Origin of the sequence: Bradyrhizobium roseum (assembly GCF_030413175.1) — a bacterium.
Taxonomy (GTDB): Bacteria; Pseudomonadota; Alphaproteobacteria; order Rhizobiales; family Xanthobacteraceae; genus Bradyrhizobium; species Bradyrhizobium roseum.
Map to the genome: position 1 here is coordinate 6,514,274 of NZ_CP129212.1, position 57,671 is coordinate 6,571,944.

Sequence of the window (57,671 nt, forward strand, 5' to 3'; positions counted from 1 at the left end):
CGGGCGGCGTGTTGGGCGCGGATGCGGTCGCGAAGGCGCCGCCGGACGGGTATACGGTCGGGCTTGGCGGCATTGCCAGCAATGTGCTGGCGATCGGGAGCTACGCCAAGCTCCCCTACGACCCGGTGCGCGATTTCACGTTCATCTCCGGCATGTGGCAGCTGCCGAATATCCTGGTCGCCAAGAAGGAGCTGTTCTCCTCGGACCTGAAGGAGCTGCTCGCCGCATTCAAGAAGGAGCCGCGCAAATATACCTATGCGTCGGCGGGCTTTGGCACCACATTGCATCTCTCGGGCGAGATGATGAACAGCATGGCGGGCGTGGACGTCCTCCATATTCCCTACAGGGGAGCCGGCCCGGCGCTGACCGACCTGCTCGGCGGCCGCGTCGACATGCTGTTCGACAATTTACCCGGCTCGCTGCCTAGCGTACGATCCGGCCTGATCAAGCCGGTCGCCGTCACCTCCGCGACGCGCATCCCCGAGCTTCCCGACGTGCCTGCGATGGCCGAGTTGCTGCCCGGATATGCCATGACCTCATGGACGGCCATGATCGGGCCGGCCAACATGCCGGCCGATCTGGTGTCGCAGATCAACGCGCTCACCGCGAAGGCGCTCGCCGATCCCCAGGTGAAGGCGCGGTACGGCGACCTCGGCGCATCGACCTGGCCGACATCGCCGTCCGAAATCGCGACCTTCCGGGACAGCGAGCAGGCGCGGCTGCTGCCGGTCATGAAGGCGGCGGGGATCAAGCCGGAGTGACAGGGACCGGGCATCCGACGAGCTTAACGCGCAATTAACCGAGACTTTCCAACGGACGATCGGGCCATTCGCGCGGCCTTTACCGTGACGGCAACTCATTCGGAAGTTTAACGCCCATTTATCTCACAAAAGGTCACCTCAGCGGACGCCGCAGCCATCAGCCGCCCGCGAGGTGAAGCATATGACACCGGAGACCACCCTACCCGTGGCGACCACGCCCCCCGGCCCGCCCGATCGCCCCATCCGCGTCCTCTTGCTGGCGACGGTTCTGGTCGCGGCGGCCCTGGTCGCCATGAGCTTTCTGATTGCCAACAATCTGCGCGAAAGCGCGCTTAGCGACGCGGAGCGTGATCTCTCGCGTCACAGCCTGACGCTGGCCGGACAGGCCGAACGTTCGTTTCAATCCATCGATCTGATCCTGTCCAACATCAACGACCATCTGGAATCGCGCGGTGTTTTCGACAGCGCCAGTTACAGCGTCGTGATGAGCGGCGAAGATACGCACCAGTTCCTCAAGGGAAAACTTGCGGGTCTCCCGCAACTGGAAGCGATCACAATGATCAATTCCGACGGAAAGCTGATCAATTTTTCCCGCTACTGGCCGATACCGGCGGTAAACGTTTCCGATCGCGATTATTTCAAGGCGCTCAAGAGCGACGGTTCGCGTAAGACGTTCATCAGCCAACCGGTCCAGAACCGCGGGACCGGAACCTGGAACATCTACATCGCGCGTCGCGTCAACGGCGGTTCCGGCGAATTCGCCGGCCTGATCCTGGCGGCAATGTCGCTCGAATATTTCGAGGATTTCTACAAGTCGATCTCGCTAGGCGAGGGCAGCGCCGAAGCGCTGCTTCGCGACGACGGCACCCTGCTCGCGCGCTACCCCAAAACCGCGGAAATCGGCAAGCTGGTCGCCGGCGCCGACACCCTCGCCCTGCTCAGATCCGGCGGCACCGTCCGCGGGATGTCACCCGTCGATCACGTGATGCGGATCAAGGCCGTCCGCAAGCTCGCGGGTGTTCCGCTCTCGATCATGACGACTCAAACCGAGGACAGCGTGCTGCAAGGCTGGCGGGACACCGTCAAGCTGCTGCTCGGCTTCACCGCGGCGATGATCCTGGCGCTGACGCTGGCGGCCTTCGTCATTGTTCGCAAATGGCGGGAACAGGAGGTGCTGCGGCGCCTGCAATCGGAAAAGGCCGAGGCGGAGCGCGCCAAGGCGCTCGCAGAGACCGAGTTGCTGCGTCAGCAGGAGCGCACCGCGGAGGCGGCCAACCGCGCCAAATCGAATTTCCTGGCGGTGATGAGCCACGAAATACGCACGCCGATGAACGCAGTTCTAGGCCTCACCAGCACCCTGCTGGAAACGAATCTCAGCCGCGACCAACGCGAATCGGTGCATGCCATTCACGTCGCCGGCGACAGCCTGCTGGAAATATTGAACGATATTCTGGACTTCTCCAAACTCGAAGTCGGCAACCTGACGCTCGAATCCGCCCCCTTCTCGCCCGCCGGGGTGCTGGAAAGCACGCTGAGCGTGGTCGGAGCAAGTGCAGCCGCCAAAGGACTCGAATTGCGGGTCGAACTCGATCCGAACCTGCCAACCGGCCTGCTCGGCGACGGCGGCAGGATACGGCAGGTTCTGCTGAACCTCGCCTCCAACGCGATCAAATTCACCGAGGCCGGAGAAATCAGGATCACGGTGGAGCGTCTTGAGGTCGAACAGGACTCCGCAAGGCTCCGCTGGTCGGTGACGGATTCAGGAATCGGCATTCCCGCCGACCGCCTGGGCGCGCTGTTCAACGACTTCGTCCAGGTGGACAGTTCGGTGAGCCGGCGGTACGGCGGATCCGGTCTCGGGCTTGCGATATGCCGACGCCTCGTCCGCCAGATGGGTGGAGATATCCACGTCGAGTCGAAGGTCGGCTATGGGTCGCGCTTCTTCTTCGAACTTTCCCTGCCCAAGGCAGAGCTGCCATCCGTCACAAAACGCGAGGACGATCCCTCGATCCTGCTGTTGAAAAAGCGGATCGAGCGGGCGGGAGTTCCGTTGCGGATTCTCATCGTTGACGACAACCAGACGAACCGGCTGGTTGCAGCCAAAATGCTCGGCGAATTCGATATCGACATCAAACTGGCCTGCGATGGACTCGAGGCGGTTGCGGCGGTCTTCGAAAGCGATTTCGATCTCGTTTTCATGGATATGCAAATGCCCGAAATGGATGGATTGACGGCGACCCGGAAAATCCGGGCAGCAGGCGGGAAATACGAGCAGGTTCCGATCGTCGCCTTTACCGCCAATGCGTTCGCCGATGATCGCGAGGCCTGCAAGGCCGCCGGGATGAACGACTTCCTCGCCAAGCCGGTCCGGAAGAAATTCCTGGTTCAGGCGGTGCTGCGCGGGCTTTCGGAGCGGGACCTGGAAGCCGGCAAAGGCAGCGTGACCGGGCAGGACAATGAACATGCGCCGCGTCGCGGTGCGGCCGAAGCACTGTTTGACCGCAGCGCGTTCGACGCTCTGGTCGCCGAGATCAGCCTTGAAACGGCAATTCATACCTTCAGTGTCTTTGTCGAGGATACCCGCAAGCGGCTCGATGCGTTCAGCGCCATGAACATTGCGGATGATCGAAGCAGGATTCGCCTTCAGGCCCACGCGTTGAAGTCGACCGCCGGGACATTCGGCTTCCGGCGGCTTTCGGCGCTCGCGGGCCGGCTGGAAAGCGATTCGGCAGAGATCGCCGAGGCCGATTTTCACGCGCTCGTACCTGAAATGGGCGAAGCCTTTGCATCGGGAATGGTGCAGTTTGCCAGCGCCCGCAAGGCGGCATGACAGGCTTTCGGAAGGCCTTTATGCACAGCGCCGGACGTCGTCCGGCGCTGAACCGTATCGTCCGACATTGCCTTCAGAGGCATCAGCGGTGGAGCTGATTCACACACGCGCTGAAAAGAAAAGCCGCCCGAGGCGGCTTCTCCCATCTCGAACCGGGTAACGCAGATCAAGCTGCGGCGACCGCCCGCCTGCCCTTGCGACGATAGGCCATCAAGCTCACGCCGGCGAAACCCAGGATCATCATTGCCCAGGTTGACGCCTCGGGAACGGCGGCAACCGCCGAAATGGTCAAGACATCGTTCTGTCCAAGGAACGGGTTTCTCAGGTTGAAGCTGCCCAATGTGAAAACCGGATCGGCCGGATTTCCTGTAAACAGGTCCGGACCATTGCTGGTCAATTGAACGAAGCCGAGCGTTGTCCCCCCGATGTTGAAATCGGCGATCAGATTGGTGCCGAACGAAATCGACGCCACACCCGCAACCCCGCCAAAAATGCCGGAGACGTTGTCAAAGCCAACCTGATTGCCGAACAAGCTGCTTGAACTGAAGAAGTTCGGCATCGTCTCGGTATCGATCTGAAAGCTTGCCTGGTGGGACCCCGTCAGCTCGAAGTTCAACAAACTCGCGCTGGCTGGCGACGTGGCCAAGACGGCGAGCAGCGCGGCCACGGCCGCGCCGGTGTTCCTTCTCATTTTGATAATTCCTTCCTTTCTGTGACGGTCCCACGTCGATCACAGCACGGGAAGAAGCAGCTCGCACTACGAAACTTGCGGATTGAAAAATATAGCCTGGAAGGTGAAACGCATCTCGGGTTTTCCCGTACCCCGTCGAACGTCATCGCCGAAACCGAAACCACGATGACGTCTGTGATGTCTACAAACAGGTCGCGCGTTCGGCGGCGAGGTAGCCGAACAGCAGGCCGATGCCGAACAACAGCACGAGACCGGCGGCGCCGAACTCGATGCCGCGCATGATCAGCGTGCCGCCGCCGTCCCGACCGCGGCTGAACCGTGCGGCCAGGCCCTTGGCCGATACGGCGACCACGGCGATGGTCGCGACCATGATCGCGGTGCCGAGCCCCATCACAAAAGTCGCGGCGATGCCGGCCCAGAACAGGCCCTGCGCCAGCGAAAACACCAGCACCAGGATCGCACCCGAGCAGGGCCGCATGCCGACGGCGAAGATCGTGCCCAGCCCTCGCCGCCAGCCGCCGGGACCGGCGAGTTGGTCCGGCGTCGGCCCATGCGAGTGGCCGCAATGCTCGTCATGGACGTGATGATCGTCGTGATGGCCATCATGATCAGGGTGGCCGTGATCGTGGCCATGATCATGATCGTGGTGATGATGTGCCGCCGCCGGCGCCGGCTTCGCCTGCAGCGCGCGGATGAAACCGCCGCCCTTGGTCCAGACCAGGCGGGCGCCGACAGCCGCGATCAGGCCGTAGCTTGCGATCTCGATCGCCTTTTCCGCCGAACACATCGTCTTCGCCGTGGAAGACAGCAGCCAGGCGAACACCGCGACGATTGCGACCGCCACGACCGCCTGCAGCAGCGCCGATACGAACGACAGCACGATGCCGCGTCGCGCGGTCTCTTCGTTGGCGACGAGATAGGACGAGATCACTGCCTTGCCATGGCCGGGCCCGGCGGCGTGAAAGACGCCGTAAGCAAAGGAAATTCCGAGCAGCGACCAGACCGCGCTGCCGTCCGACTTCGCTGCGCGGATCGTCGAAGACATCTCACGATAGAATTCGGATTGCTTGGCGAGGATCCACCCGATGATGCCGCCGGCAGGTGGCTCGGCTGGCGGACGCGGGCCGCCGAATGGATTCTGCGCCAGCACGGCATGCAACGCGGCGTCAAAGACAATGATGGCCGCGAACGCCGCAGCCGCTACCGCCACGCCTCGCGCCAGACCCACAGGCAGCTTCACGGGCAATCGACCATGATCTTGTTGGCGAACATCGCGCCGTAGTTGGAATTGTCGCCGTTCATGAAATTGTTCTCGTTGAGGCGCTGGGCAGTAGCGGTGCCGTCATTCGGCCGCTGGAACTGCATCTTGCAGGTGGCCGGCGCGCCGTTGAGCTTGATCGGGTCCTTGTCGTCGAACTTGAAGTCGATGAAATAGGAGGGATCGAAGACTTCGAGCGCGGTCTGCTGCGCCTTGAACGGCGTCTTGAGCGGCAGCATGAAATGCAGCGTCAGCTCGCTGTCCTTGTATTCGAGGAAGTAATCGACCGGCTCGACGAACTTCTGCTTCTTGCCGTCGGCCCTGGCGAAGGTAAAGAAGTTGAACTCCTTCAGCGACTCGACATTGGTCTGCGCCAGCGGCGCCAGCTCTTCGCGGGTGTAGATCCCCTTGGTCTTGCTCGCCAGCCCCTGCAACGCGTAGGTCGTGAACATCTCGTCAAAGGTCCAGGCGTGGCGGACGCCCGTGATCGTGCCGTCGGGGGCGTAGACCACCTCGCTCTTGGCGGTGATCCAGACGTGCGGATGCGCTTCGGCCGGCGAGGCGCCGAGCGACCACGCGAGGATGAAGGCAAATAAGCCAGACACCACACGCAAGACGTCGTCCCTGCGAACGCAGGCACCCATAACCCCGGTCGCTCGTTGAGGGGGAAGGCGTCTGGCAATGTGGCAGAAAGCTGCGGCACGGCGTATGGGTCCCCGCGTTCGCGGGGACGACGAGTAATGAGTGTCTCGGCTGGTCACGCCGCCTCCGGAGTTTCGAGCAGGCCGCGCCGGCGCAACAGCGCGTCGGCTTCCGGCTCACGGCCGCGGAAGGCGACGTAGGCGTCCTCCGGGTCGCGGGAACCGCCAGACGAGTAGATGTCGTCATGCAGGCGTTTGGCGGTGGCGGTGTCGAAGATGTCGCCGGCTTCCTCGAAGGCGCCAAAGGCGTCAGCGTCCATCACCTCCGACCACATGTAGCTGTAATAGCCGGACGCATAGTGATCGCCGGAGAAGATGTGGCCGAACTGCGTCGGCCGGTGCCGCAGCGCGATTTCGGCGGGCATACCGATCTTCTCCAGTTCGGCCTTCTCGAATGCGCCGACGTCGCGGCTGGCTTCGGCCGGCTGGGTGTGGAATTCGAGGTCGATGAGCGCCGAAGACACGAACTCCACCGTAGCAAAGCCCTGATTGAACTTTCGCGCGGCGAGGAAACGCTGCAGCAGGTCGTCCGGCAGCGCCTCGCCGGTCTGGTAGTGCTTGGCGAACTGCCGCAGCACCTGCGGCTGCTCCTGCCAGTGCTCGTAGAGCTGCGACGGCAGTTCGACGAAATCGGTGAACACGGAGGTTCCCGACAGCGAGGGATAGGTCACGTTGGACAGCATGCCGTGCAGGCCGTGGCCAAACTCGTGGAATAGCGTCCGCGCGTCGTCTGGCGACAGCAGCGACGGCTGGCCATCGGCGCCCTTGGCGAAGTTGCAGACGTTGATGATCAAGGGCGCGACCTCACCGTCGAGCTTCTGCTGGTCGCGCAGCGAGGTCATCCAGGCGCCGGAGCGTTTTGAGGACCTGGCAAAGTAATCGCCGTAGAACAGCGCCTTGTGCTTGCCCTCGGCACCCCTGACTTCCCAGACCCGGACATCCGGGTGCCAGACCGGCACATCCTTGCGCTCCGAGAAGGTGATCCCGAACAGACGGGTGGCGCAGTCGAAGGCGGCCTCGATCATGTGGTCGAGCACCAGATAGGGTTTTATGGCGGCATCGTCGAAATCGGCGCGGCGCTGGCGGAGGATCTCGGCGTAATAGCGCCAGTCCCACGGGGCGAGGGTGAAATTGCCGCCCTCCTCCGCGATCAGCGCCTGCAGGGCATCGCGGTCGGCGAGCGCTCGCGCCCGGGCCGGCTTCCAGACCCGCTCCAGCAGGCTGCGCACGGCTTCCGGCGTCTTGGCCATGGAATCCTCCAGCCGGTAGGCGGCGTAGGTTGGATAGCCCATGATCTTCGCGGCTTCCTCCCGCAGGGCAAGAATCTCCACGATGGTGGCGTTGTTGTCGTTGGCGTTGCCATTGTCGCCGCGCGCGGTGAAGGCCTTGAAAACCTTCTCGCGCAAGTCGCGGCGGGAAGAGCTTTTCAGGAACGGCTCCACGGAGGAACGCGACAGCGTCACGATCGCCTTTCCGGCCATGCCGCGCTCTTCTGCCGCAGCCTTGGCTGCGGCGACGAACGCCTCGGGAAGGCCGGCGCGGTCGTCCTCGCCGAGCTCCAGGAACCAGTCCTGCTCGTCGCCGAGCAGATGGTGGCTGAAAGAGGTCCCGAGCTGGGCCAGCCGCTCGTTGATCTCGGCCCGGCGCTTCTTGGCGCCCTCGTCGAGGCCGGCGCCGGCGCGGTGGAAGTTGGTGTAGGTGCGCTCCAGGAGCCGCATCTGTTCCGTGCTCAGGCCGAGCTTGGCGCGCTTTTCGTGCAGCATCGCGATGCGGCCGAACAGCACCGCGTTCATCATGATCGGGTTCCAGTGCCGCGCCATCCGCACCGAGACCTCCTTGTCGATCTCGAGGATGGCCGGATTGGAGTGCGCCGAGACCAAGTCGTAGAACACGGCCGCGACCTTGGACAGCAGCTTGCCGGAGCGCTCCAGCGCCGTGATGGTGTTGGCGAAGTCCGGCAGGGTCGGATCATGGGTGATCGCCTGGATCTCGGCGGCATGGTCGGCAAAGGCCTGCTCGAAAGCCGGCAAAAAATGCTCCGGCTCGATCTCGGCGAACGGTGGCGTCTCGAACGGCGCCTGCCACGGCTGGAGCAGCGGATTTGTTCCGGCTTGCGGGGCGGCTGCCGCTTGCTGGGTTTCTGACATCACACTTCCCGTCTTTTCCTTGAAATATGCGGCAATCTATATCACGCCATACGGCATTTTTGGGCCTTTTGCGCTTGATAGATGGGGCCTTTTCGGAGAGATTGCGCCCCCTGAAAGGGATCTTTTTCCATGAGCTCACAGCCCGCAACCACCTCCCGCGCCATCGCTTGGCCGAGCGTCATCACCGTGATCTCGGCGGCGATCCTGATCGGCGCCGAAGTGTTCGGTGCGGCATTCGCCGGCGGCTGGGCGCTCGCGATCCTGTTCGGCCTCGACGACACCGCTGCGCACATCCTGCAGGCGGTGCTGTTTGCGATCGGCGTCGTGATCATGGCGGCATTCATCCGCGCCGCTCAACGCATCGAGCCGTTCTTCAAACGCGGCTGACGCGCGTTGGAAGAAAGCGCTGTGGCACAGGCCCAAAAGCGCTCACGGCACCTTTCAGAAATCTTAACACCCGTTCATGTTTGTCGCGATCTACGCGCTGCCAGCGCGTTCGTAAGCACGCGTTAGGGAAATTTGTCCCCAGCCTAAAAAAAATGTTGCGAAGCGAAATCAAAAGTCTTATTTCGAGCTTGCCCAATTTCGCACGTGCCTGTGGTCGTGTGTCAGTCGGTAGGTATCCGGACAAGAGGCCGGACAGCCGCCAAGGGATGAAGAACCGAGGGTCGCTCACGTTCGAGTGGCCAGCATCTCTCTCAAGAGATGCCGTTGAAGGTCTCTCCATCCTTTGCAACCGTGACTGGCAGCCGGAGGCGAACCGGCGCACCCCGCTCTCAACGGGGGACGCGACTTAAAGCAACGACGGATCGGGCTTTTTTGGTCTCTACCGGCATTCCACCGCCGGCGCGGGCTACTGAAAAGGCTTGTCCTTCATTGCCAGGTGTGCGGGCGGGAAATTCCCAACCAATCCACGGCAGCACAATTCGGTCTGAGTCCAAGGCCTTGTCGCGTCTCCATCGTGCGGCAGCGCCGGCAAACTCATGTCCGAGATCACATTTGAACGGGTCCTTGTCGCAAAGGCCGTTTGGAGGGTGCTATGACCGAACGTATTCAGGAATTTCTGCGCAACCGCCGCAGCGAGGGCCAGGACACCGAGCCGTGCCTCGTCGTCGACCTCGAAGTCGTGCGCGACAACTACGCGACCTTTGCGAAGGCGTTGCCGGACAGCCGCGTGTTCTACGCGGTGAAGGCAAACCCGGCGCCGGAAGTGCTGTCGCTGCTCGCCTCCATGGGCTCCTGCTTTGACACTGCAACCGTCGCCGAGATCGAAATGGCGCTGGCTGCCGGTGCGACGCCGGACCGCATCTCGTATGGCAATACGATCAAGAAGGAGCGCGACATCGCGCGCGCCTTCGCGCTCGGCATTCGCCTGTTCGCGGTCGACTGCTCAGCAGAGGTCGAGAAGATCGCCCGTGCCGCCCCCGGCGCAAAGGTGTTCTGCCGCATTCTCTACGACTGCGCAGGCGCCGAGTGGCCGCTGTCGCGCAAGTTCGGCTGCGATCCGGAGATGGCGGTCGAGGTGCTCGACCTCGCCAAGCGTCTGGGCCTGGAGCCGTGCGGCATTTCGTTCCACGTCGGCTCGCAGCAGCGCAAGGTGAAGGCGTGGGACCGCGCGCTGGCGATGGCCTCGACGGTGTTCCGCGACTGCGCGGAGCGCGGGATCAGCCTGTCCATGGTCAACATGGGCGGCGGCTTCCCGACCCGCTACCTCAAGGACGTTCCTCCGGTCGTGCAGTACGGCCGGTCGATCTTCCGTGCGCTGCGCAAGCACTTCGGCAACCAGATCCCGGAAACCATCATCGAGCCGGGCCGCGGCATGGTCGGAAATGCCGGCATCATCGAGACCGAAGTCGTCCTGATCTCCAGGAAGAGCGACGAGGACGAGGTGCGCTGGGTGTATCTCGACATCGGCAAGTTCGGCGGTCTCGCCGAGACGATGGACGAGTCGATCCGTTACGCCATCCGCACCCCGCATGACGGTGCGGAGATGACGCCGTGCGTGCTTGCAGGACCGACCTGCGACAGCGCCGACGTGCTGTACGAGAAGCTGCCGTATCCGCTTCCGGTAACGCTCGAGATCGGCGACAAGCTGCTGATCGAAGGCACCGGGGCCTATACGTCGACCTACTCGTCGGTGGCGTTCAACGGCATCCCGCCGCTGCGGACCTACCACATCTGAACAGCCTCGCTTGAGGCTTGAACAACGGGAGCCGGTGCGCCGGCTCCCTCCCCTGCACATGCCAATTCAATGACAACGCTTGGCGCGGCTTGATGGCCGTTGCGAGCGGGGACTGACGTGCCATGACTGCTTTGCGGAACACCACTGCTGCCCTCATCTCCGATGCCGCGCCGTTCGCGATCCGTGCGGAACGAGCCTCGGACGTCGCTGCGCGCGAGGCGCTGCTGGATGCCTGCTTTGGCGACAACCGCCATATGCGCACCTGCCAGCGCCTGCGCGAAGGACGCGCGCCCGCCGAAGGCCTTGCCTTGTCGGCCGTGCGCCAGGGCCGCGTGATCGGATCCGTGCGGTTGTGGCACGTCAGCGCCGGGGGCCAGCCAGCGCTCATGCTCGGCCCTCTGGCGGTGGAGGCCTCCTGTCGCCAGCTCGGCGTCGGGGCCGCGCTGATGGAGCAGGCGATCGCGGCGGCGAAAGCGCGCGGCCATCGCGCGGTCATCCTGCTGGGCGACGCGCCCTATTACGCCCGCTTCGGCTTCTCGACCGCCAAGACTGGCGAACTGGTACTGCCGGGCGCGTTCGAACGCGACCGGCTGCTCGGCCTCGAACTTGGCGAAGGCGGACTCGATGGCGCCTGGGGCATGATCGCCGCGACCGGTGCGCCGCTCAAATCGAAGGCTTCGCGGGCTCGCAAGGCGCTGCTCGTGCCGCATGCGGCTTAGGGCATCATGGCGGGAAGCCGGCCCGGACCAGGCGGAGGTTCGAACCGGCGCCTCCGCCGCATCGTCATGGCGGTCCTGATCGTGATCTCCGTGTTGATCGCGAGGGACTTTCTGGCGCGCCGCTGGGGCGGCTCTGCGCCGGCTGCCTCCGATGTGACCACGCCACTCCGATAGCGCCGCGAGGGGTTGCACAGGCCGGCGAAAAGCCCTTAAACCGCGCCAAACTGTGCCCCGAACTTTTCCCGAGATCACTCCAGGATCGAGGTCAGCCATGCCACGTCGCCTGATTTCCACCGGCTCACCGTTCGAGAAGACCGCCGGCTACAGCCGCGCCGTCATCGACGGCGATTTCGCCTTCGTCGCCGGCACCACCGGCTACGATTACACCACCATGGTCATTCCGGCCGATGTCACAAGCCAGGCACGCAACTGCTTTAGGAACATCGAGGCCGCCCTCAAGGAGGGTGGCTTCGCGATGGCCGATATCGTCCGCGCGACCTACTACATCACCGACCTCGCGGATGCGGACGCGTTCTTCGCGGTCTGCGGCGAGGTGTTCGGCGAAATTCGCCCGGCCACAACGCTCCTTGTCGTCGCGGGCCTCTACAAGCCTGAGATGAAGATCGAGATTGAAGTGACCGCCAAGCGCCGCACCGCCTGATCCCCGTTACTGACAGACACGATTTGGAGACCCGCTCATGAGCCCCGCCTCGCAGATCTACGCGAAAATTTCCGGCCCCATCGTGATGGTCGGCTTCGGCTCCATCGGCAAAGGCACGCTGCCGCTGATCGAGCGGCATCTCGACTACGACAAGTCGCGCGTCACCGTGATCGATCCGAAGGACGAGGGCCGCAAGGCGCATTGCGAGAAGCACAATGTACGCTTCATCCAGAAGGGCGTGACCAAAGACAATTATCGCGAGTTGCTGACCCCGCTGCTCACCGAAGGCGGCGGCCAGGGCTTTTGCGTCAATCTCTCGGTCGATACCGGCTCTACCGACATCATGGAGCTCTGCAACGAGCTTGGCGCGCTTTATATCGACACCGTCAACGAGCCCTGGCTCGGCTTCTATTTCGATGCTTCGAAGGGCCCGGAAGCGCGCTCCAACTACGCGCTTCGCGAAGCGACGCTGGCCGCCAAGAAGGCGCGTCCCGCCGGTTCGACGACGGCCGTCTCCTGCTGTGGCGCCAATCCCGGCATGGTCTCGTTTTTCGTCAAACAGGCGCTGCTCAATGTTGCCGCCGATCTGAAGCTCAATGCCCCCAAGCCGAAGACCAAGGCCGAATGGGCGGACCTGATGCGGCAGGCTGGCATCAAAGGCATCCACATCGCCGAACGCGACACCCAGCGCTCCAAATCGCCGAAAGAGCCTGATGTCTTCGTCAATACCTGGTCGGTGGAAGGTTTCCTGTCGGAAGGCGTGCAGCCGTCCGAACTCGGCTGGGGCACCCATGAAAAATGGATGCCCGAGAATGCGCGGACCCACCAAGCCGGCTGCGGCGCCGCCATCTATCTGATGCAGCCCGGCGCCAACACGCGCGTGCGCACCTGGTGCCCGACCCGCGGCGCGCAGTATGGCTTCCTCGTCACCCACAACGAGTCGATCTCGATCGCCGATTATTTCACGGTGCGCGACGCCTCGGGCACGGCGGTCTACCGGCCGACCTGCCACTACGCCTATCATCCGGCCGACGATGCCGTGCTGTCGCTGCATGAAATGTTCGGCCGCGCCGCCAAGATGCAGGAAAAGCACCACATCCTCGATGAGAACGAAATCGTCGACGGCATCGACGAACTCGGCGTGCTGCTGTTCGGCCACGACAACAATGCCTACTGGTTCGGCTCGCAGCTCTCCATCGAAGAGACCCGCCGGCTTGCGCCCTATCAGAACGCCACCGGCCTGCAGGTGACTTCAGCGGTGCTTGGCGGCATGGTGTGGGCGCTGGAAAACCCGAACGAAGGCATCGTCGAAGCCGACGAGATGGATTTCGATCGCCTGCTGGAAATCCAGATGCCATATCTCGGCCCGGTGAAAGGCTATTACACCGACTGGACGCCGCTGACGGATCGTCCGGGCCTGTTCCCAGAGGACATCGACACGTCGGATCCCTGGCAGTTCAGGAACGTGCTGGTGCGATAAACGCACTCGCCGCCCGTTGCCGTGCGAACGATGCGCCGCCCATTACCGGCGGCGCGAATGCCCATGGTCTGGGTTGTTCCGCTGCAGTGCACAGGATGCCCCGTCAAACCCCGACGTAGAACTACGCATGGGAACTTGGTGTCGTGTAACGCTCGATTAATCCAATCACGCCACGCTGAGGGGTAGTTTTGCGATGGCACAGGGCCGTCGCCGAAACCCTGAAGCGAGGGCTCCCGGTTGGAGCGACCAACATGCGAGTCATTCTTGCCATCGTCCTGTCGGCCGCAGCCTTGGCTGCCTGCACGCCCGAGAGCAACAACGACGTCACGGGCTCGATCGACACTTGCGCCCGCAAGCTCTACAGCGAGTACAATCCCAAGAACAAAAAACAGTGCGTCGCGGTGTGCATCGCCTGCGAGCGCGGCGTGACCACGACCTGCTCGACCGCCTGTACGCTGCGGGGGGCGCAGTAAGGGCGGGCACGTGGCCGTGCGTCACGTCTTCAGATAATCGAACGCCACCGTCCCCAGCCCCAACGTCAGATCCGCCTTGCAATGCAGCGCGGAGACCACCTCGCGCACCGGCAGCCGCGCCACGTCCGCGAGCGCGTGCGGAAACAGGCCGAGCGCGGCGGGGCCGGTCCAGGCTTCCTTCAGCGTGATGTCTTCCAGATAATAGCGCACCAGTTCGCAGATCCGCGGGCTGCCATCGACATGCGGGATGATCTTGAGCATGAAGTTCGGCGCCTGCATCGACTTCAGCACCGCATCATGATCGACGGCGCGGTGCTTGTAGCCCATGGTGGCGGAGGCGCACAGCACCGAGCCGTAATGTAGCGTGCCCACCAACACGTCACTCTCCACGGCGATCTTGGGCGACGCCAGTTTCTTCGGAAAGCCCCAGAGCTCGCGGCCGCCGGCGATCGGGCCCTCGTCGTCCAGATACATCGAATGAACGTAGACACCCTCCTCGCCCTTGAATCGAACCGGGATCACCTGGCCGGTTTCGGTGTAATCGCCGAAGCCGGTCGAGTCGGGCATGCGGATGAATTCGTATTTGACGATCGGCTCGGCGACTTCCAACGGCTCCGGCACCACAGCGGCGAGCGCCTCGGGATCGGTGCGATAGGTGATGATGAAATATTCGCGGTTGAAGAAGCGATAGGGCCCGGGCGGAAACGACGGGTTGGTCAGCGGCATCGAATAGGCGGTTCGCCTGACGTCGTCGATCTTCATCGGTTGCCCCCTCTGCCTTGATACGATGAGGAAATATGGCGCAGCCGACGACGACAGGCGAGACTGTAAAATCGGCAGTACGGCCAAAACGCCGTCACGATGCCGTCATGCCGCTTAGGCGACGCCGCCGAGATAGAGCCGCTTGACGATATCGTTGGCCTTCAACTCGTCGACCGACTGCGCCGCCACCGCGATCTCGCCGTGCACGATGATGTAGCCGCGGTCGGCGATCCGGATCGCCTGGTTGAAGTTCTGCTCGGCCATCAGCACCGTCAATCCTACGCGCGCCTTGAGTTCGCCGATCTTGGTAATCGTCTGCGACACCAACAGCGGCGACAGCCCGACCGACGGTTCGTCGATCAACAGCAGCCGCGGCGAGGACATCAGCGCGCGGGCAATCGCCAGCATCTGCTGCTGTCCGCCGGACATGGTGCCGGCAAGCTGACTGCGGCGCTCTTTCAGCACCGGGAACGTCTCGAACACCAGCGCGAGATTTTGCTGGATGGCGCCACGGGCCACTTTCCGGAAAGCGCCGAGCATCAGGTTTTCCGTCACCGTCAGCTTGGGAAACAGCCGCCTTCCCTCCGGCACCAGCGCGACGCCGAGGTCGACGATCGCCTCGGGCGAGAGTTTTGCAAGATCGTGCACCGCGCCGTCGATCGAAAGCGCAAGCCGGCCGCGATCCGGGCGGACCAGGCCCATGATGCACTTCATCAGCGTGCTCTTGCCGTTGCCGTTGGTGCCGAGCAAGGCCACGGTCTCACCGGCCTCGACATTCAGCGTCACGCCGCGCAGCGCCTTGACCGCGCCGTAACCGGCATCGAGACCCTCGATGGCGAGGCTAAGTGCCAAGATAGGCCTCCTGCACCCGCTTGTTGGCCATCACCTCATCGGGCGCGCCGATCGCGATGATCCTGCCGGCGTCGAGGCACATCACCCGTTCGGAAAAACGCATCACCGCCTGCATGATGTGCTCGATCATGATGATGGTGATGTCCTCCTCGCCGAGGCTGATCAGGAGATCGAGCACTTCGTCGACCTCGGAATGGGAAAGGCCCGCCATGGCCTCGTCCGAAATCAGAAGTTTCGGCCGCATCGCCATCGCGCGCGCCAGCTCCATCTTGCGCAACTCCACCTGGCTTAGCGTGTCGCTTGGGGCATAGGCCTTTGCGGCGAGCCCCATCCGCGTCAGGATGGACATTGCGACGTCTTCTTCCGGGAGAGATGAATCGACATTGGCAAAGTCGAGCCCGACCATCAGGTTTTCCAGCACCGTCATGCTCTTGAACGGCCGTGGGATCTGGAAAGACCGGGCGATGCCACGACGCGCGCGCAAGTGCGGCGGCAATTGGGTGATGTCCTCGCCGCAAAATACCACGCTGCCCGTCTGCGGACGCAACGCGCCGGAAATGCAGTTGATCAGCGTGGTCTTGCCGGATCCATTCGGTCCAATAAGGCCGAAGCGCTCGCCCTTCCTGATGTCGACGCTGATATTGTCGAGCGCGGTGAAGCCGCCGAATGTTTTGGTCAAGGTTTCGACCTGCAGCAGGGGCGCGTCCGTCACTGTCATGGCTTGCCTCCCGCGCGCAGGCGGTAGCGCGGCCGCAATAGCCCGATGATGCCCTTGGGCGCGCCGACCACGAACAGCACCAGCATGATGCCGAGCACCAGCACGTTGACCTCAGACGAGATGGTCACGGCGAGAAGCTGCTGCGTCGAGCCGAGCAGGATGGCACCGAGTACCGGGCCGATCCAGTGCGCGGTGCCACCGATCAGCGCCATCGCCAGCGCCGACACCGAATAGTTCAGATTGAACGCCGAGGAAGGATCGGCGTATTGCAGGTACATGGCGGCGGGCGCACCGGCCGCCGAAATCAGCGCGCCCGATATCATGCAGGCGACCAGCTTCAGCTTCAGCGTCGGCACCCCCGTGCATTCGGCAGCGAGTTCGTCGTCGCGCAGCGCCTGCAGGCCGCGCCCGATCCGGGAGTTCTGGATGTAGCGCGAGATCACAACGGCAATGACCGCGAGCACGGCCTGCACGAAGAACAGCATCTTCACGTAACTGTCGAACGGCGCCATCACCGGCGGCCGCTGGAGCTGGATGCCTGCCGCACCGCCGACGAATCGCCAGTTCATCACGCAGGTCTCGATGATGATGGCGAGCGCGATGGTCGCGATCGAAAAGAAGATGCCGCGCATCCGCAACGTCAACAGGCCGACCGCGAAGCCGAGCAGCATGCCGATGAGGCCGGCGACCGCGATCTGCACCACCAGCGGCGCGCCCGTCGCCTTGAACAGCGAGACCGCCGTATAAACGCCGACGCCGAAAAACGCGTTGGTGCCGAAATTGACGTAGCCGGCATAGCCACCGAGGATGCTCCAGGCGACCGCGAGCGCGATGAATTGCAGGATGACGTAGCCCGCAAAGAACGGATATTCGTTGCGGACGATCTGGGTCATCGCCAGCACGGCGACGAGAAAGACGGCCACGCCGGCCCAGAATGCGATGCTGTGGCTGCGCTTGTTCATCGGCCGAGCAGACCTTGCGGCCGGACGGCGAGGACGCCGAGCAGCATCGCGAACGAGATCGCCGGCGCCCAGGAGGCGCCGAACATCGTCAGCACGATCGATTCGGCAACACCGAGGATGATGGCCGCGATCAGCGTGCCGCTGATGCTGCCGAGCCCGGCCATGACGACGACGCAGAAGGTGCGCCCGATATAGGCGCGGTCGAGTGTCGGCTCCACCGGCGCGACGATGATCAGGAGCGCGCCGGCGATTCCGAGCACGGCGGTGGCGATCCCGAAGGCGAACTGCTTGATGCGGACCGGGTTGGCGCCCATCAGCCGCAGCGCCTCTTCGTCCTGCGCCACCGCGCGGATCGCGCGGCCCATGAAGGTTTTCGACAGATACACCGCGAGCAGCACCGTCAGCCCCAGCGCCACCGCGAACGCCACCAGCTGCCGGATCGGGATCCGGAACTCGCCGAACCGCCAGGATTTGCCGATATAGGTCGCGGTCACCGAGCGCTGGTCGACGCCGAACTGCATGATGATCAGCACTTCGATGATGAAGGCGATGCCGAAGAAGAACGCGATGCCGCGCACCCCGGCGTCGCTGCCGCGCCGCTCGAAGGTCTCGTAATAGACGCGGTAGGCGAGGAGGCCGAACAGGAAAAACAGCGGGGTGATGATCAGGCCCGCCAGCAGCGGATCGATGTCGTAGCTTTCGTTGAGCTGGTACACGCCATAGGACGCGAGCACCAGGAAGGCCGGATGCGCGACGTGGGGGACGTCGAGCAGCCCGAACGAAACGGACAGCCCGACGCTGACGGCCGCATAGAAGCAGCCGAGCAGCACCCCAAGCACCACTGCGCCAAGCAGCAGGTCCATCGAAAACACGTCAGGTCCCCCCTCGGCGACGCGCAGAAACAGCCACGAAGCCTACTTCCGGGCTGCCTCGAAGGGACTGATGAGCGTGCCGGTCTTCAATTTGTCGGGGTACAGGATCACCTGTTTGCCCGGCTTCCGAAATTGTTCGACATCCTTGTCGACCACACCCCGGAACTGCGCCTGCACCGTTGCGCTTTCTTTCCACTCGCCGTCTGCCGCGAACACGATCGGGCCGACGATGGTCTTGTGCTCGTTCTCCCGCAAATACTTTGCGAGGCCCTTCTGGTCGAGCGACTTGGTCGCGTTGACCGCCGCCTCGATCATCTGCCCGGTGGCGTAACCGTATGGCGCCAGATAATAGCCGAGCGGGTCGACCTTCGCTTCGACGGCGCGCTTGGTGTAGACCTCGAAAAACTCCTTGGTGCCGGCGTGATACATGCTCTGTTCCGGCAGCCAGGTGTTGTAGTTGACGACGCCGTTGAGCAGCGAACCGAGATTCGACATCACGGCCGCGAACTGCAGGCCGACCATGCCGCCGCCAAAGACCTTGACGTCGTCGCCGATGCCGATCTCGTTCACGGCACGCAAGATGCCGGCCGAATCCGGCGGATAGGACGCGACGTAGACGATATCGGGCTTGGTCGCCTTGAGCGCGCGAATGATGGACGCAAACTCGACCGTGTTCGGCGGATAGGACTGATCGAACACGACGGGGAGGTTGCGCTTCTTGGCGACATCGCGGGCCGTCAGCGCCAGGTTCTGGGCGAACTCCTGGTCGGCCGCGAGCAGCGCCATGTTCTTGCCGCCGGCCTTCTGCGCCAGGTCGATGAACGACGAGGCCCAACTGTCCGCCGGCCCCCACGGCGCGTTATTGAACCACATGTCGTGGCCGACCTTGCTGTTCACCTGGAACGAGAAATTGCCCATCAACAGCAAGCCGCGCTGCTTGACGAACGGCATGATCGGCGCGGTCGGCACCGTCGCATAGGGCGCGAACAGCAGATCGACCTTGTCGACATCGACCAGCTTGGAGTAGATCGCCGGCGTCTCCGAGGCGCTCGACTTGTCGTCGTAGACGATCAGCTCGACCTTGCGGCCGAGCAGGCCGCCCTTGGCATTGATATCGTCGCGCCAGATTTCGATCCCGAGCAGCGAAGCCTTGCCGCCGCCGGCAAGCCCGCCGGTCTGCGGCATCGACATGCCGATCTTGATCGGCGGTTGTTGTGCGAGCGCGCCTGTAGCCCGCCCTGCGACCGCCGCGGCCATCGCGCCGCCGAGAAATGTCCTGCGTTTCATTACTTCCCCCTTATTCGTTTTGTTTTCTGTGTGATTTTGGTTTCGCCGGATCTTCGTCCGGTCGATGATCGGATGCGCCTATGCCGGGATTATCCGGCGCCTGCCGGCGCGGTTTCGTTTCTGGCCGATTGTTTCATGATCGCAGACGGATCGGCGCCGACGCGCCCGCTGGTCTTGTCGGCCTCGCTCTCGCGCGACAGCCGCATGTCGAAGCGGATGCTCGGCATGCCCTTGATCGGGCAGTCCGGATCGTTGGCCTTGACCTCGACGGCGAGATCGCCCGACGAGCCGAACACCACATCGTCGGCGAGATGAGGATCGTCGCGCAGATAGAGCGCGGTGACCAGTTCGCGATAGCCGGACGCACCGACCAGGAAATGAATATGCGCCGGCCGCATGCCATGCCGCGCCTGCGCCTTCACCATGGCGCCGACCGGCCCGTCCATGGGAATCGAATAGCCGAGCGGTTTGACTGTGCGCAGTACATAGAGGCCATCGGCATCGGTTGCGAACACGCCGCGATAATCGACTGATGTCGCGCTGGTCTGGATGTCGTACAGGCCGTCGGCGCCGGTCTGCCAGATCGAGACGGTGGCGCCCGCGACCGGCTTGCCGGCGACCTCGGTGACGCGGCCGTAAAGCACGCATTCGCTGTCCGGCTTGGAATTCTTGGCGATCGAGCTGCCGGCGGCGAGCGTCGGTGTCGCCTCGCGGTAGAACGGACCGAGCAGGCTGGTGTGGGTGGCGTCTTCCAGGGCGGTGGCGTCGTGCAGGCCATTGACCAGTGCCGAGAGGCCGAGCGTGTCGGACAACAGGATGAATTCCTGCCGTTCCGGCGAGCACATCTTGCCGGCGGCGGTCATGAATTCGATGCCTTTGATCCATTCCGCGGGCGTCAGATTGACCTCGCGGGCGAAGGCGTGGAGATGCTTGACCGCCGACGCCATGATCGCCTTCAGGCGTGGGTCCGGCGTCGTCGCCATCTGGTCGAGCACGGCGTCCGTGATCGTTTCAGGCGTCAGCTCACGCATGCATCACTCCCCGAGCTGCCGGCTGTTTTTCGAGCTGCCGGCCGTTATTACGGCAAGCCTATCCGCTTGTTGGGGAGCAGCACAAGGCGTTCGAGGGAGGCGCCGACGCCGCCTCATACAAATTGATGGTTGCAGATTCGCGCTTCGGATCGACGTAGAGGCACCGGTCACCGATTTTGCGCGTGCACAATCGACGGCGCAGAGCGATCATTTCTCGCGGATCGGCGGCGCGATCTTCTCCGCGGGCGCCGGCGGCAGCGCAGGCTGGGCACCTGCCTTCTGCGCGTCCTCGTCGGGACGGGCCGGTTGCGGCGGAATGTCCGAGGGCCTTTGACCGGTCGTAGCCGGTTCGGACGGCGCAGACGGCTTTGTTTCTGCGCCGGGCGTCGACTGCGTCGGCTGCGTTGCCTGCGCGATCTGCAAGGGTCCGCTGGTGCTCAGCACGGTCAGTGCCAGTGCCGAAATGCCCAACCCTGCCGCAATCAGCATGGATGCCAGCAGCATTTCCCGTCGGTATTCGCGTTGGCGGCTTTCGGCAGACATCTCGGTCAACCCCACAAGATTGTTCGCGGGGTCAACGGCCGGCAAGGCGCAAGGTTCCGCGGCGGCTCAAGCCCGCCCGAACCGCCTAGAATTCGAGCATCCCTGCGTCGCCATCCTCGGTGCCGAAGGCCAGCAGCGTGCCCTTGGCGTTCCAGGCCAGCGCCGAAACCGGTTCGCCGCCATTGCGGCGCACCAGGATTTCCGCGCCGTCCTCGAGCCGGACGATCAGGATGGTGCCATCGCTGTAGCCCGCGGCCATGATGTCCTGCTTTGGATGACAGGCCACCGCGGAGACGCGCGCCTGCAGTGGCGCCAGCATCGCCGGCTCCTTGCCCATCGGACCGTCCTTGCTGGTGAACGGCCAGATGATCACGGTATCGGCGCCCGAGGTGGCGAGCCCCTTTCCGCCGACGCTCCACGACATCGAACGGACGCGGCCGGGATAGCCGCTCATCCGCATGTGCCTGTTGTCGGCCAGCCGCCAGCCGTGCAACGCCGGCTCATGCATGCCGGTGACCAGGAATTTGTTGTCGGGACTAAAGGTGACGGCGAGGTGGGAGCCGGCCCATTCGAGATATTCCGGCTTGGCCGCCATGTTGGGAAACCACAGCGTCACGCCATTGTAGTGGGCGACCGCCACACGCAGTCCTTTCGGTGCGAAGGCGAGGCCGCCGACGGTCGAGGGCGCATCAAAACTCTTCTCGTCGCCCTTGCCGCTGCGGACGAACGCCGTCTTGCCGGCCGACCACGCCACCGCGCCGTCGGGATGCAGCGCGACATTATCGATCCAGCGCCGCTTGGCGTCGGTCGCGAGCACCGTAACCTCGCCCTTCGCGTCGAGCGCAACGACCTTGCCATCGTCACCGCCGGTGACGATTCGCTTGCCGTCGCATGCTGCGCAGAGCACGGCACCGCCATGGATGGCGACGGTCGAGATTTCACCGGCCTCGTTGACCATCGCCGCGGTTTCCTCGGCGCCGATAAACACCGCCGTGTCACCGAGGAAATGAACCGAGGTGACCGGCATGCCGACGGGGAGCTTTCTCACCTGGTCGGTGAGGGAAGCGATGGAGGGCATTTCGCCCGGATCGAATTCTTTCATCACGTGGTAATACAGCTCTCAAAACCGTCGCGGATCATCTGTTCCGGCAATTCGCGGCCAATGAAGACGACCCGGCTTTCGCGCGCCTCGCCGTCCCTCCATTTCCGCTGGTGATCGCCCTCCAGCATCATGTGTACGCCCTGGAACACGTAGCGGTCGTCGTCATCGGTGAAGGCGAGGATGCCCTTCGACCGCAAAATCTTCTGGCCCTCGGTGGCGACGAGGTTTTGCAGCCACGGCATGAATCTGGTTGGATCGAGCGGCTTGTCCGACCGCAGCGACAGCGATTGCATGTCCTCATCGTGGTAGTGCTTCAGCCCGCCATGGCTGTGGCCGTGATCGTGGTCATGGCCGTGGTGGTGATCGTGATCATGGTGATGATCGTGCCCGTCGCCGGCGTCGAGGAATTCCGGCTCGATCTCCAGGATGCGATCCAGATCAAACGCGCCACGCTCCAGCACATCCGCCAGCGCCACCTTGCAGCGCTCGGTACGGTGCAGTTTTGCGTAGGGGTTGATTCCGCGGATGCGCGCCTCGACTTCGGCCAGTTCGGCCTTGGAGACGAGGTCGGTCTTGTTCAGGACGATGACGTCGGCAAACGCGATCTGGTTCTTGGCTTCAGGGGCATCCTTGAGACGGTCGCTCAGCCATTTGGCGTCAGCCACGGTGACGACGGCGTCGAGGCGGGCGTTCTTCTGCACGTCCTCATCGACGAAGAAGGTCTGAGCCACCGGCGCAGGATCGGCCAATCCCGTGGTCTCGACGATGATGGCGTCGAATTTGCCCTTGCGCTTCATCAGCCCGTCCAGGATGCGCACGAGGTCGCCGCGCACAGTGCAGCACACGCAGCCATTGTTCATTTCGAACACTTCTTCGTCGGCGCCGATGATCAGATCGTTATCGATGCCGATCTCGCCGAATTCGTTGACGATGACGGCGTATTTCTTGCCGTGGTTTTCCGACAGGATGCGGTTGAGCAGCGTGGTCTTGCCGGCGCCGAGATAACCCGTCAGCACGGTCACTGGAATTTTTGGGGACGAAGGTTCAGACATAACAGCTCCGGGCGGAATTAATGGTCACGCCGGCAGACAGGGAGGGCCCCTGCCCTATGGGCTCAGCGCGCTGGTCAGCGCCTTTATATTGTGCCTGACCATTGCAATGTAAGTGGGAGAATCGCCCTTTTCGCCGGTCAGGCTGTCGGAATAGAGCGTTCCGCCGACCCGGACGCCGGTCTCGGCCGAGATCCGGCCCATCAGGCGGGGGTCGCTGATATTTTCGAGGAAGACCGCCGGTATCTTGGCCGCCCTGATCTGGGTGATGATCCTTGCAACATCGCGGGCGCTGGCTTCGGATTCGGTCGAGACCCCGACTGGGGCAATGAACTGGACGCCGTAGGCGGCGGCAAAATAGCCGAAGGCATTGTGCGTGGAAATCACCTTGCGGCGGCTTTCGGGGATTTTTGCGATCCCATCGCGCACCTCGCGCTCCAGCGCGTCGAGACCGGCCAGATAGGCGGCAGCACGCGACTTGAAGCCTTCCGCTTCCGCAGGTGCTGCGGCTGCCAGCGCATCGCGGATATTGGTGACGTAGATCTTCGCGTTCGCGATCGATTGCCAGGCGTGCGGATCGGCCTCCGAGCCGAGCTTGAGCGGCGCGATGCCCGTCGTCGCAGTCACGACCGAAGCCTTGGCACCGGCGGATTTCACCAGCCGCGGCAGCCAGCCCTCAAAGCCAAGGCCGTTGACAAAGACGAGCTTCGCATCTGCTACTTTTTTTGCGTCCGAAGGTGTCGGCGCATAGACATGGGCATCGCTGTCGGGGCCGACCAGCACGGTGACATTGACGCGATCGCCTCCGACGTTGCGCACAAAATCGCCGAGGATCGAGAAACTCGCGACGACGTTGAGGCGCTCCTGCGCCTGCGCCGGAGCCACGGCCGCAAACAAGGCGAAAGCGATGAGACATATCCGGATCATGACTAGGCCTCGAGATGGCGGCCGGGAAACATTTGCCGCACCAGTCCGCTGACGGGACCGAACAACAGTGACGCCACGTAGATTCCCGCCGCGATCAGGATGATTGCGGGTCCCGAGGGAATCCTGGTCTGGAACGACAGCACCAGCCCGGCATAGCCCGAAACGACGGCGCTGGCGACCGCGATGCAGATCATGCCGGTGATGTCGCGCGACCAGAACCGCGCAATGCCGGCGGGCAGGATCATCAGACCGACGCCGAGTAGCGTGCCCAGCGCGTGAAAGCCGTTGACGAGGTTGATCACGACCAGCGCGAGGAACGCCAGATGCGCGGGCGCGCCGGCACGCGAGACGGTCCGCAGGAACACTGGATCGACGCATTCGATCACCAGCGGGCGATAGATCACCGCCATCACCAGGAGTGTGATGGTGGCGTTGAAGGCGATGACCAGCAGGGTCTGGTCGTCCATTGCGAGAATGTTGCCGAACAGCACGTGCAGCAGATCGATGTTGGTGCCCTTGACGGAAACGATGGTGACGCCGAGCGCCAGCGACACCAGATAGAAAGTCGCAAGCGAGGCGTCCTCCTTCAGCTCGGTATGGCGGGCGACGAGGCCGGCGAGCAGCGCGACCGTAAAGCCCGCGATCAGCCCGCCCGTCGTCATCGCGAACAGGTTGAGGCCAGAGACGAGGAAGCCGATCGCCGCTCCCGGCAGGATCGCGTGCGCCATGGCGTCGCCGACAAGGCTCATCCGCCGCAGCATCAGGAACACGCCGATGGGGGCGGCGCCGAGCGCGAGCGCAATCACGGCGGCGAGCGCGCGGCGCATGAACTCGAATTCGGTAAAGGGCGCGATCAGCGCGTCGTACAACATCAGGCCGCCCGCGGCGCCGCGGCGTCCACGGCGCAAGCGGCCGCCGTGTCGTCGAATGCTTCGCACATCCGCCGCGCCTGTGTAAGGTTTTCGACGGTCAACACCTGCGCGGTCGGTCCCCACGCCACCGGTCCGCGCGCCAGCAGCAGCGTTTCCGGAAAATGCGCGCGCACCAGATCGAAATCGTGCAACGCCGCCAGCACCGTGCGCCCCTCGTCGTGCCAGCGCCGCACCAGCGCCAGCAGGTCGGTCGAGGTTTTGGCGTCGATGGCGTTGAACGGCTCGTCCAGCACGATCAGCCGTGCATCCTGCAGCAGCGCGCGCGCGAACAGCATGCGCTGCATCTGGCCGCCGGACAGCGTGCCGATCGAACGGTTTTCAAAGCCGTTGAGCCCGACCGAAGCCAGCGCCTGCGTGATCTTCTGCCGCGCTGTCTTGCCCATGCCGCCGAAGAAGCCGGTCGTGCGCCACAGGCCGGTGCCGACCAGATCGAACACCGAGATCGGAAATGTCCGGTCGATGTCCACGCTCTGCGGCAGATAGGCGATGTCGCGAATATCGAGGCCGCCAAGATCGATCGAGCCCGCGAGCGGCTTCAGGATGCCGGCGAGCCCGCGAAACAGCGTCGATTTGCCGGCGCCGTTCGGGCCGACCACCGCCAGCAACGCGCCCTGCGCGACCTGGCCGTCGAGGTGGTGCACCGCCGGGTGGCGGTCATAGCCCAGCGTAACGTCGCGGAATGTGATCTGTGCGGCCATGCTCACCTCATCGCCACCAGCACGACGGCCCACAGCGCCACGCTGACGGCGAGCGCGGCGGCCAGCCGCCCCGCCACGGTCATGCGCAGGATCGACCATGGGGCAGCCTGCGGCGGATGTGGCGTCGCCGGGCCATGGGCGTGACTGTGGTGATGATGGGCGTGATCGTGGGGATGGGCGTGCGGCATGGCTTGACGTTATAATATAACACTGCGGAAGTCCACGCGTCCCCGGGTGGCCAGCCCGCCCCTAATACCGTCCCCACGCCATGTCAGTGAACGCGGCGCCCAATCCGGGCGACCAACTCCCGTGGTGACCACGAACCCCTGCCCGGAAAGCGCCCTGCCGGAGCCGGCCACGGTCTGCGCGCCCGGTTGTTCGACGCCGTGACGCTGGGCATGGGTTTGCTGGCTGTCTTCCACTACTGGCCGGACGGCTTCGTCGCCGAGCTTATTCGTCGGTGCCTAAACGCTGGCGCATGCGCTGCAGGGCCTGAACTGGCAATCGGTGCGGGGTATCTCTGAATTCCTGCTCTGCATGCTTGGCATTCTGATCCATTCACCACGCTGCTGACCGCGCCCGCGAGTTTTACCGGGCTGGTGTTCACGTTCCTGCTGCCAAGCATCGCGCAGGCCTACTGGCTCTGGGAATTGTGGCCGGCAACCGGCGCGTGGTCGCATCCGCTGACCCTGATGTGCGCGGCGTGGCTGGCCTTGTTCGGCGTGTGGCTTCTCACCAGAACGACGTTTGCCACTCGGCCTGCGCCACGAGTCAACCGAGCATCACAGCCGCGGGACGACCGCCAAAATAAAAACCCCAGGCTCACGCCCGGGGTTTTCATTTCGAGTATGCGCCGCGCCGCCGCGTGGTCGGTATTCACACCGCTCAGAACTTGTACGCCAATCCGACGCGTGCGGTGTGCAGATGATCGTGGAAAGTATAGGGGCTCGGCTGGGTCGCCGGCGGAACGCCGCCGCTGCCGTCGCCGAGGTCGAACACCGTCTTGTTCTCGAACTGCATGTAGAGATATTCGCCGCGGATGGTCCAGTTGTTGGTGAGGGCATATTCGATGCCGCCGCCGGCGGCCCAGCCGACCCGCGTCGAATTGCTGCGGCCGATATGCTCGGGATCGGGCGTCGGAAAATCGTCCAACGCCTCGTTCTTGATGCTGGCGACGGCCAAGCCGCCCTTGGCGTAGAACAGCGCGCGATCGAAGGCGACGCCGAGCCGACCCGTGAACGCGCCATAGCCGCCGTAGCTGGTTTCGAACCGATGATCCGGCGCAATCGCCGAGAACACCGTGTGGCGGGCACCGATGTAGCCGCCTTCCGCTTCGAGGCCGAACACGAAAGAGTTCACTTGCCAATTGTACCCGATGAAGCCGCCGCCGAAGGCGCCATTCACATCGTGCGCGATGCTTTCGCAACTCAGACCGCCGCCGCAGTCCAACGCGTCAGGCAGGCCGACGTCGGTCCGCGACCGGCCCCAGCCGTAGCCGACGTGCCCGCCTACATAGAAGCCGCTCCAGCTGAAAACCGTTGCCGCAATCGGCGACGCCTTGACCGGCATCCGCGCGGCGAGGTCGGCGGCCATCGCCGACGCTGGAAGGAAGACGCTCAAAGCAATGCAAGCAAAAAACTTTTTCATGGAAGCCCCATTGTGGATGTATCTCACGCGCTGATGTTCGGTGAATACAGCGGTTCGGCCGGGAAAGCTGTTGTGCCCGTACAACGACGTGTCGGAATTCGACAGTGCGACAAGTTCGCCACAGCGATAATGCGCTGAACGACGCCGGCAGGCTTCATTTCAAGGCTCCGGCGTTGCCGGCGACGCATTGAAGCGAAGTGTGATCTCGGCCTGACGACTAAAAAACGTCGGTCTGCGCCGGCTAAACCGCCTTCATGATTCGCGTGAAGATCGGGGTTGCCAGACAAGCCCCCACGCCGTCGAAGCATCGACAGTGATCGGGATCACAGCGGATGCCACGTGCCGATCTGGCTGAGCACCCCGAAACGCGACATCAGGGCCGATGCCTTGGCGTAACGCTACGGCTTTCCGATCGCCATCGCGATCGCTGCCGCCAGAAACGGAAACGGCACTGAGACCGCCGCGCGAAACCAGACGAAGCGGGCCGGCATGAACGGGATTTCCCACAGGATCATCCGCTGGAAGGCGAACAGCGCCCAGGCCACGACATAGGCGATTACCTGCGGCGAGCCGCCACCAACCTTCAAGGCAACCGCGCCGATCGAGAAGCCGACCACGGGACCGCCGGGGGTAGCCGCGCCCGCGATGACCGCGGCCAGCACGCCGAGCCAGCCGCTGTCGGGCCCGAGCCAGCCGGTGATGACTTCCGGCGGGATGACGGCGGCGATATAGCCGGAGCCGATCACGCCGAGCGCAATGCGCGGCACGATGTTGATGAAGTCCATGCTGCCTTCGCGCACCGACGACACCAGCACGACGCGGCCGCGCTGCCACGCCATGAAGCCCAGGATCAACACCGACCCCCACAGCGTCACGTCGATGATCAGCGCGGAGGCGCTCACGACGGCTCGCCCTTCGGATACATCCGCACAAAGAGGAAGCGGCCAAGCGCGCCAGCCAGCACCGGGATCGGCAGCGAGATCACGATGCGCCATAGCGTGAACTCGGCACCAAGAATCGGCAGTTCCCAGGCGACAGCGCGGCCATAGCCGATCAGCGTCCAGCTCACCACCATCGCGATGGTGGCGCCGAAATCGGCGCCGACCGTAAGCAGCGCAGCCGCCACCGGATAGGCGGTGAAGGGACCGCCGGGCAGGATCGCGCCGAACGCCGTGCCGATCAGCAATCCCTTCAGTCCGGAGTTCGGCCCCAGCGATCGGGAAACCTTGTCGTGCGGCAGAATTTCCGCGATGAAGCCGCCGAGCAGGCAGCCCGCCAGCACGCGCGGCATGATCTCGCCGAACAGCCAGAGGTCCTCGGTGAGGATCTTGAGTACGCCGTCGATGCCGTCGCGCCGCCAGACCAAGCCTGCGCAGACCGCGACCAGCGCGCCGATGAATATCATCGACCAGCCCACCGGCTTGCGGGCGCGGCGCGGCTTCGGCTCGGCGTCGTCGGCGGGCGCCGGGTCTTTGATCGGAGATTCTGACAAAGGTGATGGGTTCGGTGTGATGCTGCGGCATCCTGCTTAGTCCCGCCATGGAGGCGGCGCAACGATAGCCCTGCGCATCTCAGGCATGCCCATGCGGGGACGCCACACGCCCTCGCCTGCGGACCGTCCGTTCAGGTGAGCTGCCGGACCAGCGCCAGACCGGCAAACAGCCCGGCCAGCGAGAGCAGGACCGAACCGACCACGTAAAGCGCCGCAAGGCCCAGTTCGCCGCGCTCATAGAGCAGCGCCGCGTCGAGCGAGTAGGCCGAGAACGTCGTGTAGCCGCCCAGGATGCCGGTCATCAGAAACAGCCGCCACGGCTGCGAGGCCTCGCCCTTGAAGGCGAGATAACCCGCGATCAAACCCATCACGGTCGAGCCCGTAATGTTGATGATGAAAGTGCCCCAGGGAAACCCGGTGCCCATGCAGCGGGCGCAGGTGACGTTGATGAAATGGCGCAGACTGGCGCCAAGCCCGCCACCGACAAAGACCAGCAAATAGCTCATCGCAGCATTTCTATATCGGCAAAGCACCAACGAAAAGGGCGGCAGCCGCAGCTACCGCCCTGTTCTCCCGTCATTCCGGGTTCGCGCTGTGCGGGCCGGAATGCCGTGATAATGCTCAGACGCCAGCCTTGCCGTAGAGCTCGTCGACATAATCCCAGTTGATCAGCGAATCGCAGAACGCCTTGAGATAGTCGGGACGGCGGTTGCGATAATCAATGTAGTAGGAATGCTCCCAGACGTCGCAGCCGAGAATCGGCGTGGCGCCGTGGACCAGCGGGCTCTCGCCGTTCGCTGTCTTGGAGATTTCGAGCTTGCCGTTCTTCACCGACAGCCAGCACCAGCCGGAACCGAACTGACCGACGCCGGCGGCGGCGAAATCGGCCTTGAACTTGTCGAGACCGCCGAGGTCCTCGGTGATCTTCTTTTCGAGACGGCCGGGCAGCTTGTTGCCGCCGCCGTTCGGCTTCATCCAATTCCAGAAATGCAGATGGTTGTAATGCTGGCCGGCATTGTTGAACACGGCCGGATTCTTGCCGAACGAACCCTTGACGATCTCTTCCAGGGACTTGCCTTCGAACTCGGTCCCCTTGATCGCGTTGTTTCCGTTGGTCACGTAAGCCTGGTGATGCTTGTCGTGGTGATATTCCAGCGTTTCCTTGGACATGTGGGGCGCAAGGGCGTCGTGGGAATAGGGCAGATTGGGCAGCGTGAAGGTCATGGGTGATGTCCGAACTGATGGGAGACGAAGTTTAACGGAAACCCTTATAGAAGGTTCCATGGCGGTTAAACACCGCAATTTGGCGAAGCCGGTGGGGCCTGCCTGGCGTCCTGCGCGTCGAGCGTATCACCGGACGCCCCCGACGAGGAATGACATGAGTATCGAGATCGACGTCCTGAACGGTGATTCCTCCTGGCCGCGGGCCGAACCGCTGCTGCAGGCGGTCTGGCCGCGCGCGGAAATCGAAAAATTGCCCTGGGGTCACGTCAAATGGGCCCATGCCGATTTGCGGGTGCTGATCGACGTGCCGGAGGATGCCGCCCAGCCGGGACTGTTGTGCCACGTCGGCATCTATTTCCGCACGGCGACGTGGGACGGACGAAAGGTCGAGATCGGCGGCATCGGCGGCGTTTCGACGCGGGCGGATTGCCGCGGGCGCGGCTATGCCACGCTGGCGCTGAACGCCGCGATCCGGACGCTGCGGGATCACGAGGCGGTGCGCTTTGCGATGCTGTTCTGCGAGCCGCGCAATGAGGCGTTCTACCAGACGCGGGGCTGGCATCCGTTTCAGGGCGAGGTCTATGCCGAGCAGCCGGAGGGAAAAATTCGCTTCCAGGCGATGGCGCCATATGTGTTCGATTTCACGCGCAAGCCGCGCGACGGAATTATCGACCTATGCGGCCTGCCATGGTGACCCCTGCGCGATGCGCGGGTGGCTTGCGGCGCCGTCGCCGGATAATATGTCAGGCGTAATTTATTGAATTTGGATCACCTGCGCCGCATGACCATTGACGCCCCGCTCGACGCGCGCCCCGCAGTCCCGTCCGCCCCGGCCAACAGCCTGCTCAACGCGCCGATATTGCCGACGCTGCTGAAGCTCGCGTTGCCCAATGCGATCGCCATGGTGGGAACCACCTTGGTCGCCGTGTTCGAGACCTCCTATATCGGCCGGCTCGGCACCGAACCGCTGGCCGGCATCGCGCTGGTGTTTCCGTTCGTCATGCTCACGCAGATGATGTCGGCGGGGGCGATGGGCGGCGGCGTCTCTTCCGCGATCAGCCGCGCGATCGGCGCCGGCGAACGCGATCGCGCGGCGACGCTGGCGCTGCATGCCGCAATGATCGGCGCCTGCGCCGGAATCTTCTTCACCGCTGTCATGCTCATGTTCGGCCGAACTTTCTATACGCTGCTGGGCGGCAGTGGCGGCGTGCTCGAACAGGCCATGCAGTATTCGCACGTGCTGTTCTCGGGCGCGATTTCGATCTGGCTGGTCAACACGCTGGCTTCCGTGGTGCGCGGCACCGGCGACATGCGCATTCCATCGGTGACCTTGATCGGCACCGCGCTGGTGCAGATCACTGTCGGGGGCGCACTCGGCCTCGGGCTGTTCGGTCTGCCGAAACTGGGCATGGGCGGCGTGGCCGCGGGCCAGCTCACCGCGTTCACGCTAGGTGCGCTGTTTCTGGCCTGGTATCTCCTGAGCGGCCGCAGCCGTCTGACTCTGAAGCTCAAGGGTTTTACGTTCCAGCGCGCCATGTTCTTCGACATCCTCAAGGTCGGCGCGGTGTCGTGCCTGTCGCCGCTGCAGACGGTGCTAACGGTCTTGATTTTCACAAAAATCCTCGCAGGCTACGGCACCGAGATTCTCGCCGGCTACGGCATGGGCTCGCGGCTGGAATTCCTGCTCACGCCGATCTCCTTCGCTTTCGGCGTCGCCTCGGTGCCGATGGTCGGCATGGCGATCGGGGCGGGTCTCGTCACGCGCGCGCGACAGGTGGCCTGGACCGCGGGGCTCGCCGCCGGCATCACGGTCGGCGCCATCGGGCTGATCGTCGCGGCGAAGCCTGCGCTTTGGGTGTCGCTGTTCACCAGCGACCCCGGCGTCACGGCCGCGGCGCACTCGTATTTCACCTGGGCCGGACCAGCGTTCGCATTTTTCGGCATCGGCGCCTGCCTCTATTTCTCCTCGCAGGGCGCCGCAAAGGTCGGCGGTCCGGTCATGGCCGGAACCGCAAGGCTGCTGATCGTCGGTGGCGGCGGCTGGCTGCTGGCATCGGCGGGAGCTCCAGCGTGGCAGATGTTCGCGCTGGTCGGCGTCGCCATGGTCGTCTATGGCCTCGGCACGGCGCTGTCGGTCCGACTCACCCGCTGGGGCAAATAAACGGCCAGGTTGTGCAACGAACTTAATGTGAAGTTGCGCAAATCTGATTTGTTGCTATGCAAGCCTGCTTTTCGGGGAATGATTCATGGCTGGCAAAACATCTTTCACCATTGCGACGGCTTTCATCATCGCGATCGCGGCAGCATGGCTGGCCGCTCCGCCGGTTCGCGCACAAGGCGCAGGCGAGCCGACCGGCGTCTGGCTGACGCAGTCCGGCGACGCACGGGTGAAGGTAAGCAAATGCGGCGGCGGCATTTGCGGCGTCATCGTCGGTCTCAAGGCACCGATCGATCCCGCCACCGGCAAGCCGCAGGTCGATGACAAGAATCCCAACCCGGCGCTGAGGCAGCGAGCCATGATCGGCCTGCCGCTGTTCAGCGGCATGCAGCCGGTCGCGCCCAGCAAATGGTCGGGCCAGATCTACAACGCCGATGACGGATCCAGCTACGCGAGCAGTATCTCGTTGGCCGGGCCGGACGCGCTGCGCGTAGAAGGCTGCGTCGGTGCGCTGTGCGGCGGCGAGACCTGGACGCGGGTGGGACGGTAGATTCTCCGCTACGGCACCTGCATCAGGCCGCCATCGCCTTCAGCGCCGTCGCCGCCGACGCATATCCGCCGCGCGCGCCGTCGATGAAGTGGACGTGATCGCTACGCATCACCGAGGGCGTGAAGCAAGTCATCATCGCGGCGTCTTGCCGGTGCAGGCCGTAGCGCACGATCCGCTCCGATGCCGCCTTCGCCAGCAGGTCCGCCAGCGCTTGCTGCATCTCCTCGGTGCAGTCGAGGATCATCCGCAGGCCGTCGTCATATTTGCGGAAGTCGGAATTCTCAATCACCTGCTGCACGTAATTCTTCGGCACGAATTTGCCGACCTTGATGCCGAAGCGCATCACGACATAGGCCCACAGCGTCACCGCGAGCACGACACCGCGCCGTTTCAGCAGCGGCCCGCCGCGGGCGGCGCGCGCTTCATACTCGACGCCGGCCGGCGGCCAGCGCAGCGGCGGCCCGCCCGGCGGTACTGGCCGGCCGGCATCCGGAGATTGTTCGGCCAGGCGGATGATGTCCTCGATCACCTTGCGGAAACGATGCGGATCGGCGCCGCCGGCTGGCACCACCAGCACCGACAGGATGAGCCCGCGCGTGGTCGGAATTTCCTCAAACCGGCACGACAGTCCGGACAGATCGGGCTGCGTGCCGGGCGGCGCCGCCGGCACCGCGAACGCGCCGCGCTTCATCGCGGCGTCCGCCCAGCCCAGACCACCGCCGGAAAACATCGCATAGGACAGGTTGGGTGACGGCCCGAATCGGGCCACGCGCACATCGAGGCCCTGCGCCCGGATGTCTTTGACCGGCACCAGCGCCACGCGCATGGAAAGATTGAGACTCTCCTCGACCCAGGTCGCGGTCGCCGCCAACGCATCGCGCGCCCGCTCGAGATCGCCGGGCGACACCGCAAAGCTGGCGCCATCGCCACCGAACACGAACGGAAATTCGCGCCCTTCGAGCGCGTTGGCGACAGCGGCGATGACCGAGGCACCGGCCATGTTGACCGCCTTGTAGCGCTGGTTGGCGATCGCCCTGGTCGATTCCACGATATCGGCGACGCCGACCGCCCAGTCGTCCGGCAACGGCGAATACATCGCCGGGTCCATCAGGCTGGCAAAGCCACGAAAGACCGGAATCGCGCCGTAGAAGATGTCGGTGCCGTCAAGCGTCGTCATGGCGATGCGGCCGCCCCTAGTTCGAGGTTTCTAGCAGATACGGCCGAACTTTTAATTGGGTTCGCGACAGATCGTCCTATCCCTTCACGATCCCGCGCAGCACCAGCGCGTTGAGCCGGTTGGCAAACGCCGCCGGGTCCTCCGGCAACTCGCCGTCGAGGATCTGCGCCTGCTCCAGCAGCAGGAACGACAGGTCCTTGGCCGCGTCCTTGTCGCCGGCGATCGCCGAGACCAGGGGATGGCGCATGTTGACCTCGAGGATCGGCTTGGTGGTGGGCGCCTTGTTCTGCATCGCCAGCAGGCGTTCCAGCATGCGGTCATGCGCGCCGCCGCCGGCGACCAGGCATGACGCGCTCGCGGTCAGCCGCTGCGAGGCGCGGACGTCGGAGACGCGTTCGCCGAGCGCGTCCTTGATCAGCGCAATCGTCGTGTCTTGATCCGCGGTTGCCTCGTCCCGCTTGTCCTCGGCCTTGTCGTCCAGCAGCGGAATCAGGCCAAAATCGATGTCGCCCTGGCTCAGCGACTTCAGCGGCTTGCCGCCGAAATCGAGCGGCGCGGAGGTCCAGAATGCATCGACCGGATCGGTCAGCAGCAGCACTTCGATGCCGCGCGCCGTCGCGGATTCCAGTTTCGGGTTGGCCTTCAACCGTTCGACGCTTTCGCCGGTGAGATAATAGATGTCGGTCTGGTTCGGCTTGAGGTCCTCGACATATTGCTTGAGCGAGCGCTTCTCACCTTTGGTCGTGGTGAAGCGCGAGAGGCCCAGCAGTTTCTCGCGACGCTCAAAATCCTCCCAGATGCCTTCCTTGATCACGGGGCCGAACGCGTCCCAGATCTTGGCGAACGTCTCCGGCTCCTTGTCGCCGAGGCTTTCCAGCTCCGAAATCACGCGGCCGGTGACGGCCTTGCGGATCTGGCTGAGCTGCGGGTTATTCTGCAGCATCTCGCGCGAAATGTTGAGCGGCAGGTCCTCGCTGTCGATCACGCCGCGGATGAAGCGCAAATAGGCCGGCAGGATCTCGGCGTCGTCGGCGATGAAGACGCGGCGGACATAGAGCTTGACCTTGCCCTTGCGCGCCTGGTCGAACAGGTCGAACGGCTTGTTCGACGGCGCGAACAGCAGCACCGCATAGGACTGCCGGCCCTCGGCGCGGTAATGCAGCGTCATCGCCGGCTCGTCGAAGGCGCCCGCGATCTGCTGATAGGCCTGCTTGTAGTCCTCCGGCGTCAGATCGGACTTGGACCGCTGCCACAGCGCGCTGGCCGAATTGATCTGGCGCGGCTCGCCCTCCTCCGGCACCAGTTCGATCGGGAACTGGATGTTGTCGGACCAGGCGCGAACGATGCGTTCGATCTCGTGGGTCTCGATATATTTCGCCGCGTCCTTTTTCAGGTGCAGCACGATCTCGGTGCCGCGCGTGATGCGGGCGGCGTCCTCTTCGCTGGCCTGCGCGATTTCAAACCCGCTGCCGCCCGAGGACGACCAGACGAAGACCTGGTCCGAGCCGGCGCGGCGGCTGGTCACCACGATGCGATCGGCCACCATGAACGCCGCATAGAAGCCGACGCCAAACTGGCCGATCAGGTTGCTGCCGTCCTTGGCCTCGGTCAGGCGGGAGAGAAAGGATTTGGTGCCGGAGCGCGCAATGGTGCCGAGATTGTCGATCAGTTCCTGCCGGTCCATGCCGATGCCGGTATCGACGACGGTCAACGTATCGGCCTTCTTGTTCGGCACGATGCGAATTTTGGGCGGCGCGCCGTCGGTGATCAGATCGGGCGCTGATATTGCCTCATAGCGCAGCTTGTCGCAGGCGTCCGATGCGTTGGAAATCAGCTCGCGCAGGAAGATGTCGGTCTCGGAATAAACCGAGTGCACCATCAGGTTCAGGAGTTCGGCGACCTCGGCCTGGAACGGCTGGGATTCGGGGGCGGTGGTGGTTGTCATCAGGGGCTCGCAAGGAACAGGGCTAAACCAAAGCCCTGATATAGCGATACCATCTGGGGTGGCAAGATTGAGCCGCTCCGTAACCCTATGCCCGCCCCCTCACCGCTCAACGAAAGCGCGCTGGAATTGATCCATGATGGGCTTGGACAGGTAGCTCAGCATGGTCCGGCTGCCGGTCTGCATGAATACCTCGGCCGGCATGCCCGACATCAGCTGAAGCCCGGCAAGCAGGCGGCGCTCCTCCTCAGGCAGCATGATCCGGACCGTGAAATAGGATGTACCGGTCTGCGGGTCCTTCGTGGTATCGGGCGAAATGAATGAGACCTGCCCCTTCAATTGCGGCGTCACGCGCTGGTTGAAAGCGGAGAAGCGGACAAAGGCCTGCTGGCCCTTTCGCACCTGGTCGATGTCGTTGGGCTGCAGTTTGGCCTCGATCTGCAAATCGTCGGAATCCGGCACCACCTCCATCACGGCATCGCCGGCGCGGATCACGCCGCCGATGGTGTGTGCGTTCAACTGATGGACCACGCCCGACGTCGGCGCGCGCATCTCGATGCGCTCGAGTATGTCGCGCGCCGCGACGGCGCGCTCGCTGAGTTCGGCTTCCTTGCCCTGCGCCTCGCCAAGATCCTTGACCACTTCGGTGCGCACGTCCTGGTCGAGCCTGACCAGTTGCAGCTTGGCCTCGTCTACCTTGGTCCTGGTCTCGGCGATCGTGGAGATCAACTGGCCCCGTTCACCCTCGATCCTGGCGGCCTCGCGCTGCAGCGCCGTGAGCCGTGCGATCGGAACGAGACGCTTGTCGAACAGCTCCTGCACGCCGACGAGTTCGCCGGTGATCAACTCCAGCTGCTTGGCCTTCGATGCGACCTGCGCCTCGAGGCCGACGATCTCTTCGCCAAGCTGCGACACCTTGCTCTTGAGCAGCTCCTTCTGACTCTCCCGGGCCGTCGTCCGCGCCCGGAACAGCGATGCCTCCGATGCCAGCACGTTCTTGACGCTGGGATCGTCCAGCCGCGACGACATTTCGGTAGGGATCGCCGGCTTGGGCAAACCGTCGCGCTCGGCCGTCAGCCGCGCGATCTTCGCCCGCATTTCGTCGAGCTGCTTGCTGACCACCTGTTGGCTGGCCTGCGCCTGCGTAGCGTCCAGCCGCAGCAGCAGGTCGCCGGCGTTGACCCGCATGCCGTTATGGACCGGGATTTGCGCGACCACGCCGCCGGTCGGATGCTGGATGGTCTTGACGTTGGACTGCACCACCAGATTGCCCGGCACCACCACGGCGCCCGATAGCGGCACAAGCCCCATCCAGCCGCCGGCCACGCCACCGACGATCAGCAGCGCCCGCAGGCCGGTGCGCAGTTCGCCCTCGTAGGCGCGGCCCGCGCGCTGCACGATGCTCTCGCCGGGCGCCCCAGCCATGTCCCTCGACCCGTCGCGATCGGCGAGAAAAGCGACGCCGGCGGTCAGGCCGTTGCGGACCACGTTGGCCACCGAGCGGTCGCGCGAGATCGGGCCGGCGGGGCTCGGCGGCGCCAGTTGCGGCGCCTCGACGCGCGGCGGCCGCATCTCTTCGATCGGCAGGGCCTCCGGCCGCGACCTTGGGAAATTCATCAGCGATGGATCGTCGGGCGAGATGATCGGCCCCCGCGCCTGCGGCTCATTGTGCCGGCCCATGCGTGGGGGGGCATACTCCGCCGGACCGCGCATGCCGCCCACCGGCGGCGCGGTCATGAATTGTGGATCGCGCGTGCGTCCACCGCGCGGCGGCGGCGGTTCCGGATCGAGAACCTCGGGCTGCGACCCGAACGGGCCCAGCCATTCCAGCACCCGCCCCATCTTGCTCTTCTTCTTCGACCGCTTCGGCCGGGCCTGCCGCGGACGCCGCGAACCCGGACGGCCCTCGTCGTTCGCCGGGCGGCGAAGCGGCGGCCGCTGGTCCTGCTGATTGTCGAGTTCGAAAGCCTGCCGCAGCCGCTGCAGTTCGAGAATCAGCGCCTGGCCCTGCGGTGCCGCGGCATCCTCATCCGTCCCCTCGAACCGGCGGCGCGAAACTCTTTGATCGGCATACACGTGATCGAAACCCTTCATGATGGTACGCTTTCGGCAATCGCCTGACGCGGCTCAGCCTTGGCCTGCGGCGGAGACTGCGGTACTCCCGGCACTCCCTTGCCGCCGGCGTTGCGGACACGCGCGAAGACCTCGGCGCTGGGACCGAATGCGATCGCCTTGCCTTCGTAGAGCACCATGGTCATGTCGAGCGCCGACAGCGCACTCGGCCGATGCGAGATGACGACGACGACGGATTTGTTCTGGCGCATGATCCCGATGGCGCGGGTCAGGGCGTTCTCGCCGTCGGCATCCAGATTGGCGTTGGGCTCGTCGAGCACGAGCAGAAAGGGATCGCCGTACACCGCGCGCGCCAAGCCCACCCGCTGCTTCTGGCCGGCCGACAGCGACATGCCGCCTTGTCCGATCCGTGTCGCATAGCCTTCCGGCAGACGCAGGATGATGTCGTGGACGCCGGCAATCTGCGCGGCCTTCAGGATCGCGTCCGAGTTGGCATTGTCGTCGAAGCGGCAGATGTTTTCCGCCACGGTGCCGTCGAACAGACCGACATCCTGCGGCAGATAGCCGATATGCCGGCCGAGATCCTCATTGCGCCATTGGTCGAGCGAGGCGCCGTCGAGCCGCACGGCGCCGCGATGCGCCGGCCAGATTCCAACCAGCGCCTTCGAAAGCGAAGTCTTGCCCGATGCGCTGGCGCCGAGCAGCGCCAGTCCCGAACCGGCCTTGAGCGAGAAGGTAACGCCGGAGACGATCGGCATGTCGAAACCGGGCGCCGCCACCGCGAGATTCTGCACGGATAATTCGCGGCCGGGCCGCGGCAGCTTCACTGGCGGCGCGGGAGGCTGCGCCGTCGCCTTCAAGATGTCGCGCAGGCGCGTCAGGCCCTGGCGCGCGGCGGCGAGCTGCTTCCAGGTGCCGAGCGCGATCTCCACCGGCGCGAGCGCGCGCCCCATCAGGATCGAGGACGCGATCATGATGCCGCCCGACGCCTTGTCGGCGATGACAAGATAGGCGCCCATGCCCAGCATTCCCGACTGCAGGATGTAGCGCAGCACCTTCGCGCTCGAGCCCAGATTGGCGTATACGTCGGTCGCGCGGATGTTTTCCTGCAAATAGCGCTCGTTTGCCTGCGCCCAGCGCGCCGTCAGCCGGTCCGTCATGCCGAGGGCCCGGACGATCTCCGCGTTGCGCTGTGTCGCGTCCGCCAGCACCTGCCGCTGTGCGTTCAGGTCCGACGCCGCCTTGGTCGCGCTGCGCGAGATCCGCTCGGTCACCAGCGTCATGGCAATGATCGCGGCGGTGCCGAGCAGCGCGGTTAAGCCGATCAGCGGATGAAACAGAAAAAGCCCGATCAGGAACACCGGAATCCAGGGCATGTCGAGGAACGCCGTCGGTCCCATGCCCGACATGAAGGTGCGCACCTGGTCGAGGTCGCGCAGCGGCTGCTGCATCAGGACAGGCTTCACCCCGCGCAGCGGCAAAGTGGCGAGCGCCGAGTGGATCGCTTCCTGCAGGCCGCCATCGAACAGCGTCGCGATCCGGCAAAGCATCCGCGACCGCATCGCATCGAAATAGCCCTGCACCAGATAGGCGATCAGCACCATCAAGGAGAGGCCGAACAGGGTCGCGAGGTTACGGCTCGGGATCACCCGGTCGTAGACCTGCAACATATAGAGCGAGCCCGACAGCATCAGGATGTTGATGACGCCGCTGAACAACGCGACGCCGATCATGCGGCGCGCGCTGTCGCGAAGCGCGTTCGCGACCGGATCTCCGGCGTTCAACGTCGACAGCAGGTCCGAAATCGCCCGAGGCGTCGCAGCTGCCCGCGCCCGGTTCCGTGCCTGCCCCTGAGCGATACTCATTGAACTGCCCTTTGCCCCCTTCGAGTGGCGGGTTTCCCTGCAAGCCTGCTTGACGCGCGATGCAGACCATTTTTCGACGAGAATGCGACGAATGCCGATCGTTCAAGTTCGCTCGCGGGTAGAAAGGTGGCAAACGCCGCATTGTCGCCGGCTCTGTGTGGCGCGGCTGAGCGGAATTCCGGCACGAACGAGCGGGCCCCCCGGATTCGCGCGCCAAGCGCCGATACCAGCAGCAGTTTCTCAGCCTTGCGGGGGCTTCATTCGCCTCTTTTCGGGGCACCGCCCGTCATGGATTCGTCCGTCTATCACCTTGCTTCGGCGCTCAATGGTCGCCGTCTCGGCCGAATGACGCCACGAAGCTAACCGATCCTTCATCGTGCACACATCCCGCTCCCTGGTGGATGGCGGCGACCACGCATCAATGAATTCGACTGGATGACAGGGGACCAAGAATGGCTCGTTTCACGCTTTGGGGAGATCAGCGCCGCGCCGATCTCGAGCAGCCGATCGACGAGGCGCCGAGCCCGCCGATGGCCCCCGCGCCTCCGTCCGCAACACCGCCGGAGGACGCGCCTCCGCTCATCGATACGCCCTCGCCGTCCACTGCACCCACCTTCTCCGGCCTTGGTACGACCTTCAACAACGCTGTCCAGGCGCCCGTGAGCAGCCTGCCGCAAACGACGGTTGACCAAGGCAGCTTGGGAACTAGCGGCGTCGCCAATATCGCGAACGAACTCACGACGGTGCATAACGGTCTGCTGGCGGAGGTCGGCAAGGGGCAGCTGTCCGGCGCCGCGCTCGGCCATGTTCAGGCCATACTGTCCGACATCAACACCGCGATTTCGACGGCCAATGCCACGGCGAACACCGCCGCCATGATCGGCAATACGGCAGCCGCAGAACAATCGCTTCGCGCCAGCAATCTCGACATGGTCAATGCCGTCAATACGGTCAAGGCCAATGTCGCGCTGACCAACCTTGCACTTGCGTCGGCGCCGGCGGCAGTGCCTGAAGCACCCGCACCGCTCGCCAGTCTCGCGGAGATCGGCGCGAGCTTCAATGACGTGGCCAACGACATCCTCGGCGGCGTCACTGACGACAACCGGGCCGGGATCACCGAAGACCTCAATACCGTGATCAAGGACCTGCAGACGCTGATCAGCGCCAAGCCGGAAATGTTCGAGGGAGCGGTCGGCGAGCACGCCAACGAAGTGCTGCAGCAGCTCCAGCTCGAGCTCGCCTATATCAATGACCCGGACATCAGCCCCGATGCGGCGCGCGCCAGCATCGACAACATCCTCGACATTATCGAAATCGTTCAGAGCGACCCCAAGCTGGCCGAGATGGCGACGCAGGACGGCGTCAGTGGCTTCTCGCCGATCCCGGGCGTCGGAAATCCCGCCGAAGCGCTTCCTGAAAATGATGTGCAGACGGTCTTCACGGCCAATTTCATCGCCCAGTCCAATTCGCTCGGCCAGCAGGCCATCGACCTCGTTGGCAGCGGCGATATTAACGCCATTGCCGCGTTGATCGACAACCTCAAGGCATTCGAAAAGTTCGTGGCCGAGTTCGACGCGGCACAGGGCGGCGACGCATTGCTGACGGCGACCGGTGCGCTTGGCGCCGAGGTGGCCGCGATCATCAAGGGACTGCAGACCGGCGATGCCACCCTGGTCACGGCGGCGGCAGACCAGATGCACGGCAACGCGGCCGATGTCAGCGCGAGCAACGTCCCCGTCACCGGAGGCAGCTACAATCCCAATGGCGCAACTGTGACCGAAGTCCTGGGGACGGCGCCGGTGGCCGAACCGCCGGCCGCCGTGTCAGCGGCAGAGTCGGTTCCTGCACTCGACGTAGTCTCTCCAATCGGCGCCGAGCCGGTGACGCTTGCGGCAGCTGACGTCAGCATTGCGATCGAGGACCATGGCAATGCGGACATGCCCGATCTGGCGCATCAACTGCACCATACGTGGGGATAGCGGCGCGCGGCGCGGCCTCCGACGTCCCCGATGCTACGGGAATGCCGGAGGCCGGTACTTCGAGTGAAGAACGCGTTCGCCGATCCGGCTGACGCAACGGGCACAGAGAACAGGCATGAGCCGGCCTGGGCCCGCAAGGAAAGATCCTTGAAAAACGATCCTTGGACGGTGGCCCCAATAACGGGTTTGGGGACCCATCGTCGGTACGGCGGCGGCATCGGCGGTTGGAGGAATCGGCGCGGTTGCTGTCCGGTAAATGAATTAGCGGGGCATCTGCGTGAGGCAGCGTAAGACGGACTATGGGACCATCATTCTGCACTGGACGTTCGTGGCAGCCTTCGCCGTTGCGCTCGTTACCGGTCTACGCATCGCGACCGAATCACCCGACCGAACCTGGCTCAACTGGTTCGACGCCGTACTGCCGCGCGGCAGTGCATGGGTCGCCCATATGCAGGCGGCGATCGTGCTGGTGTCGGTCGCGATCGGCTATGTCGTCTACATGCTCCGCTCCGGCCTCGGACGCCGCGTCCAGCTCGACAAGGTCCGGGTGCGCGGACTGTTCCGCCGCGGACAAGTCAGGTTGAGCGCCGTGATCGCCCTGATGTACTGGATCTTCTTCGTCACGATGTCGGGACTGCTGATCAGCGGCGGGCTGCTCTATTTCGGCTTCTACTCCGGCTACGACGTCGCGATGCTGCACTGGGTCGGAACGTGGGTGATTCTCGCCTTCGTCGTGTTGCACGTCCTGACCCAGTACAAGAGCGGCGGCGTTGCGCAACTGCTGCGCATCTTCCGTCCCGCCCCACTGCCCGCGCCGCCGCCGAAGCTCGATGCAGTCGAGCTTTTGGGCATGCTGGCCGAGCAATCGGCGCGCGCGTCCGAATCGGAAAATTTCGGCGCCCCGCCCGAGGTCCCGTCCCATCCGCTGCAGCCGCGCGCCGAGGCCCGCCGCGACCGGCCCCGCGAACCTGACCCTGCGATGCGCCCGACGCCCGGCCCCGCGCGGTCGCGCAACCCGACGCTGCAGGCCAATGCGTTCGTGGTCGCGGTCGCCGCCGCTATCACCGGCGGCTCGCTCCTCGTGGCAACCGACCGGCTAACGGTGGACAGCGTGCAGATCCGCCGTATCAACCCGGCCGACGCTCCGATCCTCGACGGCGACACGTCGGATCGGGCCTGGCGCGGCGTCAAGCCGTTCTCGCTGCTCACCGGAGAAGGCGGGAATTTCGACGGCAAGGGAGAAGCCCGAATCGAGATCCGCGCGGTGCATGACGGTACCTACGCGTATTTCCTGTTCACCTGGCAGGACGCGACGCGCTCGCTGAAGCACCTGCCGCTGGTCAAGGAAACCGATGGTTGGCACCTGCTTCATTCCGGCTTTCAACTCGGCGACGAGCATCAGTACAACGAAGACAAGTTTTCGGTGCTGTTCACCACCATGGACGTCACGCTGGCCGGCGGCCGGACGTTTCATCCGGGACCGCAGCCCGTCGCCAGTGCGCCGGCCACCATGAGCGGACGCGGACTCCATTACACCGCGGCCGGCTACGCCGATGTCTGGCAGTGGAAGGCGACCAGCAGTTCGGCCGGATGGCTGGACGACGCGCATTTCGGACCGCCGGCCGACCCGACCCCGATGCAGGTGGCCAATGTCTTGCCCTACAAGGGCGGCTTCGCGACCGACCCGGGAACGGCGAACTACCGGGACAATTTCTCCGTCGAGGCCGACACCTCGGGCGGCCCGCGTCGCAGCCGCCTGATCGCTCCACTTCGACTGCCCAAAGCCGTCGCCGCCACCACGGACGCGATGGGCGACATCGATCTCGATCCCAATCACGGCGAGAGCGACGGGGCGCGGTGGTACATGACCGATCAGGATTCGGTGCCCTACTCGACCGATGCCGACGCCCGCATCCCGGTCGGCACCGTGATCCCGGGCGTCATCCTGGGCGGCGAATTTTCAGGCGACCGCGCCGACGTTCGATCGGCGGCCCGTTGGGCCTCCGGCCTCTGGGCGCTGGAGGTGAAACGTCGGCTCGACACCACAAGCAAGTTTGACGTGCCCATCCGAAGCGGCGTCTTCATGCGGGTCGCCGCCTTCGACCACAGCCAGATCAGACATACGCGGCACGTGCGGCCCATTCGTATCGAGGTGGAATAAATGTCAAAGATTTGCAAAGTCACGATCAACGACGAGCCGTTTCTCGCGAACCGCGGCGAGCTGCTGCTCGACTGGGCGTTGATGAGCGGCGTCGATCTCCCGCATGACTGCCGTTCCGGAATCTGCGGCGCCTGCCGCGTGCGGCTGGTCGACGGCCAAGTGTTCGGTGGTCAAAGCCGCGGCGACGACATGATCCACGCCTGCCAGGCCCGGATCGTCTCCGATCTGCAGATCGAGATCGAGGACGCGCCCGAGCCGGTGGCCTTGTCGGCGGAAGTAGCGCAGGTCGTCCCGCTCGCGCCCGACGTGGTGGGCGTCGACATCGAACTGCCAAAGCCGCTCGACTACCTTCCCGGCCAGTATTGCAAGCTGCAGTTCCAGGGCATGCCGCCGCGGTCCTACAGCCCGACTTTCCCGATGGAAGGCGCGCCTCACGATCACCTGCTGCACTTCCACATCCGCAAAGTGCAGAACGGGCTGGTTTCCTCGGCGCTCGGCCAGGAAATCCGCGCCGGCCACCGCGTCAAGCTGACGGGGCCGTACGGCCGCGCTTTCTTCAGGAAAGATCATCCGGGGCGCACCGTACTCGTCGCCAGCGGCACCGGCTTTGCGCCGATGTGGTCGGTCGCGGTCGCCGCGATCATGGAACAGCCGCAGCGCGAAATGGTGTTCATCGTGCAGGCCCGCAGCATCCGCTCGCTCTACATGCATGCGGCGCTATGCCGGCTGGCGCTGTTTCCCAACGTCACGCTGATCCCGATGGTGTCCGAGCCGCAGCAGATGTCGCACGCCATTCAGGGTGGAAGGCCGACCGACCATCTGCCCGCACTCACGCCCGACGACGTAGTGTACACTGCGGGCGCTCCGGCGATGACGGATGCGGTAGCGCGGATCGCCAAGAGCGCCGGCGCACGATGCTACACCGATCCTTTCGTGCAGGAGCCGAGGGCCGCGGAACAGTCCGGCCTGATGTCGCGGATCACCGGCTGGCTCAGCGAACCGAAGAGCCCGCCCATCGCCCCTCAGCCGGCGCCAATGCCGCGCGGCGTCGCCGCGGTCGGGGTTGGCAACCGCTAGAGGCTTTAACCGGAGTTCGCGGCGATACCTGCTCACGGACATCTCGAACGCGGCCCTTGCGTTCGCAGCGATGTTGCGCCCCCACCACGCGCCGTAAACGCGGTCGAACACCAGCGGTTCGATCGCCGCCCGGATCCGGCGCACCGCAAACGGCCATGCTCGACGGCGATGCCGAAGAAGCCCGAGAGCGACATGACGGGTTGCTGCCGTCTGAGGCGGGGTGGGTAAGACAAAAGAAACCAAACGATTCTGACATGTTACGGGACGGTTTGATATTGCGACCCGGATGGACAGCAGATAGGCTTCTTTCGACACCGCGTGGTTGCCCCGTACTGACCATCTCCGGTTGTCCCAATCGGGAGCGCTGGGACTGAACTTTTCGGGATGCTAACGTCATGAGGCGCAAGATCGCCGCCATTCTGGTAGCCCATATCGCCGATTACGGCAGATTGGTTGCCGATGACGAAGAAGAGACGCTGCGGCGAATGGCGTCCTGCCGATCCACCATTGACGATTTCATTGCGATAGCCGGCGGGCGCATTTTCAATACCGCGGGCGACGCACTCCTTGCAGAATTCTCGAGCGCCGTCGAAGCCGTGCGCTGCGCCATCGAAATCCAGGAGAGCCTGCGCACGCGCAACCTTGCTTATCCGGGCAGCCGGCAGATGAACTATCGCATCGGCATCGGCATCGGCGACGTCGTCGAACGCGAAGGCGATCTGCTCGGCGATGGCGTCAACATCGCCGCACGCCTTGAAGGCCTGGCGGAGGTCGGCGGCATCTGCATTTCGCGCGCGGTGTATGAACAGGTGTCCAACAAGCTGTCGGTGCGATTTATCGATATCGGCGCGCGGAAAGTGAAGAACATTCCGGAGCCGGTTCACGCCTATGTCGTGGCGACGTGGGACAATGCCCGCTCTTACGGGGCGCCGCAGGCATCCGCCGCTCCGGCAAGAACAAAACCGGCCAACAGGAGGATATCAGTCGCGCTCATCGGCGTGATCGCACTATGCGCGGCAGCTGCTGCTTTCCTGCTGGTAACCCAGCGGCCCGACGGCAAGGCAGCCATCAGCCAAAGTACGGCCGCGGCATTGCCATCGGCATCGGCGAGCCCACCTCCGACATCTTCATCACCTTCCACAACGTCATCGCCTCCGGCGGCGGCGATGCCCGCCCCAGCCATCCGTCGTACCAGCACGGCCAGAAACGAATCGGAGCCTGCAAGACGCTCCTTTCAATCCTGCAGCGATCTGGCGACTCAACGCGGTTGGGGTAGCTATGAAGCGCGAGGAAAAACAGAGTTTATCGCTGCGTGCACGAAGGGCCAGGTTGATTGAAATCGACGGCTTCTTTCGTGCTCGGTCTGATGGCTACCACGTCTCCTTGAACGGCCGGATCTCCATTTCGAAGGTCCATGCGCTGCGCGGCTGGTCGTACAGCCGCCAGTAGGCATCCGCGACCGACGCCGGCGGCATCAGGGCATCGGGATCCTTCAGCGCATCCGGCCCCAATGCCTCGATCCGCCGTTGCCGAACCCATTCGGTGTCGACGCCGGAATCGATGATCAGGTGGGCGACATGGATATTCTGCGGCCCGAGTTCGCGCGCCATCGCCTGCGCCACCGCGCGCAGCCCGAACTTGGCGCTGGCAAACGCCGCATAGCCGCGCCCGCCGCGCAGGCTGGCGGTGGCGCCGGTGAAGAAGATGTTGCCCTGGCCGCGCGGCAGCATCAGGCGCGCGGCTTCGCGGCCGGCCAGGAAGCCCGAATAGCAGGCCATTTCCCAGACCTTGCGGAACACCCGCTCGGTGGTGTCGAGGATCGGGAAGTTGACGTTGGCCCCGACGTTGAAGATGCAGACCTCCAGCGGCGCGAGCTTGTCGGCCTCGTTGAGGAAGGCGGTGATCTCCTCTTCCTTGCGGGCATCGAGCGACCGTGCGACGATCTTGCCGCCGCCGGCCTCGATCTCCTTTACCAGCGGCGCGAGCTTGTCGCCGTTGCGGCGCCCGGCGAAGACGGTGAACCCCTCGGCGGCGAATTTCTTGGCGATTTCTGAACCGATGAAGTCCCCCGCCCCGATAATGGCCGCGGTCGCATTTCTCTCAGACATTGGCTCTCTCCAGTTCAATGCGGGCCGATCCTCCCGGCGGGTGGTGATTTCAGCCGGCCGCCGCCGTCAGGTCAATTCTGTTTTGGTTCGCGATTTCCCACAGCTTGTGGTTCAGAATCTTGTCGGTCGACGAACGGCGCAATGAAAAAGCCGCCTCAAACGGGCGGCTTCTGCATCGGATGGGTACGCGTTCAGCCGGCTTACAGCTCGACCTCCCCTTCGTGCTCACCGTCCCAGTAGGTGATGCGCGAGGCCTTGACCCTGATCAGCACGATATTGGGCGTATCGACACCTTGGTCGAACCATCGGTCCAGATCGCTCGTCCAATGGGCCTTGAAAGCAGCCTTGTCGCGGATCAGTTCAGCGGCGCCTTCGACTGCAACATAAATGGCATCCGAAAATATTCCGCCATCGCTGGTGAAACCCAGCGCGACCTTCGGATTGGCCTGTATGTCGGCGACGGTGCGGGACTGTTCAAACGTGAAATAGTACGATGTGCCGTCGTAGTCGACATCGCCATTGTTGCTCATCGGACGGTTGGCGATCTGGCCATTCTCCGTATGGGTCGACAGGATAGCAATGTCGATGCCTGCCATTCGCTTCGAGATTTCTTCAATCGATTTGTGATTCATGTCCCACCTCAAGTGCGTCTGGCGGGACAACAGAACCGCCGTCAATCAGTTCCAGCGTCCCGTCGTGAAGCCCAAGCAGCTTGAGAAAAAACAGAAATTCTACGGGTTTCATCAAGCTGGATCCGAGACCGATGCTCGTGCTGCCGCCCCCTATTTCATCTTGACGCGCGGCTCGCGGCTCCAGACCCGCAGTTGACCGAGCTTGCCGACGAATTCCCTGACATCCCCAGGAGACGCCAGCGCGATAACACCCTCGTCAAAGTCGGCCTCCGCAATGCCTGCTTTCGCGAACAACGGCACGGCGGCCTTCACATGACCGATGAACTTGCAATGCGCGAAGGCGTCGGCGACGAAATCACGTACCGTCGATTCCTTCAGCAGATCGTCGATCGCATCTGCCGCCGGCAACAGCGCGATGGCGTCATACAGCACGGATGGGCCGCCATCGATCATCTGATCGGCCTCGATCCAGCTGCCATCGCTGTCTTCTGCACCGCCCACTTTCGGCGCGATGATTTCGAAACTCGCCCCTTCCTTGCCGAGTGCCGTCTTCAGCGCCTTCAATAACGTCGCGTCGACGCCATCCGAGACGAGAATGCCGAGCTTGCGCCCCTCGAAGCGCTGCGGGCCGTTCTCGACGATGCTGAGCTTGGCCGATACATCGAGGTCCTGACGAACGGGCACCGCTGCATCGGCGGCCTTGGGCATCGCCTGCAGACCTAGCCCCGTGCCGACCTGCTGCGCCAGGGACTGGTCGATATTGAGCAGATGCGACACCACCCGCTCGCGGATCACCGGCGTTTTTACCTTGCTGAGTTCGAAGACCAGCGCAGCGGCGATGTGATGCCGCTCGCCTTCGGTCTGGCTCAGGAAGAACTGCCGGGCCTGGCTGTAGTGATCCGCAAAGCTCTCCGGGCGCAGCCGGCGCTTGGCGCCACTTTCGTGGTCGGCAAATGGCGTAAACCCGCGCTCGGGGGATTCGCGCGGTCCCTCCCCAAAGGAGTTCGGCTGGTAGTTGGCCCGGCCAACGGGATTGCGCATGGCCATATGGCCGTCCTGCTGGAAGTGATGAAACGGGCATTTCGGCGCATTGATCGGGATATGCGTGAAATTGGGACTGCCGAGCCGTTTCAGCTGCGTGTCGAGATAGGAGAAATTGCGGCCCTGTAGCAGCGGATCGTTGGAGAAATCGATCCCGGGCGGCACGTTCTGCGTCATGAACGCAACCTGCTCGGTCTCGGCGAAGAAGTTGCCGGGCATTCGGTCGAGCACGAGCCGACCGACCGGGACGGGTGGCAATACTTCTTCCGGAATCAGCTTGGTGGCATCCAGAACATCGAAATCGAAACTGTCTGCGAAAGCCTGATCGAACAGCTGAAACTGCAGCTCCCATTCCGGGAAGTTGCCGGTCTGAATGGCGGTCCAGAGATCGCGGCGGTGAAAGTCGGGATCGGCGCCGTTGATTTTCACGGCCTCGTTCCAGAGCACCGATTGCATGCCGAGCTTCGGCTTCCAGTGAAACTTGACGAACGTCGATTCGCCCTTCGCATTCACGAGGCGGAAGGTGTGGACGCCAAACCCTTCCATGAAGCGGAACGAGCGCGGGATGGCGCGATCCGACATCACCCACATGATCATGTGCATGCTTTCGGGGGTCAGGCTGATGAAATCCCAAAAATTGTCATGGGCCGATTGCGCCTGCGGGAAAGCGCTGTCGGGCTCTTCCTTGACCGCATGAATCAGGTCCGGAAACTTGATGGCGTCCTGAATAAAGAACACCGGAATGTTGTTGCCGACGATGTCCCAGTTGCCCTCCTGGGTATAAAGCTTGACGGCAAAGCCGCGCACGTCACGCGCCAGATCCGCCGACCCCTTGCTGCCGGCGACCGTGGAGAAACGCACAAAAGCCGGCGTCTTCTCGCCTGCCCGCTGGAACAGATCGGCGCGGGTGTATTTCGTCTGGGGTTTGTAATTCTCGAAGAATCCGTGCGCGCCGTAGCCGCGGGCGTGAACGACGCGTTCGGGAATCCGCTCATGGTCGAAATGGAAAATCTTCTCGCGAAAATGAAAATCCTCGATCAAGGTCGGGCCGCGCGGTCCGATCTTGAGAGAATTCTGGTCATCCGAGACCGGACCGCCCTGGGCGGTGGTCAGCACCGGAATATCGCCGCTGGCGGTTTGGTGAAGCTCGCCCCCCTCGCCCCGCATCAACTTCTGATCGTGGATCGTTGCCGACGCCGCTGCCGCCGTTGTGCCGGCTGTCGGCTTGGTTGATTTGGCCATGAGCTTTCCTGATATTTTGTAGCTGAGATGAGAAACGCCGAGTCGTGCCTGGTGTACGTGGCGACAGTGAATCCCGGAGAGACGCCTTGGCGGTCCGGCTAGGTGCGGAAGAAGACGAACCAAACAATCGCCATCGCGATGACGGCGATGCTGACGCTCACCACGAGAAGCAGCAGGATTGACGGCCCCGGCTCGGCCTGCCGGGCTTCCGTCGGCGTTTCGATAATGACGCCGTGCTTTTTGATGGCCATGACTGCCTCCTAGATTTTCGGTGCGAGGTCGGCGCGGTCGAACACCGGCACGGTCTCGACATCCTCGGGCGTGGCGCCGGACGGCGTATCTTCCGCGGCATGGCGCAACGCTTCGCTGGTGGCATCCAACCCATCCGCCGTTTCGTTCGCGCCGCTGCCGGCATCATGGCGCTTCGGTGGAACCTGCTTGCCCGCATCGGCGCCGGCTTCGAAATTCGTTTTGCTCATGTTTTCCATCCTCTGTGGCAAACCAAACCGCCCGCATGACGATGGTTCCTGCCGGATGAAGAGAAGCTTCGCATCGGGCTTCGCTTCCGGCTTTGCATGGCCCTCGGGCCTTAACCACGACGATGCATGAAGCGGCCCGCGAGCGGTTCTTTTGGAGATCGCGTGAACCAATCGAAATTCGGCGGATTAGCGTCGATTAACGGAGGCGCGAATGCCGAATTTCATTGCGTTGGTTGTCGAGGACGATGTCTTTCAGCGAGAGATCCTCGCCGAACTTCTGAGGGATCACGGCTTTGACGTGGTCGAGTGCAGTTCGGCGGAAACCGCCGAGCTCGTGTTGGCCTCTACGGGAACGGAGCTTGCCGCGCTGGTCACGGACGTGAACCTGGGTGATGGCATGTCCGGCGTAGAACTCGCGCAGTATGCGAAACGCCGGTTTCCCCACATCAACGTGGTGATGATATCAGGACATAGCCCGCCGCTCATTCCCGACGACACCCACTTCTTCCTGAAGCCGTTCAGCTCGAAAGATCTGTTGGCGACCCTGACGTGAAGGCCGTCGCAGACTGAGGGTGCAAACGCCGGTTGCGGAAGGCCGACGTGGGCAAAACGCCGCGGTTCCAAGGCGAAACCTGCCTGGAACCTCGCACCACCCTGGGACGTTGCCGCGCGAGATCAACGGAGGGTACGGATATGTCTCGCGGATTTCCATCGATGACAGCGTTGCTGGGCTTGCTTGCCATAGCGGGCTACCAGAACAGGGACAAGATCGGGGAGCTGCTGAAAGGTGCGACGGCGCCTGCGGGGCCGGGCAATCAGCAGAATCCGCTTGGCGGCCTGCTCGGCAATCTCGGCGGTGCCTTGGGCGGCGCAGGGGCCGGGGGTCTGCTCGGCGGCGGGCTCGGCGAATTGCTCGAACGGTTCAAGCAGAATGGCCAAGGCGACGCGGCGGAGTCCTGGATCAACACAGGCCCGAACAAGGAGCTGCCGCCGCCCCAATTGAAGCAGGCCATCGGAGCCGACGTGCTGGCTGCGCTGGAGCAGCAAACCGGGCTCTCCCAGGACGAATTGCTGGCGCGACTCTCGCGGGAGCTTCCTGCCGCGGTGGATCAATACACGCCTGACGGCCGCCTTCCGACCTGACACACACTCACAACGCTAAAGGACCATTCTCATGGGTATCATCTGGACCATCATCATCGGCTTCGTCGCCGGCATCATCGCAAAATTCATCATGCCCGGCGACAATGAGCCGTCAGGGTTCATTCTCACGACCATTCTCGGCATCGTCGGCGCGTTCGTGGCGACGTTTCTCGGACAATCGCTTGGCTGGTATCGGCCCGGCGAGGGTGCCGGCCTGATCGGCGCCGTGGTCGGAGCGATTGTGGTCTTGTTTGCCTACAGCGCGATTGCGGGCCGGCGCCGGGCCTACTGAGCGAGCCATCTCGTTTGGGACATCAATGAGATCGCCGGGGGTAAGCTGATCATTCCGCTCACCGTGGAATCCGATCAGGCCCCCGGTGCCCGCGCCTTGTTGCCGAGGCGTCCAACAAAAACATCGAAAACAACCCCATGCAAAGTAGCCGGCGGCCGGCCGGCGCTACCTGAGATTTTAGCTCAGACGCTTGACACGTCGGGCAAATCAGCGGCACAAGTTCATTATCCCGAAAATCGCTAAACGTGATCGACCAACTACCATCAAGGTACGCAGGCATGCGAACCACGTGGGCATCTGCTCAAATGTTCGCTTTGAGTCGGAGCAGCGATTCGCAAGTCGAATGTTATGGAACAATAAGCGACTAAACTGAGCCGAGAGCCACTTCAAGAATCGCCTCTGCGCGTCCAAATGAACCGGCGAGCCGGGGATCCCGGCACTTCATTTCCTCAAGAACGGTACGCAACTCATGGGCCGCATCAAGAGGGGCGGCATAAGCGAAACGTGTCGCCACCGTAGCGGCCTCGCGATAATACCTGGATGGATCCGGATGAGCGGCACATGCTTTCATCGAGATAAGAAAGATTCGAAGGACGACATCCGGCTTCGTTTGAGGGGAAATGAGCCGGAGACATCTGGTAACGACCGCTGTTGCGAGCTCTTCGTCGCGATTGATCGCAGCAATGTATGCGCAGCTGCGCAAGACTTGGTCGGCCGTGGTCAACTTGGCGAGCTGCTCATTTGATGCTTCGAGCAGCCGGAATATCTCATCCTTGAGGCGCGCATCAATTGCACCGCCGTAGGCGAGCAAAATAATGCCAGGGGCTCGCTTGAACGATGACCGTCCTTTGAGAAGCAGCCGAACTTCATTGAAAGCAGCCTCCGCCTGAATTGGAGAATGGAGAGGTAGAAAGCCATCCAATGGCCCGGGAAAGAAGGCAAAAAGCTTCGTATCTAGACCGCTTAGTGCTTCGTCGATCAAAACCGTCCAGTCCTTCGGACGCTTATCGGACGGAAGCAACATCAACGCGTTATAACAGCGTCCGATCAGTTCTGCCCTAAGAGCTTCCGGTGAGATCCACTCCGATTCCCATCGGGGATCATGCCGCGCATCCAGAGCCGTGTGCCACAAGTAGGTGCTTCCGAAGTCCCTAGCACTCCATTCAAAGAACTTATCGGTCTTCGTTAGTCCCGCCAACGCTGTCGTCAGTACGCCCGCATGCGAGAGAACGGCCATCCTGTACCAGGAAAGCGGTGGACTGGGTTCGTTGGCGACCGGTCGTAATGTCACAGTCCCGATAACGGCGCAGGCCGAGAAAACTTCCAGACGAGACTGCAACCACTTCTCATCCGCCAATAGCTTCTTAAGGAATGTGGTTCCAAGTTTTGCAGCCGCCTTTTCACCATTGCTGAAGCGGTCTTGGCACACTTCAAAACCAAACATCAGACTGAATGGATCTGCCGCGGTGGTCAACTTGGCAATTTCGCTGAGCGGAAGGGCCTCAAGGTCACCGAATGGAATGAGTGGCCGGGATATCGCAGAATAGGCAAGTCGTCTTAGACCTACCGGACCTCGCTCCAGCAGCAGCTTCCTATGCTCATTCTGTTCGTCAGCAATGTAGTCTGCAAAGCTTGGGTGCTTCTGAACCGGTCCGACGAGGCGGGTATAATAAGATAGATCTCTTGGGATCAGCTTTTCGGAGTTGAGAGTTTGCGGTCCCGACAACGCGCCGATAACATTCTCAGGTGTCTCCCTCAACTGCCCTAACAGTTCTGTATATTCTACCGCTGTAAACGCACCCGCTTCCGCACGGTCGAGCCAGAGACTTTCCTCACTCCTGGTAAGCGGCTTCTGCGAAAACACGCGCTTGAGGGCGCGTTTACGCCCAGCCTTTCTGTTACTGAGCACGTCAGCTTCAGCAAACGTGAAACTGGCATTATCAAACGTAACCATCACAGCGTTTGGCGTCACAAACTGGAGCTTTACGTCGGTTTTCGTACCGTCAGGCCGCTCTATCTTTGCCGACTTTCTCCCGGCCATTGCCAGACGTAGTGCAGCAACAAAGCTCTCAACCACGACCGAGTGGGTGCCGTTCAACGTTATGACCGGCGTTGTTTTGATGCCGATTGCCGCAGCGATCTCATCGGTTTCGACCAACTGCCTTTCAATGTTGGCATGGAGGTTCATAGCCATTTCTGCGACGAAACGCTTGCGCAAGCCAATCGGAATTTCTCCTTCGGCTTCGATCATCCGACGGTAGAACTCGGAAAGAACAGCAATTGCACGATCAAGCATAGCAGGGTGCTTTGCTCTCGCTGGAGCCGCCAGCCGCGCCTCGACCCAGTCCGAATATTCGACCTGCCTCCCTTTCGACACAGCGGGGGGAGAAAGCATTAGGCCCATCAAAGCGCTGGTTTTCTCAAAAGCAGCGGACCATCTTGCGTCATCTGCCGCGTCATACACGAGGCGTACTGGCAATGGCAGAACAGCCAATAGCCAGTCAGCCCTTGGTATGGTTGACGTGGAGGAGGATTCGTCACTCCACAAGCTTCTGAGCGATTGATGTACGATTAAGCGCGTGTGATCAACCCACGGCGTTTCGAGGGCACTATGCATCCGCGACCTAAGAGCTATGGTCAGGTTTTCCCTTATTGTGACCAGCTCTCTCGCTTCAACAAGCTTGCCATCTTCTACACTGGATCGCCCCAAACCATCTAGTAACTCAACTGCATCGACTGGAACGGCATAATAGCCTCCCTCTCTCAACCGGTTCAGGAGGGAGTACTTCTGTGATTCCGAGATGATGCCACGGCTGTTGAGAGCTGCAATTATCTCAAGCGTGCTCACGCAGGGAATGCGACTGGAGCCGTCTGACCACGCCGCTTCCTTGTTCAAAAATCGGTCGTCTGCAGCTATGGCATCGATATCGGACAGATTTGACAGGATATCCAGTGATGGGAAGCTGACGCTAGGCTCGTCATCATCAGAATCGGTGGACTCCCGGCGCGATATCCGTCGAGAAGAAAAAGAGACAGACCCCTTATCGAGAGCAGCATTAAGGGTTGTCCGAATGCGCTCGACGGAATTGAGCAAGTCAGATGACGACTCTTCGCCACGAAGAACCGCGTCACAATGAACTTCGATCTCTTCCGGGACATACACTGTGGCAACAGAGCTAATAAACGCGTCCAAGATGCCAACGTGATTGAGATAAGTGACCGATAACTGGTCGAGATAGGCTGTTGTACTCTTGTTTAGGGGCGCCTTCGCTTTCCACCCCTTGTCGACCTGAGACAAATAAGTGGAGGCGTTTGACTCAGTCGGCGCAGTTATCTTGTTTTGTACGAGAGCCAGGGCAGCGAGGGTATCGGTCAGGACGTCCGAATAGGAGGCCAGATCAGCTTCTTCCTCAAGAAATGAACGAAGCTTGTGAACCGGAGCACTCCGAACGACCACGCCCTTGGTCTCTCGCGCCTTGTCAAGAAGGGTCTGGAGGTCGGGATCGATGTCCAATGCAGCAACCTCCGCATCGGTCTTCAGCATTCGGAGCGTCTTCAGGCGCCCGTCGGCAAGCAGCTTCTTAATTTTGCGAGCTTTCTTCACCTCGGAGGGTTGTCTGAAGCGGATAGATTGGCGGTCCGTAAAAAGAGAGCTGAGAGTAGCCGGCGAGATGATGATTTGATCGAATGCGTCGATTATTTTTTGAAGAAGGCCTAGAAATTCCAACGTGAATATCGACGTATTGTCCAACGCCAGCCTGCGAACGCCGCTAAGGTCGAAAAGTGCCCGCGAGCCGGAAAACGCCAGCACGGGGAATTGATGCCTTGTATCTGACGATCTGGCATTTCGGAGTGCCGTCCCAAGGATAAATTCGACTGGCTTTCGATTGAGACCTCGAGCCGCCATGTAAAGGGGGACCTGCGCCCCTGCAAGCATGGCCTCAATATCATCTACCCGCTTGTTCCATCCGCTAGTCCTGTCAACAACGTCCTTGAGCTTGACGCTCTGAATCGGACCATCCTCAGTAGACAGCTCCACCGCTTTCTGGAGCCACTCGTGAGCCCGGGTCTCTTGGTATTCCTCGCCCCGCTCTATGGATAGATGATAGGCCGCCACCAGGATTTCGGGACTATCAGGCTCCCGTTCAATCGCAGCATCCCTGAACTTATCGACATATAGACTCCCGCTCTCAAACGCTATTCGCGCCAACCGTATCAAAAGCTTGGCATCCAGCATGTCGATCCTGCTGGCTTCCCGCGCGACTATCGCCTGAAGATAGCTCCAGTCTCCGGACTCAATTGCTGTGTTGATATCAAGCTCCCGGTCACCGGAATCCTCGCGACGGCTCACTAGTGCCCGTGCGATAGTCCGAGCTTCCAATGTCCTTCCAAGGTAGAAGTACGACCATCCCTCAACCGCCATAAAGTCGTCGCGAAGCTTGTGTAGCTCGGGGTAGCCTTGTGCAAGCTCGAGCACTTGCTTGTATTGACCATCCGCAAAGAGTGCCTTTTGAGAGATATCGTAGTCCTCGACGCGCTGGCTCTCCTTCAATAGCTGCGGTGCGTAGCTCGCTAGCTGCCGATGGTCGCGCTTTGACACCAGTAACGCGATTAGCAAACGCAAATGATTCAGTTCGCCGGTAGATTCGAATAGCTTCCGCAGCCGCTCAACTTCATCGCCTTTTTCCAAGGAGGCAATCAAATCTTCCATTCGGGCGGCGTTCTCATCGTCGACCAACGAACCACGTTTCTCGGCCAACCGAACGCGCGCATCGTCAAATCGCCCGATCCGACTAAGCGCCTCCAGTTCGATACCTAGCAATGTAACAAGATCAAATGGCTTTTGCTCGTAGAGGATTGAACGATAAGTGTCGAAAAAATCTGCGAGCTCTGAGAGATCCTCGCTGTGCCAAGCTAGTAAAAAGGCGGCAAACTGCTCTTCATTCGTCCAGTTTCCAAACTCCTTCTCGGCGGTCAGCCTCCGCTTGAGAGCCTCTTGATTGAAGGGAATTCCGTACGCAAGGGCGAGGCGCACTCGACTTAGAGTGTGTTTGGGGTCTTTAATTTCTCGCTCGATTTGCTGACGTGCAGCTTCGTACTTTGTTGGGTCCTCCAGCCTCAGCCAAAGTATCTGCTCTTCCAGAAGCGGCTGGATTTGTACAAGCTTCAAATCTGATACTACTGAGAGGGCAGTCTCAAGTTCGAGCCGCGCTTTGACGAGAGTCGCCGGTGTGCTCTCTAGGCTGTTGAACTGGAGCATCTTCGGGTTGATGGGCACTCCTTGAAATGGGATGTGCCGCTGGTCTTTGGGAAGAATAGACGAGAGAAGTAACCCGGAACGGATCATGTATAACGCGGGGAGAGCATTCAGCTGGGCTTCGCTTAGTAGCTCTGCGTCGCGCAGCGCGGCATCATATTCGTCGTTACCGATCCGCTGGAGCAGGAGGTTTAAAGCACCTCCAGCATCCAAGTCCGCAACACCAACACCTAACGACTTCGCCCATTGAAGGGCTTTCTTGGTTCCATCATTGCGCGTTAACTGACCGAACAGCGCGCTCCTCGCTTCGCACGTGTCCAGTCGTCTCAGGGCTCTAAGCGTGTCATTTGGATGTCCTACCGCGCTTGGCAGCAACGCATCATAGAATGATGTGTCAAGCCCAGGTTTTCTCTTGAGCGCTTCAGCATGGAAAACTTTCGCCCGATCAACATTTTCGGGACTAACATTGGACCGAGCAGCCCGCTCGAGAGAAT

General features: G+C 62.9%; 49 protein-coding genes and 3 pseudogenes (2 of these 52 running past the window's edge). 18 read left to right on the forward strand and 34 right to left on the reverse strand.

The window, feature by feature from the left end:
• Positions 1 to 761: the 3' portion of a Bug family tripartite tricarboxylate transporter substrate binding protein gene (locus QUH67_RS30865; RefSeq protein WP_300943331.1), read on the forward strand. The gene continues 238 nt to the left of window position 1, outside the view; the window shows 761 of its 999 coding nt (coding positions 239-999); the start codon falls outside the window, past its left edge; the stop codon is at positions 759 to 761.
• A gap of 181 nt (positions 762 to 942) precedes the next feature.
• Positions 943 to 3,591, forward strand: coding sequence for a hybrid sensor histidine kinase/response regulator (locus tag QUH67_RS30870; protein WP_300943333.1), 2,649 nt, complete (start codon positions 943 to 945; stop codon positions 3,589 to 3,591).
• A 166-nt stretch (positions 3,592 to 3,757) separates the two neighbouring features.
• Here the strand turns inward: QUH67_RS30870 and QUH67_RS35050 are convergent.
• From QUH67_RS35050 to QUH67_RS30890, 4 genes and pseudogenes are all read right to left on the reverse strand, one after another.
• Positions 3,758 to 3,871, reverse strand: a pseudogene (locus QUH67_RS35050) (PEP-CTERM sorting domain-containing protein); the annotation flags it as partial.
• A gap of 592 nt (positions 3,872 to 4,463) precedes the next feature.
• Positions 4,464 to 5,528 (reverse strand): nickel/cobalt transporter, encoded by a 1,065-nt coding sequence (locus QUH67_RS30880; protein WP_407080369.1) that lies wholly within the window; start codon positions 5,526 to 5,528, stop codon positions 4,464 to 4,466.
• Entirely contained in the window at positions 5,519 to 6,184 is a 666-nt protein-coding gene (locus tag QUH67_RS30885) for a DUF1007 family protein (protein ID WP_300943337.1), read from the reverse strand. Before QUH67_RS30885 ends, QUH67_RS30880 begins: the two co-directional genes overlap by 10 nt.
• Before the next feature lie 113 nt (positions 6,185 to 6,297).
• Positions 6,298 to 8,388, reverse strand: a complete 2,091-nt coding sequence (locus QUH67_RS30890; RefSeq protein WP_300943339.1) for a M3 family metallopeptidase — start codon at positions 8,386 to 8,388, stop codon at positions 6,298 to 6,300.
• Positions 8,389 to 8,517: 129 nt separating this feature from the next.
• Here QUH67_RS30890 and QUH67_RS30895 point away from each other — a divergent pair, with 129 nt between their 5' ends.
• The 6 genes from QUH67_RS30895 (at position 8,518) to QUH67_RS30920 (ending at position 13,903) form a co-directional block, all read left to right on the forward strand.
• Positions 8,518 to 8,775: a hypothetical protein gene (locus QUH67_RS30895; protein WP_300943341.1), complete on the forward strand. Its 258-nt coding sequence runs from the start codon at positions 8,518 to 8,520 to the stop codon at positions 8,773 to 8,775.
• Positions 8,776 to 9,427: 652 nt separating this feature from the next.
• On the forward strand, positions 9,428 to 10,570 hold the full coding sequence (locus tag QUH67_RS30900; protein WP_300943343.1) for a type III PLP-dependent enzyme: 1,143 nt from the start codon (positions 9,428 to 9,430) through the stop codon (positions 10,568 to 10,570).
• Between the two features lie 122 nt (positions 10,571 to 10,692).
• Entirely contained in the window at positions 10,693 to 11,289 is a 597-nt protein-coding gene (locus QUH67_RS30905; RefSeq protein WP_300943345.1) for a GNAT family N-acetyltransferase, read from the forward strand.
• A 271-nt stretch (positions 11,290 to 11,560) separates the two neighbouring features.
• Positions 11,561 to 11,950, forward strand: a complete 390-nt coding sequence (locus tag QUH67_RS30910) for a RidA family protein (RefSeq protein WP_300943347.1) — start codon at positions 11,561 to 11,563, stop codon at positions 11,948 to 11,950.
• A 37-nt stretch (positions 11,951 to 11,987) separates the two neighbouring features.
• Entirely contained in the window at positions 11,988 to 13,430 is a 1,443-nt protein-coding gene (locus QUH67_RS30915; RefSeq protein WP_300943349.1) for a homospermidine synthase, read from the forward strand.
• Between the two features lie 251 nt (positions 13,431 to 13,681).
• Positions 13,682 to 13,903 carry a hypothetical protein gene (locus tag QUH67_RS30920; protein ID WP_300943351.1) on the forward strand — a complete coding sequence of 74 codons (222 nt, stop codon included), beginning with the start codon at positions 13,682 to 13,684 and terminating at the stop codon, positions 13,901 to 13,903.
• A 21-nt stretch (positions 13,904 to 13,924) separates the two neighbouring features.
• On the opposite strand, the gene QUH67_RS30925 is transcribed toward QUH67_RS30920, so the two are convergent.
• The 19 genes from QUH67_RS30925 to QUH67_RS31015 form a co-directional block, all read right to left on the reverse strand.
• A complete protein-coding gene (locus QUH67_RS30925) occupies positions 13,925 to 14,665 on the reverse strand; it encodes an acetoacetate decarboxylase (RefSeq protein WP_300943353.1) in 741 nt (246 codons plus the stop codon).
• Between the two features lie 114 nt (positions 14,666 to 14,779).
• Positions 14,780 to 15,517: an ABC transporter ATP-binding protein gene (locus QUH67_RS30930; RefSeq protein WP_300943355.1), complete on the reverse strand. Its 738-nt coding sequence runs from the start codon at positions 15,515 to 15,517 to the stop codon at positions 14,780 to 14,782.
• Positions 15,507 to 16,235 carry an ABC transporter ATP-binding protein gene (locus tag QUH67_RS30935; RefSeq protein ID WP_300943357.1) on the reverse strand — a complete coding sequence of 243 codons (729 nt, stop codon included), beginning with the start codon at positions 16,233 to 16,235 and terminating at the stop codon, positions 15,507 to 15,509. The genes QUH67_RS30930 and QUH67_RS30935 overlap by 11 nt, the downstream gene beginning before the upstream one ends.
• Positions 16,232 to 17,197: a branched-chain amino acid ABC transporter permease gene (locus tag QUH67_RS30940; RefSeq protein ID WP_300943359.1), complete on the reverse strand. Its 966-nt coding sequence runs from the start codon at positions 17,195 to 17,197 to the stop codon at positions 16,232 to 16,234. The genes QUH67_RS30935 and QUH67_RS30940 overlap by 4 nt, the downstream gene beginning before the upstream one ends.
• Complete coding sequence (locus tag QUH67_RS30945; protein WP_300948231.1) at positions 17,194 to 18,060, reverse strand: branched-chain amino acid ABC transporter permease; 867 nt, start codon at positions 18,058 to 18,060, stop codon at positions 17,194 to 17,196. Before QUH67_RS30945 ends, QUH67_RS30940 begins: the two co-directional genes overlap by 4 nt.
• A gap of 51 nt (positions 18,061 to 18,111) precedes the next feature.
• Entirely contained in the window at positions 18,112 to 19,356 is a 1,245-nt protein-coding gene (locus QUH67_RS30950) for an amino acid ABC transporter substrate-binding protein (RefSeq protein ID WP_300943361.1), read from the reverse strand.
• An 89-nt stretch (positions 19,357 to 19,445) separates the two neighbouring features.
• Positions 19,446 to 20,387 (reverse strand): dioxygenase family protein, encoded by a 942-nt coding sequence (locus QUH67_RS30955; RefSeq protein WP_300943363.1) that lies wholly within the window; start codon positions 20,385 to 20,387, stop codon positions 19,446 to 19,448.
• Between the two features lie 207 nt (positions 20,388 to 20,594).
• On the reverse strand, positions 20,595 to 20,891 hold the full coding sequence (locus tag QUH67_RS30960; protein ID WP_320416110.1) for a hypothetical protein: 297 nt from the start codon (positions 20,889 to 20,891) through the stop codon (positions 20,595 to 20,597).
• Between the two features lie 124 nt (positions 20,892 to 21,015).
• Positions 21,016 to 22,032 carry a WD40 repeat domain-containing protein gene (locus QUH67_RS30965; protein WP_300948232.1) on the reverse strand — a complete coding sequence of 339 codons (1,017 nt, stop codon included), beginning with the start codon at positions 22,030 to 22,032 and terminating at the stop codon, positions 21,016 to 21,018.
• Positions 22,032 to 23,084 (reverse strand): CobW family GTP-binding protein, encoded by a 1,053-nt coding sequence (locus tag QUH67_RS30970; protein ID WP_300943367.1) that lies wholly within the window; start codon positions 23,082 to 23,084, stop codon positions 22,032 to 22,034. The genes QUH67_RS30965 and QUH67_RS30970 overlap by 1 nt, the downstream gene beginning before the upstream one ends.
• A gap of 54 nt (positions 23,085 to 23,138) precedes the next feature.
• Positions 23,139 to 24,008 (reverse strand): metal ABC transporter substrate-binding protein, encoded by an 870-nt coding sequence (locus tag QUH67_RS30975; RefSeq protein ID WP_300943369.1) that lies wholly within the window; start codon positions 24,006 to 24,008, stop codon positions 23,139 to 23,141.
• Between the two features lie 2 nt (positions 24,009 to 24,010).
• Positions 24,011 to 24,880: a metal ABC transporter permease gene (locus tag QUH67_RS30980; protein WP_300943371.1), complete on the reverse strand. Its 870-nt coding sequence runs from the start codon at positions 24,878 to 24,880 to the stop codon at positions 24,011 to 24,013.
• Positions 24,880 to 25,638, reverse strand: a complete 759-nt coding sequence (locus QUH67_RS30985; protein ID WP_300943373.1) for a metal ABC transporter ATP-binding protein — start codon at positions 25,636 to 25,638, stop codon at positions 24,880 to 24,882. The genes QUH67_RS30980 and QUH67_RS30985 overlap by 1 nt, the downstream gene beginning before the upstream one ends.
• A gap of 2 nt (positions 25,639 to 25,640) precedes the next feature.
• Complete coding sequence (locus QUH67_RS30990; RefSeq protein ID WP_300943376.1) at positions 25,641 to 25,826, reverse strand: hypothetical protein; 186 nt, start codon at positions 25,824 to 25,826, stop codon at positions 25,641 to 25,643.
• A gap of 697 nt (positions 25,827 to 26,523) precedes the next feature.
• Positions 26,524 to 27,285: an outer membrane protein gene (locus QUH67_RS30995; RefSeq protein ID WP_300943378.1), complete on the reverse strand. Its 762-nt coding sequence runs from the start codon at positions 27,283 to 27,285 to the stop codon at positions 26,524 to 26,526.
• A gap of 398 nt (positions 27,286 to 27,683) precedes the next feature.
• Positions 27,684 to 28,124 (reverse strand): hypothetical protein, encoded by a 441-nt coding sequence (locus QUH67_RS31000; RefSeq protein ID WP_320416158.1) that lies wholly within the window; start codon positions 28,122 to 28,124, stop codon positions 27,684 to 27,686.
• 59 nt (positions 28,125 to 28,183) lie between these two features.
• Complete coding sequence (locus tag QUH67_RS31005) at positions 28,184 to 28,777, reverse strand: permease (protein ID WP_300943382.1); 594 nt, start codon at positions 28,775 to 28,777, stop codon at positions 28,184 to 28,186.
• Between the two features lie 131 nt (positions 28,778 to 28,908).
• Positions 28,909 to 29,283, reverse strand: coding sequence for a fluoride efflux transporter CrcB (crcB, locus tag QUH67_RS31010; protein ID WP_300943384.1), 375 nt, complete (start codon positions 29,281 to 29,283; stop codon positions 28,909 to 28,911).
• A 115-nt stretch (positions 29,284 to 29,398) separates the two neighbouring features.
• The gene (locus QUH67_RS31015) at positions 29,399 to 30,001 is read right to left on the reverse strand and encodes a superoxide dismutase (RefSeq protein WP_300943386.1); all 603 of its coding nucleotides are present in this window, start codon (positions 29,999 to 30,001) and stop codon (positions 29,399 to 29,401) included.
• Positions 30,002 to 30,155: 154 nt separating this feature from the next.
• Here QUH67_RS31015 and QUH67_RS31020 point away from each other — a divergent pair, with 154 nt between their 5' ends.
• The 3 genes from QUH67_RS31020 to QUH67_RS31030 all read left to right on the forward strand — a co-directional run bounded on the left by QUH67_RS31020 (position 30,156) and on the right by QUH67_RS31030 (position 32,709).
• Complete coding sequence (locus QUH67_RS31020) at positions 30,156 to 30,695, forward strand: GNAT family N-acetyltransferase (protein WP_300943388.1); 540 nt, start codon at positions 30,156 to 30,158, stop codon at positions 30,693 to 30,695.
• 87 nt (positions 30,696 to 30,782) lie between these two features.
• Positions 30,783 to 32,162: an MATE family efflux transporter gene (locus QUH67_RS31025; protein WP_300943390.1), complete on the forward strand. Its 1,380-nt coding sequence runs from the start codon at positions 30,783 to 30,785 to the stop codon at positions 32,160 to 32,162.
• 85 nt (positions 32,163 to 32,247) lie between these two features.
• On the forward strand, positions 32,248 to 32,709 hold the full coding sequence (locus QUH67_RS31030; RefSeq protein ID WP_300943392.1) for a DUF2147 domain-containing protein: 462 nt from the start codon (positions 32,248 to 32,250) through the stop codon (positions 32,707 to 32,709).
• A gap of 22 nt (positions 32,710 to 32,731) precedes the next feature.
• On the opposite strand, the gene QUH67_RS31035 is transcribed toward QUH67_RS31030, so the two are convergent.
• From QUH67_RS31035 to QUH67_RS31050, 4 genes are all read right to left on the reverse strand, one after another.
• Complete coding sequence (locus QUH67_RS31035; protein ID WP_300943394.1) at positions 32,732 to 33,886, reverse strand: DUF3095 domain-containing protein; 1,155 nt, start codon at positions 33,884 to 33,886, stop codon at positions 32,732 to 32,734.
• A 76-nt stretch (positions 33,887 to 33,962) separates the two neighbouring features.
• Positions 33,963 to 35,834 (reverse strand): molecular chaperone HtpG, encoded by a 1,872-nt coding sequence (htpG, locus tag QUH67_RS31040; protein WP_300948233.1) that lies wholly within the window; start codon positions 35,832 to 35,834, stop codon positions 33,963 to 33,965.
• Positions 35,835 to 35,930: 96 nt separating this feature from the next.
• The gene (locus QUH67_RS31045; protein WP_300943396.1) at positions 35,931 to 37,922 is read right to left on the reverse strand and encodes an HlyD family type I secretion periplasmic adaptor subunit; all 1,992 of its coding nucleotides are present in this window, start codon (positions 37,920 to 37,922) and stop codon (positions 35,931 to 35,933) included.
• Positions 37,919 to 39,634, reverse strand: a complete 1,716-nt coding sequence (locus QUH67_RS31050; protein ID WP_300948234.1) for a type I secretion system permease/ATPase — start codon at positions 39,632 to 39,634, stop codon at positions 37,919 to 37,921. Before QUH67_RS31050 ends, QUH67_RS31045 begins: the two co-directional genes overlap by 4 nt.
• 584 nt (positions 39,635 to 40,218) lie before the next feature.
• Between QUH67_RS31050 and QUH67_RS31055 the strand changes: the two genes are divergently transcribed.
• The 3 genes from QUH67_RS31055 (at position 40,219) to QUH67_RS31065 (ending at position 44,983) form a co-directional block, all read left to right on the forward strand.
• On the forward strand, positions 40,219 to 41,745 hold the full coding sequence (locus tag QUH67_RS31055) for a hypothetical protein (RefSeq protein WP_300943398.1): 1,527 nt from the start codon (positions 40,219 to 40,221) through the stop codon (positions 41,743 to 41,745).
• A gap of 277 nt (positions 41,746 to 42,022) precedes the next feature.
• On the forward strand, positions 42,023 to 43,906 hold the full coding sequence (locus QUH67_RS31060) for an ethylbenzene dehydrogenase-related protein (protein WP_300943400.1): 1,884 nt from the start codon (positions 42,023 to 42,025) through the stop codon (positions 43,904 to 43,906).
• Positions 43,907 to 44,983, forward strand: a complete 1,077-nt coding sequence (locus QUH67_RS31065; RefSeq protein WP_300943402.1) for a 2Fe-2S iron-sulfur cluster-binding protein — start codon at positions 43,907 to 43,909, stop codon at positions 44,981 to 44,983. It abuts the gene before it with no gap.
• Between the two features lie 24 nt (positions 44,984 to 45,007).
• On the opposite strand, the pseudogene QUH67_RS35055 reads toward QUH67_RS31065, so the two are convergent.
• Positions 45,008 to 45,244: pseudogene (locus QUH67_RS35055) on the reverse strand (hypothetical protein); the annotation flags it as partial.
• A 134-nt stretch (positions 45,245 to 45,378) separates the two neighbouring features.
• Between QUH67_RS35055 and QUH67_RS31075 the strand changes: the two are divergent.
• Positions 45,379 to 45,883: pseudogene (locus tag QUH67_RS31075) on the forward strand (adenylate/guanylate cyclase domain-containing protein); the annotation flags it as partial.
• Positions 45,884 to 46,353: 470 nt separating this feature from the next.
• On the opposite strand, the gene QUH67_RS31080 reads toward QUH67_RS31075, so the two are convergent.
• From QUH67_RS31080 to QUH67_RS31100, 5 genes are all read right to left on the reverse strand, one after another.
• Complete coding sequence (locus tag QUH67_RS31080) at positions 46,354 to 47,091, reverse strand: SDR family oxidoreductase (protein WP_300943404.1); 738 nt, start codon at positions 47,089 to 47,091, stop codon at positions 46,354 to 46,356.
• Between the two features lie 200 nt (positions 47,092 to 47,291).
• A complete protein-coding gene (locus tag QUH67_RS31085) occupies positions 47,292 to 47,723 on the reverse strand; it encodes a pyridoxamine 5'-phosphate oxidase family protein (RefSeq protein ID WP_300943406.1) in 432 nt (143 codons plus the stop codon).
• A gap of 150 nt (positions 47,724 to 47,873) precedes the next feature.
• Positions 47,874 to 50,006, reverse strand: coding sequence for a catalase (gene katE, locus QUH67_RS31090; protein WP_300943408.1), 2,133 nt, complete (start codon positions 50,004 to 50,006; stop codon positions 47,874 to 47,876).
• A 98-nt stretch (positions 50,007 to 50,104) separates the two neighbouring features.
• Complete coding sequence (locus QUH67_RS31095) at positions 50,105 to 50,257, reverse strand: hypothetical protein (protein WP_300943410.1); 153 nt, start codon at positions 50,255 to 50,257, stop codon at positions 50,105 to 50,107.
• 9 nt (positions 50,258 to 50,266) lie between these two features.
• Positions 50,267 to 50,485 (reverse strand): hypothetical protein, encoded by a 219-nt coding sequence (locus QUH67_RS31100; RefSeq protein WP_300943413.1) that lies wholly within the window; start codon positions 50,483 to 50,485, stop codon positions 50,267 to 50,269.
• A gap of 211 nt (positions 50,486 to 50,696) precedes the next feature.
• On the opposite strand from QUH67_RS31100, the gene QUH67_RS31105 reads away from it, so the two are divergent.
• From QUH67_RS31105 to QUH67_RS31115, 3 genes are all read left to right on the forward strand, one after another.
• Positions 50,697 to 51,038, forward strand: a complete 342-nt coding sequence (locus QUH67_RS31105; protein WP_300943415.1) for a response regulator — start codon at positions 50,697 to 50,699, stop codon at positions 51,036 to 51,038.
• 140 nt (positions 51,039 to 51,178) lie between these two features.
• On the forward strand, positions 51,179 to 51,628 hold the full coding sequence (locus QUH67_RS31110; RefSeq protein WP_300943417.1) for a YidB family protein: 450 nt from the start codon (positions 51,179 to 51,181) through the stop codon (positions 51,626 to 51,628).
• Between the two features lie 31 nt (positions 51,629 to 51,659).
• Positions 51,660 to 51,920: a GlsB/YeaQ/YmgE family stress response membrane protein gene (locus QUH67_RS31115; protein WP_300943419.1), complete on the forward strand. Its 261-nt coding sequence runs from the start codon at positions 51,660 to 51,662 to the stop codon at positions 51,918 to 51,920.
• A gap of 364 nt (positions 51,921 to 52,284) precedes the next feature.
• On the opposite strand, the gene QUH67_RS31120 is transcribed toward QUH67_RS31115, so the two are convergent.
• Positions 52,285 to 57,671, reverse strand: partial view of an HTH domain-containing protein gene (locus QUH67_RS31120; protein WP_300943421.1) — the 3' portion only. It continues 769 nt past the right edge of the window; 5,387 of the gene's 6,156 nt are visible here — the last part of the coding sequence; its start codon lies off the right edge, out of view; the stop codon is at positions 52,285 to 52,287.

Coding starts and splice junctions, on each gene's coding strand:
- QUH67_RS30870 (WP_300943333.1), top strand. CDS start 943: ATGACACCGGAGACCACCCTACCCGTGGCGACCACGCCCCCCGGCCCG.
- QUH67_RS30885 (WP_300943337.1), bottom strand. CDS start 6,184: ATGGGTGCCTGCGTTCGCAGGGACGACGTCTTGCGTGTGGTGTCTGGC.
- QUH67_RS30890 (WP_300943339.1), bottom strand. CDS start 8,388: ATGTCAGAAACCCAGCAAGCGGCAGCCGCCCCGCAAGCCGGAACAAAT.
- QUH67_RS30895 (WP_300943341.1), top strand. CDS start 8,518: ATGAGCTCACAGCCCGCAACCACCTCCCGCGCCATCGCTTGGCCGAGC.
- QUH67_RS30900 (WP_300943343.1), top strand. CDS start 9,428: ATGACCGAACGTATTCAGGAATTTCTGCGCAACCGCCGCAGCGAGGGC.
- QUH67_RS30905 (WP_300943345.1), top strand. CDS start 10,693: ATGACTGCTTTGCGGAACACCACTGCTGCCCTCATCTCCGATGCCGCG.
- QUH67_RS30910 (WP_300943347.1), top strand. CDS start 11,561: ATGCCACGTCGCCTGATTTCCACCGGCTCACCGTTCGAGAAGACCGCC.
- QUH67_RS30915 (WP_300943349.1), top strand. CDS start 11,988: ATGAGCCCCGCCTCGCAGATCTACGCGAAAATTTCCGGCCCCATCGTG.
- QUH67_RS30920 (WP_300943351.1), top strand. CDS start 13,682: ATGCGAGTCATTCTTGCCATCGTCCTGTCGGCCGCAGCCTTGGCTGCC.
- QUH67_RS30925 (WP_300943353.1), bottom strand. CDS start 14,665: ATGAAGATCGACGACGTCAGGCGAACCGCCTATTCGATGCCGCTGACC.
- QUH67_RS30935 (WP_300943357.1), bottom strand. CDS start 16,235: ATGACAGTGACGGACGCGCCCCTGCTGCAGGTCGAAACCTTGACCAAA.
- QUH67_RS30940 (WP_300943359.1), bottom strand. CDS start 17,197: ATGAACAAGCGCAGCCACAGCATCGCATTCTGGGCCGGCGTGGCCGTC.
- QUH67_RS30945 (WP_300948231.1), bottom strand. CDS start 18,060: ATGGACCTGCTGCTTGGCGCAGTGGTGCTTGGGGTGCTGCTCGGCTGC.
- QUH67_RS30950 (WP_300943361.1), bottom strand. CDS start 19,356: ATGAAACGCAGGACATTTCTCGGCGGCGCGATGGCCGCGGCGGTCGCA.
- QUH67_RS30955 (WP_300943363.1), bottom strand. CDS start 20,387: ATGCGTGAGCTGACGCCTGAAACGATCACGGACGCCGTGCTCGACCAG.
- QUH67_RS30960 (WP_320416110.1), bottom strand. CDS start 20,891: ATGCTGCTGGCATCCATGCTGATTGCGGCAGGGTTGGGCATTTCGGCA.
- QUH67_RS30965 (WP_300948232.1), bottom strand. CDS start 22,032: ATGAAAGAATTCGATCCGGGCGAAATGCCCTCCATCGCTTCCCTCACC.
- QUH67_RS30970 (WP_300943367.1), bottom strand. CDS start 23,084: ATGTCTGAACCTTCGTCCCCAAAAATTCCAGTGACCGTGCTGACGGGT.
- QUH67_RS30975 (WP_300943369.1), bottom strand. CDS start 24,008: ATGATCCGGATATGTCTCATCGCTTTCGCCTTGTTTGCGGCCGTGGCT.
- QUH67_RS30980 (WP_300943371.1), bottom strand. CDS start 24,880: ATGTTGTACGACGCGCTGATCGCGCCCTTTACCGAATTCGAGTTCATG.
- QUH67_RS30985 (WP_300943373.1), bottom strand. CDS start 25,638: ATGGCCGCACAGATCACATTCCGCGACGTTACGCTGGGCTATGACCGC.
- QUH67_RS30990 (WP_300943376.1), bottom strand. CDS start 25,826: ATGCCGCACGCCCATCCCCACGATCACGCCCATCATCACCACAGTCAC.
- QUH67_RS30995 (WP_300943378.1), bottom strand. CDS start 27,285: ATGAAAAAGTTTTTTGCTTGCATTGCTTTGAGCGTCTTCCTTCCAGCG.
- QUH67_RS31000 (WP_320416158.1), bottom strand. CDS start 28,124: ATGGCGTGGCAGCGCGGCCGCGTCGTGCTGGTGTCGTCGGTGCGCGAA.
- crcB (WP_300943384.1), bottom strand. CDS start 29,283: ATGAGCTATTTGCTGGTCTTTGTCGGTGGCGGGCTTGGCGCCAGTCTG.
- QUH67_RS31015 (WP_300943386.1), bottom strand. CDS start 30,001: ATGACCTTCACGCTGCCCAATCTGCCCTATTCCCACGACGCCCTTGCG.
- QUH67_RS31020 (WP_300943388.1), top strand. CDS start 30,156: ATGAGTATCGAGATCGACGTCCTGAACGGTGATTCCTCCTGGCCGCGG.
- QUH67_RS31025 (WP_300943390.1), top strand. CDS start 30,783: ATGACCATTGACGCCCCGCTCGACGCGCGCCCCGCAGTCCCGTCCGCC.
- QUH67_RS31030 (WP_300943392.1), top strand. CDS start 32,248: ATGGCTGGCAAAACATCTTTCACCATTGCGACGGCTTTCATCATCGCG.
- QUH67_RS31035 (WP_300943394.1), bottom strand. CDS start 33,886: ATGACGACGCTTGACGGCACCGACATCTTCTACGGCGCGATTCCGGTC.
- QUH67_RS31045 (WP_300943396.1), bottom strand. CDS start 37,922: ATGAAGGGTTTCGATCACGTGTATGCCGATCAAAGAGTTTCGCGCCGC.
- QUH67_RS31050 (WP_300948234.1), bottom strand. CDS start 39,634: ATGATCGGCGTCGCGTTGTTCAGCGGCGTCATCAACATCCTGATGCTG.
- QUH67_RS31055 (WP_300943398.1), top strand. CDS start 40,219: ATGGCTCGTTTCACGCTTTGGGGAGATCAGCGCCGCGCCGATCTCGAG.
- QUH67_RS31065 (WP_300943402.1), top strand. CDS start 43,907: ATGTCAAAGATTTGCAAAGTCACGATCAACGACGAGCCGTTTCTCGCG.
- QUH67_RS31080 (WP_300943404.1), bottom strand. CDS start 47,091: ATGTCTGAGAGAAATGCGACCGCGGCCATTATCGGGGCGGGGGACTTC.
- QUH67_RS31085 (WP_300943406.1), bottom strand. CDS start 47,723: ATGAATCACAAATCGATTGAAGAAATCTCGAAGCGAATGGCAGGCATC.
- katE (WP_300943408.1), bottom strand. CDS start 50,006: ATGGCCAAATCAACCAAGCCGACAGCCGGCACAACGGCGGCAGCGGCG.
- QUH67_RS31095 (WP_300943410.1), bottom strand. CDS start 50,257: ATGGCCATCAAAAAGCACGGCGTCATTATCGAAACGCCGACGGAAGCC.
- QUH67_RS31100 (WP_300943413.1), bottom strand. CDS start 50,485: ATGAGCAAAACGAATTTCGAAGCCGGCGCCGATGCGGGCAAGCAGGTT.
- QUH67_RS31105 (WP_300943415.1), top strand. CDS start 50,697: ATGCCGAATTTCATTGCGTTGGTTGTCGAGGACGATGTCTTTCAGCGA.
- QUH67_RS31110 (WP_300943417.1), top strand. CDS start 51,179: ATGTCTCGCGGATTTCCATCGATGACAGCGTTGCTGGGCTTGCTTGCC.
- QUH67_RS31115 (WP_300943419.1), top strand. CDS start 51,660: ATGGGTATCATCTGGACCATCATCATCGGCTTCGTCGCCGGCATCATC.